This is a genomic window from Haloarcula sp. H-GB5 (assembly GCF_054850705.1).
In genome coordinates this window covers 1-54,920 of sequence record NZ_JBTWBG010000006.1, presented here as the reverse complement: position 1 = coordinate 54,920, position 54,920 = coordinate 1, and the positions used below count along the sequence as shown (strand labels likewise).

Annotated in this window: 60 protein-coding genes and 5 pseudogenes (1 of these 65 running past the window's edge); 39 read left to right on the top strand and 26 right to left on the bottom strand. The window is 58.0% G+C overall.

The annotated features are described in order from the left end of the window. Positions 1 to 102, top strand: partial view of a heavy metal translocating P-type ATPase gene (locus ACYJ11_RS19420; RefSeq protein ID WP_330990219.1) — the final stretch only. The gene continues 2,334 nt to the left of window position 1, outside the view; the window shows 102 of its 2,436 coding nt (coding positions 2,335-2,436); its start codon lies off the left edge, out of view; it ends in the stop codon at positions 100 to 102. Positions 103 to 192: 90 nt separating this feature from the next. On the opposite strand, the gene ACYJ11_RS19415 is transcribed toward ACYJ11_RS19420, so the two are convergent. Continuing rightward, on the bottom strand, positions 193 to 1,167 hold the full coding sequence (locus ACYJ11_RS19415; protein ID WP_461649083.1) for a deoxyhypusine synthase: 975 nt from the start codon (positions 1,165 to 1,167) through the stop codon (positions 193 to 195). Positions 1,168 to 1,258: 91 nt separating this feature from the next. On the opposite strand from ACYJ11_RS19415, the gene ACYJ11_RS19410 reads away from it, so the two are divergent. Beyond that, on the top strand, positions 1,259 to 1,996 hold the full coding sequence (locus tag ACYJ11_RS19410) for a uroporphyrinogen-III synthase (RefSeq protein ID WP_461649082.1): 738 nt from the start codon (positions 1,259 to 1,261) through the stop codon (positions 1,994 to 1,996). Between the two features lie 39 nt (positions 1,997 to 2,035). Here the strand turns inward: ACYJ11_RS19410 and ACYJ11_RS19405 are convergent, their stop codons facing one another. Together ACYJ11_RS19405 and ACYJ11_RS19400 are read right to left on the bottom strand one after the other, a co-directional pair. After that, positions 2,036 to 3,202: an MFS transporter gene (locus ACYJ11_RS19405; RefSeq protein WP_461649081.1), complete on the bottom strand. Its 1,167-nt coding sequence runs from the start codon at positions 3,200 to 3,202 to the stop codon at positions 2,036 to 2,038. A gap of 170 nt (positions 3,203 to 3,372) precedes the next feature. Next, positions 3,373 to 4,311, bottom strand: a complete 939-nt coding sequence (locus ACYJ11_RS19400; RefSeq protein WP_461649080.1) for an NADP-dependent oxidoreductase — start codon at positions 4,309 to 4,311, stop codon at positions 3,373 to 3,375. A gap of 229 nt (positions 4,312 to 4,540) precedes the next feature. Between ACYJ11_RS19400 and ACYJ11_RS19395 the strand changes: the two genes are divergently transcribed. After that, entirely contained in the window at positions 4,541 to 5,005 is a 465-nt protein-coding gene (locus ACYJ11_RS19395) for a nucleoside deaminase (protein ID WP_461649079.1), read from the top strand. Between the two features lie 28 nt (positions 5,006 to 5,033). Here ACYJ11_RS19395 and ACYJ11_RS19390 read toward each other — a convergent pair whose 3' ends face one another. Continuing rightward, the gene (locus ACYJ11_RS19390; protein WP_461649078.1) at positions 5,034 to 5,357 is read right to left on the bottom strand and encodes a DMT family transporter; all 324 of its coding nucleotides are present in this window, start codon (positions 5,355 to 5,357) and stop codon (positions 5,034 to 5,036) included. A 290-nt stretch (positions 5,358 to 5,647) separates the two neighbouring features. Here ACYJ11_RS19390 and ACYJ11_RS19385 point away from each other — a divergent pair, with 290 nt between their 5' ends. Next, on the top strand, positions 5,648 to 6,082 hold the full coding sequence (locus ACYJ11_RS19385; protein WP_461649077.1) for a DUF488 family protein, N3 subclade: 435 nt from the start codon (positions 5,648 to 5,650) through the stop codon (positions 6,080 to 6,082). 61 nt (positions 6,083 to 6,143) lie between these two features. On the opposite strand, the gene ddh is transcribed toward ACYJ11_RS19385, so the two are convergent. Further along, complete coding sequence (gene ddh, locus ACYJ11_RS19380) at positions 6,144 to 6,977, bottom strand: D-2-hydroxyacid dehydrogenase (RefSeq protein ID WP_461649088.1); 834 nt, start codon at positions 6,975 to 6,977, stop codon at positions 6,144 to 6,146. Positions 6,978 to 7,018: 41 nt separating this feature from the next. On the opposite strand from ddh, the pseudogene ACYJ11_RS19375 reads away from it, so the two are divergent. From ACYJ11_RS19375 to ACYJ11_RS19365, 3 genes and pseudogenes are all read left to right on the top strand, one after another. Beyond that, positions 7,019 to 7,207, top strand: a pseudogene (locus ACYJ11_RS19375) (DUF6610 family protein); the annotation flags it as partial. Between the two features lie 71 nt (positions 7,208 to 7,278). Next, a complete protein-coding gene (locus ACYJ11_RS19370) occupies positions 7,279 to 7,626 on the top strand; it encodes a hypothetical protein (protein ID WP_461649076.1) in 348 nt (115 codons plus the stop codon). An 87-nt stretch (positions 7,627 to 7,713) separates the two neighbouring features. After that, positions 7,714 to 8,652, top strand: coding sequence for an ArdC-like ssDNA-binding domain-containing protein (locus ACYJ11_RS19365; protein ID WP_461649075.1), 939 nt, complete (start codon positions 7,714 to 7,716; stop codon positions 8,650 to 8,652). 43 nt (positions 8,653 to 8,695) lie between these two features. On the opposite strand, the gene ACYJ11_RS19360 is transcribed toward ACYJ11_RS19365, so the two are convergent. From ACYJ11_RS19360 to ACYJ11_RS19340, 5 genes are all read right to left on the bottom strand, one after another. Next, positions 8,696 to 9,346 carry a NosD domain-containing protein gene (locus ACYJ11_RS19360; protein WP_461649074.1) on the bottom strand — a complete coding sequence of 217 codons (651 nt, stop codon included), beginning with the start codon at positions 9,344 to 9,346 and terminating at the stop codon, positions 8,696 to 8,698. 350 nt (positions 9,347 to 9,696) lie between these two features. Next, positions 9,697 to 9,888 (bottom strand): hypothetical protein, encoded by a 192-nt coding sequence (locus tag ACYJ11_RS19355; protein ID WP_461649073.1) that lies wholly within the window; start codon positions 9,886 to 9,888, stop codon positions 9,697 to 9,699. 144 nt (positions 9,889 to 10,032) lie between these two features. Further along, a complete protein-coding gene (gene dgt, locus ACYJ11_RS19350; protein WP_461649072.1) occupies positions 10,033 to 11,709 on the bottom strand; it encodes a dGTP triphosphohydrolase in 1,677 nt (558 codons plus the stop codon). Positions 11,710 to 11,724: 15 nt separating this feature from the next. Beyond that, on the bottom strand, positions 11,725 to 11,961 hold the full coding sequence (locus ACYJ11_RS19345; protein ID WP_461649071.1) for a hypothetical protein: 237 nt from the start codon (positions 11,959 to 11,961) through the stop codon (positions 11,725 to 11,727). Positions 11,962 to 12,228: 267 nt separating this feature from the next. Continuing rightward, on the bottom strand, positions 12,229 to 13,155 hold the full coding sequence (locus ACYJ11_RS19340; protein ID WP_461649070.1) for a helix-turn-helix transcriptional regulator: 927 nt from the start codon (positions 13,153 to 13,155) through the stop codon (positions 12,229 to 12,231). Between the two features lie 138 nt (positions 13,156 to 13,293). On the opposite strand from ACYJ11_RS19340, the gene ACYJ11_RS19335 reads away from it, so the two are divergent. Next, positions 13,294 to 13,620 carry a hypothetical protein gene (locus ACYJ11_RS19335; RefSeq protein ID WP_461649069.1) on the top strand — a complete coding sequence of 109 codons (327 nt, stop codon included), beginning with the start codon at positions 13,294 to 13,296 and terminating at the stop codon, positions 13,618 to 13,620. Positions 13,621 to 14,187: 567 nt separating this feature from the next. On the opposite strand, the gene ACYJ11_RS19330 is transcribed toward ACYJ11_RS19335, so the two are convergent. The 4 genes from ACYJ11_RS19330 to ACYJ11_RS19315 form a co-directional block, all read right to left on the bottom strand. Further along, positions 14,188 to 15,687: a Cdc6/Cdc18 family protein gene (locus ACYJ11_RS19330; RefSeq protein ID WP_461649068.1), complete on the bottom strand. Its 1,500-nt coding sequence runs from the start codon at positions 15,685 to 15,687 to the stop codon at positions 14,188 to 14,190. Between the two features lie 1,139 nt (positions 15,688 to 16,826). After that, a complete protein-coding gene (locus ACYJ11_RS19325) occupies positions 16,827 to 17,270 on the bottom strand; it encodes a hypothetical protein (protein WP_461649087.1) in 444 nt (147 codons plus the stop codon). Positions 17,271 to 17,284: 14 nt separating this feature from the next. Beyond that, positions 17,285 to 18,196: a ParA family protein gene (locus ACYJ11_RS19320; RefSeq protein ID WP_461649067.1), complete on the bottom strand. Its 912-nt coding sequence runs from the start codon at positions 18,194 to 18,196 to the stop codon at positions 17,285 to 17,287. Between the two features lie 436 nt (positions 18,197 to 18,632). Next, positions 18,633 to 19,940: a tyrosine-type recombinase/integrase gene (locus tag ACYJ11_RS19315; protein ID WP_461649066.1), complete on the bottom strand. Its 1,308-nt coding sequence runs from the start codon at positions 19,938 to 19,940 to the stop codon at positions 18,633 to 18,635. A 551-nt stretch (positions 19,941 to 20,491) separates the two neighbouring features. Here ACYJ11_RS19315 and fni point away from each other — a divergent pair. Beyond that, on the top strand, positions 20,492 to 21,568 hold the full coding sequence (gene fni, locus ACYJ11_RS19310) for a type 2 isopentenyl-diphosphate Delta-isomerase (RefSeq protein ID WP_461649065.1): 1,077 nt from the start codon (positions 20,492 to 20,494) through the stop codon (positions 21,566 to 21,568). A 47-nt stretch (positions 21,569 to 21,615) separates the two neighbouring features. On the opposite strand, the gene ACYJ11_RS19305 is transcribed toward fni, so the two are convergent. The 4 genes from ACYJ11_RS19305 to ACYJ11_RS19290 all read right to left on the bottom strand — a co-directional run bounded on the left by ACYJ11_RS19305 (position 21,616) and on the right by ACYJ11_RS19290 (position 24,297). Continuing rightward, positions 21,616 to 22,281 (bottom strand): cytochrome c biogenesis CcdA family protein, encoded by a 666-nt coding sequence (locus ACYJ11_RS19305; protein WP_461649064.1) that lies wholly within the window; start codon positions 22,279 to 22,281, stop codon positions 21,616 to 21,618. Further along, positions 22,278 to 22,826 (bottom strand): TlpA family protein disulfide reductase, encoded by a 549-nt coding sequence (locus tag ACYJ11_RS19300; protein WP_461649063.1) that lies wholly within the window; start codon positions 22,824 to 22,826, stop codon positions 22,278 to 22,280. The genes ACYJ11_RS19305 and ACYJ11_RS19300 overlap by 4 nt, the downstream gene beginning before the upstream one ends. Then, the gene (locus ACYJ11_RS19295) at positions 22,823 to 23,509 is read right to left on the bottom strand and encodes an SCO family protein (RefSeq protein ID WP_461649062.1); all 687 of its coding nucleotides are present in this window, start codon (positions 23,507 to 23,509) and stop codon (positions 22,823 to 22,825) included. The genes ACYJ11_RS19300 and ACYJ11_RS19295 overlap by 4 nt, the downstream gene beginning before the upstream one ends. Positions 23,510 to 23,856: 347 nt before the next feature. Further along, positions 23,857 to 24,297 carry a hypothetical protein gene (locus ACYJ11_RS19290; protein ID WP_461649061.1) on the bottom strand — a complete coding sequence of 147 codons (441 nt, stop codon included), beginning with the start codon at positions 24,295 to 24,297 and terminating at the stop codon, positions 23,857 to 23,859. A 167-nt stretch (positions 24,298 to 24,464) separates the two neighbouring features. On the opposite strand from ACYJ11_RS19290, the gene ACYJ11_RS19285 reads away from it, so the two are divergent. The 3 genes from ACYJ11_RS19285 to ACYJ11_RS19275 all read left to right on the top strand — a co-directional run bounded on the left by ACYJ11_RS19285 (position 24,465) and on the right by ACYJ11_RS19275 (position 26,879). Next, a complete protein-coding gene (locus tag ACYJ11_RS19285) occupies positions 24,465 to 24,824 on the top strand; it encodes an ArsR/SmtB family transcription factor (protein ID WP_256397722.1) in 360 nt (119 codons plus the stop codon). Further along, complete coding sequence (locus tag ACYJ11_RS19280) at positions 24,821 to 25,108, top strand: DUF7521 family protein (RefSeq protein ID WP_123619687.1); 288 nt, start codon at positions 24,821 to 24,823, stop codon at positions 25,106 to 25,108. Before ACYJ11_RS19285 ends, ACYJ11_RS19280 begins: the two co-directional genes overlap by 4 nt. Positions 25,109 to 25,202: 94 nt before the next feature. Further along, a complete protein-coding gene (locus ACYJ11_RS19275) occupies positions 25,203 to 26,879 on the top strand; it encodes a transposase (RefSeq protein WP_461649060.1) in 1,677 nt (558 codons plus the stop codon). A gap of 191 nt (positions 26,880 to 27,070) precedes the next feature. Here ACYJ11_RS19275 and ACYJ11_RS19270 read toward each other — a convergent pair. The 4 genes and pseudogenes from ACYJ11_RS19270 to ACYJ11_RS19255 form a co-directional block, all read right to left on the bottom strand. Next, positions 27,071 to 27,403 (bottom strand): annotated as a pseudogene (locus tag ACYJ11_RS19270) (phage integrase SAM-like domain-containing protein); the annotation flags it as partial. Positions 27,404 to 27,425: 22 nt separating this feature from the next. Beyond that, positions 27,426 to 27,953 (bottom strand): hypothetical protein, encoded by a 528-nt coding sequence (locus ACYJ11_RS19265; protein ID WP_058998015.1) that lies wholly within the window; start codon positions 27,951 to 27,953, stop codon positions 27,426 to 27,428. Further along, the gene (locus tag ACYJ11_RS19260) at positions 27,950 to 28,486 is read right to left on the bottom strand and encodes a DUF7437 domain-containing protein (RefSeq protein ID WP_058998013.1); all 537 of its coding nucleotides are present in this window, start codon (positions 28,484 to 28,486) and stop codon (positions 27,950 to 27,952) included. Before ACYJ11_RS19260 ends, ACYJ11_RS19265 begins: the two co-directional genes overlap by 4 nt. Before the next feature lie 232 nt (positions 28,487 to 28,718). Continuing rightward, on the bottom strand, positions 28,719 to 30,023 hold the full coding sequence (locus ACYJ11_RS19255) for a tyrosine-type recombinase/integrase (protein WP_058998011.1): 1,305 nt from the start codon (positions 30,021 to 30,023) through the stop codon (positions 28,719 to 28,721). 316 nt (positions 30,024 to 30,339) lie between these two features. Between ACYJ11_RS19255 and ACYJ11_RS19250 the strand changes: the two genes are divergently transcribed. The 6 genes and pseudogenes from ACYJ11_RS19250 (at position 30,340) to ACYJ11_RS19225 (ending at position 35,464) form a co-directional block, all read left to right on the top strand. Continuing rightward, on the top strand, positions 30,340 to 32,079 hold the full coding sequence (locus ACYJ11_RS19250; protein ID WP_079990842.1) for a transposase: 1,740 nt from the start codon (positions 30,340 to 30,342) through the stop codon (positions 32,077 to 32,079). Between the two features lie 201 nt (positions 32,080 to 32,280). Beyond that, on the top strand, positions 32,281 to 32,403 hold the full coding sequence (locus ACYJ11_RS19245; RefSeq protein ID WP_461649059.1) for a hypothetical protein: 123 nt from the start codon (positions 32,281 to 32,283) through the stop codon (positions 32,401 to 32,403). A gap of 9 nt (positions 32,404 to 32,412) precedes the next feature. After that, positions 32,413 to 32,732, top strand: a pseudogene (locus tag ACYJ11_RS19240) (hypothetical protein). A gap of 287 nt (positions 32,733 to 33,019) precedes the next feature. After that, positions 33,020 to 33,250, top strand: coding sequence for a UPF0175 family protein (locus ACYJ11_RS19235; RefSeq protein ID WP_079233990.1), 231 nt, complete (start codon positions 33,020 to 33,022; stop codon positions 33,248 to 33,250). After that, positions 33,247 to 33,777: a hypothetical protein gene (locus ACYJ11_RS19230; RefSeq protein WP_461649058.1), complete on the top strand. Its 531-nt coding sequence runs from the start codon at positions 33,247 to 33,249 to the stop codon at positions 33,775 to 33,777. The genes ACYJ11_RS19235 and ACYJ11_RS19230 overlap by 4 nt, the downstream gene beginning before the upstream one ends. Positions 33,778 to 34,597: 820 nt before the next feature. Next, a complete protein-coding gene (locus ACYJ11_RS19225; RefSeq protein WP_461649057.1) occupies positions 34,598 to 35,464 on the top strand; it encodes a DNA-binding protein in 867 nt (288 codons plus the stop codon). 362 nt (positions 35,465 to 35,826) lie between these two features. Here the strand turns inward: ACYJ11_RS19225 and ACYJ11_RS19220 are convergent, their stop codons facing one another. Beyond that, entirely contained in the window at positions 35,827 to 37,824 is a 1,998-nt protein-coding gene (locus tag ACYJ11_RS19220) for an AAA family ATPase (RefSeq protein ID WP_461649056.1), read from the bottom strand. 517 nt (positions 37,825 to 38,341) lie between these two features. Here ACYJ11_RS19220 and ACYJ11_RS19215 point away from each other — a divergent pair. Beyond that, positions 38,342 to 39,349: a transcription initiation factor IIB gene (locus ACYJ11_RS19215; RefSeq protein WP_461649055.1), complete on the top strand. Its 1,008-nt coding sequence runs from the start codon at positions 38,342 to 38,344 to the stop codon at positions 39,347 to 39,349. On the opposite strand, the gene ACYJ11_RS19210 is transcribed toward ACYJ11_RS19215, so the two are convergent. Then, the gene (locus tag ACYJ11_RS19210; RefSeq protein WP_461649054.1) at positions 39,318 to 40,145 is read right to left on the bottom strand and encodes a nucleotidyl transferase AbiEii/AbiGii toxin family protein; all 828 of its coding nucleotides are present in this window, start codon (positions 40,143 to 40,145) and stop codon (positions 39,318 to 39,320) included. The genes ACYJ11_RS19215 and ACYJ11_RS19210 overlap by 32 nt on opposite strands. Next, positions 40,138 to 40,740: a hypothetical protein gene (locus tag ACYJ11_RS19205; protein WP_461649053.1), complete on the bottom strand. Its 603-nt coding sequence runs from the start codon at positions 40,738 to 40,740 to the stop codon at positions 40,138 to 40,140. Before ACYJ11_RS19205 ends, ACYJ11_RS19210 begins: the two co-directional genes overlap by 8 nt. Before the next feature lie 171 nt (positions 40,741 to 40,911). Here ACYJ11_RS19205 and ACYJ11_RS19200 point away from each other — a divergent pair, with 171 nt between their 5' ends. The 17 genes and pseudogenes from ACYJ11_RS19200 (at position 40,912) to ACYJ11_RS19120 (ending at position 48,619) form a co-directional block, all read left to right on the top strand. Further along, a complete protein-coding gene (locus ACYJ11_RS19200) occupies positions 40,912 to 41,790 on the top strand; it encodes a biosurfactant protein 1 (RefSeq protein ID WP_461649052.1) in 879 nt (292 codons plus the stop codon). Between the two features lie 143 nt (positions 41,791 to 41,933). Beyond that, a pseudogene (locus ACYJ11_RS19195) lies at positions 41,934 to 42,119 on the top strand (hypothetical protein); the annotation flags it as partial. A gap of 109 nt (positions 42,120 to 42,228) precedes the next feature. Next, positions 42,229 to 42,609, top strand: coding sequence for a hypothetical protein (locus ACYJ11_RS19190; RefSeq protein ID WP_461649051.1), 381 nt, complete (start codon positions 42,229 to 42,231; stop codon positions 42,607 to 42,609). Positions 42,610 to 42,695: 86 nt separating this feature from the next. Then, positions 42,696 to 43,133: a hypothetical protein gene (locus tag ACYJ11_RS19185; RefSeq protein ID WP_461649050.1), complete on the top strand. Its 438-nt coding sequence runs from the start codon at positions 42,696 to 42,698 to the stop codon at positions 43,131 to 43,133. 107 nt (positions 43,134 to 43,240) lie between these two features. Further along, a complete protein-coding gene (locus ACYJ11_RS19180) occupies positions 43,241 to 43,732 on the top strand; it encodes a hypothetical protein (protein WP_461649049.1) in 492 nt (163 codons plus the stop codon). A gap of 3 nt (positions 43,733 to 43,735) precedes the next feature. Further along, the gene (locus ACYJ11_RS19175; RefSeq protein ID WP_461649048.1) at positions 43,736 to 44,101 is read left to right on the top strand and encodes a DUF7568 family protein; all 366 of its coding nucleotides are present in this window, start codon (positions 43,736 to 43,738) and stop codon (positions 44,099 to 44,101) included. Positions 44,102 to 44,178: 77 nt separating this feature from the next. Further along, positions 44,179 to 44,574, top strand: coding sequence for a DUF7567 family protein (locus ACYJ11_RS19170; protein WP_461649047.1), 396 nt, complete (start codon positions 44,179 to 44,181; stop codon positions 44,572 to 44,574). Between the two features lie 79 nt (positions 44,575 to 44,653). Continuing rightward, positions 44,654 to 45,055: a DUF6166 domain-containing protein gene (locus ACYJ11_RS19165; RefSeq protein WP_461649046.1), complete on the top strand. Its 402-nt coding sequence runs from the start codon at positions 44,654 to 44,656 to the stop codon at positions 45,053 to 45,055. A gap of 23 nt (positions 45,056 to 45,078) precedes the next feature. Beyond that, complete coding sequence (locus ACYJ11_RS19160) at positions 45,079 to 45,357, top strand: DUF7389 domain-containing protein (RefSeq protein ID WP_461649045.1); 279 nt, start codon at positions 45,079 to 45,081, stop codon at positions 45,355 to 45,357. 48 nt (positions 45,358 to 45,405) lie between these two features. Continuing rightward, positions 45,406 to 45,627: a hypothetical protein gene (locus tag ACYJ11_RS19155; RefSeq protein WP_461649044.1), complete on the top strand. Its 222-nt coding sequence runs from the start codon at positions 45,406 to 45,408 to the stop codon at positions 45,625 to 45,627. Between the two features lie 54 nt (positions 45,628 to 45,681). Continuing rightward, positions 45,682 to 45,981: a hypothetical protein gene (locus tag ACYJ11_RS19150; RefSeq protein ID WP_461649043.1), complete on the top strand. Its 300-nt coding sequence runs from the start codon at positions 45,682 to 45,684 to the stop codon at positions 45,979 to 45,981. 2 nt (positions 45,982 to 45,983) lie between these two features. After that, positions 45,984 to 46,349, top strand: a complete 366-nt coding sequence (locus ACYJ11_RS19145) for a DUF7568 family protein (protein WP_461649042.1) — start codon at positions 45,984 to 45,986, stop codon at positions 46,347 to 46,349. A 99-nt stretch (positions 46,350 to 46,448) separates the two neighbouring features. Then, positions 46,449 to 46,712: an AbrB/MazE/SpoVT family DNA-binding domain-containing protein gene (locus ACYJ11_RS19140; protein WP_461649041.1), complete on the top strand. Its 264-nt coding sequence runs from the start codon at positions 46,449 to 46,451 to the stop codon at positions 46,710 to 46,712. A 145-nt stretch (positions 46,713 to 46,857) separates the two neighbouring features. Next, positions 46,858 to 47,121, top strand: coding sequence for a PIN domain-containing protein (locus ACYJ11_RS19135; RefSeq protein WP_461649086.1), 264 nt, complete (start codon positions 46,858 to 46,860; stop codon positions 47,119 to 47,121). Positions 47,122 to 47,241: 120 nt separating this feature from the next. After that, positions 47,242 to 47,931: pseudogene (locus ACYJ11_RS19130) on the top strand (DUF6166 domain-containing protein). Next, a complete protein-coding gene (locus tag ACYJ11_RS19125; protein ID WP_461649040.1) occupies positions 47,931 to 48,086 on the top strand; it encodes a hypothetical protein in 156 nt (51 codons plus the stop codon). The pseudogene ACYJ11_RS19130 and the gene ACYJ11_RS19125 overlap by 1 nt, the downstream one beginning before the upstream one ends. Beyond that, positions 48,083 to 48,619, top strand: coding sequence for a hypothetical protein (locus ACYJ11_RS19120; protein WP_461649039.1), 537 nt, complete (start codon positions 48,083 to 48,085; stop codon positions 48,617 to 48,619). Before ACYJ11_RS19125 ends, ACYJ11_RS19120 begins: the two co-directional genes overlap by 4 nt. 202 nt (positions 48,620 to 48,821) lie before the next feature. On the opposite strand, the gene ACYJ11_RS19115 is transcribed toward ACYJ11_RS19120, so the two are convergent. Beyond that, positions 48,822 to 50,060, bottom strand: coding sequence for an MFS transporter (locus tag ACYJ11_RS19115; protein ID WP_461649038.1), 1,239 nt, complete (start codon positions 50,058 to 50,060; stop codon positions 48,822 to 48,824). A 259-nt stretch (positions 50,061 to 50,319) separates the two neighbouring features. Here ACYJ11_RS19115 and ACYJ11_RS19110 point away from each other — a divergent pair, with 259 nt between their 5' ends. The 3 genes from ACYJ11_RS19110 (at position 50,320) to gdhB (ending at position 54,765) form a co-directional block, all read left to right on the top strand. After that, entirely contained in the window at positions 50,320 to 53,202 is a 2,883-nt protein-coding gene (locus tag ACYJ11_RS19110; RefSeq protein WP_461649037.1) for a bacterio-opsin activator domain-containing protein, read from the top strand. Positions 53,203 to 53,314: 112 nt separating this feature from the next. Then, positions 53,315 to 53,458, top strand: a complete 144-nt coding sequence (locus ACYJ11_RS19105) for a rubrerythrin-like domain-containing protein (RefSeq protein ID WP_461649036.1) — start codon at positions 53,315 to 53,317, stop codon at positions 53,456 to 53,458. Continuing rightward, entirely contained in the window at positions 53,455 to 54,765 is a 1,311-nt protein-coding gene (gene gdhB, locus ACYJ11_RS19100; RefSeq protein ID WP_461649035.1) for a glutamate dehydrogenase GdhB, read from the top strand. The genes ACYJ11_RS19105 and gdhB overlap by 4 nt, the downstream gene beginning before the upstream one ends. Positions 54,766 to 54,920: the final 155 nt, after the last annotated feature.

The following is a 54,920-nucleotide window of genomic DNA, read 5'->3' as shown; positions in this document are numbered from 1 at the left end:
AACTCGAAGCGCCGCCTGCTCTCGGCGAACGGAGATCAGGTGGCTGCAACCGACTCTAGCGAAGGCAACGATCAACTTGGATCTCCCGCACACTCGGACTGAACGGTCGACCGCCAAGCATCAACTGTAACCACCCTACTACGCTTTCTAGCTACAGTCTGCTACAGCGCCAGTTTAATCAGCAGATCGCACTCACTCGCTGAAAGCACCCGCTACAAGCAGTGGGAAGACGAGCGTTGCTTCTGCTTCAACCTGCGTGTAATTCGTCCGCTCATCGTCTTTGATCTTTCCCCACGATACTGCCTCGTTCGGGGGCGCTCCAGAGAGTGACCCATCCCCTTCCATACCAGTCGAGATGTAGACGACGTAATCCGCCCCGCCACGGAACAGATTTGTCATAATCGCGTGGTGTTTCGGGACGCCCCCTCCAACTGCGATCAGACCTGTCGTGTCAGCAAGCATCCCGTCCTCGATAAGCGAGTCATAATCGTCGAGGATTTCGATGCCGACCTCCGAGTCGTATCCCTGTCTGTAATAGTAGAGAAAGTTCCCAACTTCGGCGTCCGTCAGCGCCGGACAGTACACGGGAACGTCGTTGTCCGCCGCTTGCTTCAGGACCGAATCGGGATCGTCGAGTGTCTCCCCTAACTCGCGGGCAAACGCCGTCGGCGTCCGGACCTTTTCGTCGGCGAAGAACTCCTCGAAGAAGTCGTACAGGTACTCCTCCAACCAGACGTATCGGTCGGAAGGAACAAAGAGATTCCCAAGACGGTTGATTCCCTGTTCCCGGAGCGCGGCCTCGTCCGCATCCCACTCTCCCATTTTGAACGGCTTCGCCGTTTTGATAACATCCTCCGCCAGCGATCCCGCGGTCGTGATAAGCACGTCGACGTACCCTTCACGAACGAGGTAGGCGACGACTTCACGCAATCCCGACGAAATGATATTCGACGTGCATGTGAGATAGATTGTGGCATCGGCGTCTTGCATTTGCTCGGCGATGTCGATGGCCTCTGCGAGTTGCGTCGCCTGAAAGCCCGTCGTTGCATACGCCTCCAGCATCTCCTGAAAATCGAATTCGCCACGGAAGTCGTAGCCCTGCACGTCTGGCGTGGTCAACTCTTCATCACTTCCGGGAACAACGTGGTTGTGAGACTCCTCGTCCATACCGGCAATTAGCAGGATGCCGGTTTGAATCGTTCGAGACTGGTCGCCGATTCTCGGTACACACAAGTCCAGCATCGGCTTACTGTTCAATATGTCCCAGCCGACGGTGGCTGTTCTCCGACCCGACGACAGCCGCATCGTTGAGGCGGTCGAGTATCTCCAGTCACTCGATGTATCCCCGATTCCAGACCCGATGCTGGCAATCACACCGACCGGTCAGGTTCCCCAACATGCAGATTACTGTATCTTCACAAGCGAGACCGGTGTCGATCTAGCTGCGACAGCGGGATGGAAACAACGAGGAACCACTGTTTGTGCTGTCGGAGATCAGACTGCAACCGCATTATGCAATCGGGGCTATTCAGTCGATATCGTTCCATCGACGTTCACATCCACAGGGCTCGTCGACGAGTTATCTACTGATGTCGAGAACCAAACCGTTGAACTTGCTCGGAGTGCACACGGCAGCGAAGTACTTGTTGAAGGACTGGAATCAGCTGGTGCAATTGTCAGCGAAACAGCCTTATATCGCTTGGAACGACCGGAGACTGCGGGACAGTCGGTCTCACTTGCGGTAGACGGTAAGCTGGACGGTATACTGTTCACCTCGCCAAAGACGGTGGAACACTTCGTTCAAATTGCGACTGAACGTGACGCTGTCGCTGCACTCCAACGCGAGCTAGAGGAGACGATTGTTGGAGCGATAGGAGCACCAACAAAACGTGCTGTCGACAAGCATGGGATCGCTGTCGATGTTATGCCGGATACAGTGGGTTTCACACAGCTTGCCGAGGTCACCGTACGTCGAATTCGGGATACCCACCAATGAACACATTCCGTCTCCAATCTGTTAGCTGACTTTGAGTGTTCACTGACGTCTCACCGTAAACCACGTTACTCCGATCAAGAAGGCAGCGGTACCAGACACTAACAGGGTTTGACGATAGCCGAACAGTGCTGCAGCCCCGACACTAAGCGGCGGACCGACCGTCGTGCCGAGTCTGAGAACACTTGTCCGAATACTCATAATGCTCCCGCGGAATTCGTCCGGTGCTCGTTCGTTGAGTGCCGTATCCGTAATCGGCTCTGCAAGTCCTTGACCAAGTCCGAATAGAAGGAGTGCACCAGCAACCACGTGGATGGAGTCCGCGGCGGCGACGATGACGAGTCCGGCCCCGTAACTCATGAATCCCAGTGCGATCGATTGAAAACTGGTAAGCGACCGAAGCACGCGATCACCCTGCATGGCTGTCGCTCCCATCGTAACCGCGGGTAATCCCACGAGAAGGCCGATACCCGCTGAAGAGAGCTGATATTCGTTGGCGAGCAGGAACGGAACGGCAGTGAGTTGCGCGCCATAGAGGATGACGAAGATACCGAAGATTGCGAGATAGAGCACGACGAAGGGGGTCATCGATGTGGGCCCGGTGAGGAATGCACGGATGCTCGAATTCCCACCGTTCTCCTCACGTTGTGGCTCCTCAAGCAGAGTTATACCGGGAACAGCGACGAGTAACGCGAGGAAGAAACACGCGAAGGGAGCCGACCAAGCGACTGTCGCGAGCGCACCGCCGAGTAACGGATAGCCAGCAGCACCCACCGCGAGAATCGCCGCGTTGGTCCCAATCAGCACTCGTCGTTGTTCACCGGAATAGAGGTCGCCGAGGAGTGTGACCGTGAGCATCGCAATCGCACTACTCGCCGCCCCTTGGATGGCTCGCAGGACCAAGATCAGGGTGAAATCGGAAATGAAGATGATGCCGCCGCCACTGAGTCCGAAGATGACGAGCGCCGGGATCAAAATCGGTTTCCGACCGATGCGGTCGGTTAGCAGTCCAATCGGGAGAGTGAGAAAGATTCCGGGGAGCGTGAACGCCGACAGCAAGAGGCTGGCCTGTGCCTCCGAAATGTTCCACGCCTCCTGTACCGCTGGGAGTACTGGGCTGATGAGTGAGACACCCATGACAGCGACGAGCGTACTCGCGAAAATCACGGCTGCTGCTGGTGAGTTCCGGAGTTTCCGTATCCATTCCATCCGTTCTATTACTCTCTCGGTAAGTGCATCCCGTAAGTCATCCGCTACAGGGCGATGGTCACGTTGATCGGTGTTGGAGGATTAGTTCTAATATTATTGTCACAAAAATTGAAGTGGTAGATCCTCTCGATATTGGCTGTAGATCCCAATTCAATGTATGACACGTCGAATCACGCTACGCTGAGAACCAGTTTCCCTCGTACGTGTTCTGTCTCACCTACTTCGTGTGCCTGAGCTGCATTTTCGAGTGGGAATTCGGCACTGATCGTGGGGCGTACTTCCCCGGCGTCAATCAGTTCGCTAATGGTGGTTAACAGTGACGGGGAATTCGACCGCCCACTTACCACCTGTACATCGATGTCGTGGTTGTTGGTGAGCGCTCCCGATGGTTGTCCAACGACTGAAACGAGCACCCCATTTTCCTTGAGCACGTCGACTGAGCGTGCTGGGACTTCACCCCCGACTGTATCTACCACGATATCGACCTCGTCAATCACTGACTCGAAGCGCTCCTCGCGGTAGTTCACGAACTCGTCGACGCCTAACTCCCGGAGATAGTCTTCGCTGTATCCCGATGCCGTGGCGATTACGTCGGCCCCCTTCCATTTCGCCAGCTGAACGGCCATGTGTCCGACACCACCGGCTGCGCCGTGGATGAGAACTCGCTGGTCGGCCGTGCAATCAGCATACTCGAACAACGCTTGCCAGGCGGTCTGCGTGACGACCGGCACGCCAGCTGCCCCCTCGTGATCGAGAGATTTTGGCTTCGGGGCAAGTTGTTCGGCAGGTGTAGTCGAATACTCCGCATAGGAGCCTAACTCCGGGAACCCATTGACACCGAACACTGCATCGCCCGACTCAAATTCGGTAACTGACGCGCCAACCTCCTCAACGACGCCTGAAACATCCATCCCGAGAATAATGGGGAACGGATTCTCGGGCAGCATCGACACCATCTGCATTCCCTGACGAATCCGCCAGTCGACTGGGTTGACACCCGCTGCGTGAACCCGAACGAGAACGTCATCATCAACCGGATCCGGGCGGGGCGCATCCTCGTATCTGAGGACATCCGGTGAGCCGAACTCGTGCATGCGAACAGCCTTCATTCTATCCGTCACTTAGAATCATTCCTCGGTAGGTAAGTCCGCGTTGCAGACTCTTAACCACTCTACATCTGGAATACTGGAGGTCAGAGGGGAGGCTGGCAGCGGGGTGAAAAATCACCGTCATCACCTCCCGAAGGATAGACCAACCGACAGGGACCGTCACAGGCCAAACGAAGCCTGAGTCGCCGTTCCAACCAAGTACTTCACCCAGAGAGACTACCATACAGCTATGGCAGCTCCCAATTTCGACGATTTTGATCACGACGCACATATGCGCGAGACCTTCGAGCTAGCGCGCGAGGCTACCGTTCGTGGCGACAAACCGTTTGGCTCCGTGCTCGTCCGCGACGATACTGTCATCATGAACGATTCGAACCGCGAGATTACGGAGGATGATATCCGACGCCATCCCGAACTCCATCTCGCGTACCGTGCGTGCCGAGAGTACGACGCTGCTGAGCGTGCTGCGATGGTCATGTATACGAGCACCGAGCCGTGTCCGATGTGTGCTGGCGGGATGGCGACAGCTGGGTTCGGTCGCGTCGTCTACAGTGTCGGGAGTGATGAAATCGCGGCGTTCACCGGGAGCGAGCCAACAGTTCGGTGCGCGGAAATTCTGGATGGCGTCAGCGATGTGGTCGGACCACTGTTGAACGAAGAAGGTCGCCAGGTCCACCAGGAGTACGGCTGGTAACCGCCGGACTCCGTTCGGTGAGTCGTCGTTAATGGCCTCCAGAGACGAAGTGGAGGCCAACGATCCCGAAGACGATCACGGAGATGAAGAGGAGACGGGCACTCGTCGCCGGTTCGTCGAATAAGACGATGCCGAGCGAGGCAGTGCCAACTGCGCCGATCCCCGTCCAGACAGCATACGCGGTTCCGATCGGCAGGTTTTGTATCGCTTTCGCGAGTAACACCATGCTGATGATGAGCGCGATGACTGTACCCGCTGTCGGGATTGGTTCTGAGAGGCCGTCAGAATACTCTAAGCCAATTGCCCAAGCGATCTCGAACAGGCCAGCTACAAAGAGCAAGATCCACGACATTCCCCTAGCTCTTGCTCACAAATCGGACTATAGCTTTCGATATCGACAAACAGCCGTTGATTCGATACCTGTTGGACGTGCAGTTTCTATTTGGACCGTACTCCGGCAGTAATGCGTCAATCCGCTAACCGAATCGATGTCGGTCGTCCTACCCGCTGGACAGTCTCGACAGCATAGCCCAGCCATATTCTCGCTCTGCGAACGATCACAAAACCCCCCAGCGGGCAGGGGCCATAGACATCCACCGGGAGGTTGACTACGCTGGGCGCCGAACGGCAAAGACAGAGATCGTGACCACCTCTGACCTCCTCGAGGACACGTACGTCGCAGCGCTACAGCATGATCTCGTAGACATCTCCCCGGAGGCTACGCTCGTGGGTGTGGTACGACGGCCTACTGGCTGGTTCAGAACGACGATCGACGAGAACTACCCGGCACTCGGTCCACCGCCAGACCTCCTGGACGAGTTCAAACAGCGCCACGAGGATTTCAAAATGCAGGGGATGTGTGACGAAGGCGCCCATAATGCTGCCTGCGACGAGGTCGGATTCGAGGACCGGTACCGAACACATCTCACCGAAGCAGCGGATGCTCAGGAGGCAGCTGCTGAGCTCACGGATCGGCTTCGTGACGACGAACACCTTGTCTTCGTCTGTTTCGAGAACACCGACAAGAAACGCTGTCACCGGACGCTGCTCAAGGAGCATATCACTGAACAGCTATAGTGGAAGTCTATCGTGTGCCTCTGTTCGATCTATGCGATCCGCGTAATCCCAAGCCACTCGGCTACACGGATCGATTGACGAGTTCCTCGCCGGCGTCGATGTGGGCGATGTTCTCCCGGACGAGATCCGCGACGTTCCGATAGTAGTCCTCAGTGAATCCTGCGCAGTGGGGAGTGATGAGAACCTCCTCGAACTCCCAAAGGGGGGACTCCTCGGGCAGCGGTTCCGCCTCGAAGACGTCGAGTGCAGCCCCACCGAGCGCCCTAGCTTCGAGGGCGTCGACGAGAGCCGCCTGGTCGACGACAGGGCCACGCGCGACGTTGATCAGAATCGCATCGTCACGCATCGCGGCGAATTCCTCGGTGGACATGAGATGGCGAGTCTCGTCGACGAGCGGTACCGCGAGCACGACAAACTTCGAATCCCGGATCGCCGTATGGAGGTCGGCCGGTGTGTAGACTGTTCGAACCCCATCGAGCAAGTCACCCGAGCGACGGACGCCGACGACGTCGAGTCCGAGCGCGGTCGCCCGGTCCACGATTCCCCGTCCGAGCGTCCCTAACCCGACGATGCAACATCGCTCGTCTGCCAGCGTATATGCGTCGTCCCATGCGGGAGGCGACCACTCCCGCTGAGTCTGCGATTTCACGGCTGGCAGCAGTCGACGTGCGAACGAAAGCATGTATCCCGCGACGGTCTCGCCGACCGCCGGACCGTGGATGCCGCTGCTGTTCGTGAGGAGCACGCCGTGCTCGCGCAATTCGTCGAAAGGAAATCGGTCGACACCAGCCTGAATCGAGTGTATCCAGTCGACTCCCTCGAGGTAGCTCTCGTGATAGGCCATCGTGACAACAGCGTCGTACGGTTCGAGCGAGTCGGCACCAGCATCGAGGATCGCTACGTCGACGATGTCAGTCAGGGCCTACGCCAGTCAATATTGAGAGCGCGGCGTGTACCGAGTGCGGGACGAACGTCTGGCGAACTCGCCGCGGCCCGTACGTCGCCGAATACGATACCGGTACAATCTGTGGATACTGCAGCTACGAGTGCTACTTCAGCCACCGCCATCGAAACAACCTGGAGGAAATCGCCGGCGAACAGAGCGTCTACCTCCCGCCGGCGTGACTTCGCGACCTGTTTTTCGTGCCCCCAGAGAGGGCGAGGGCTCCTTCGAACGCTCTCAGAGGTGACTTCCAGTGAGTCAACAACAGAGTCCCGACAACGTCTCGATCGACGAGATCCCGGTCGATATCGACAACACGCAATCAGCGGAGGTCGATTCCGCCGACGTCCCCGACGAAATCGAATCCATCACCCGTGGGCTCGCCGGTGAGCAGCCGCCGACGAATCCCATAGTGGTTCTCAAAGCGGCTCGGTGGTGGTACATTCACGGCAAGGGCGGCACGGATCCCGCCTTCCAGTGGGCCATCGAGTGGGCGCGTCACCTTGCGACCGACACGCCTAGCGACGTCGAGCGGTTCGACGAGTTCCTCGAGTACCTCGTCACGGTTGGCTTTGCGGACGAACGCCACGAGCTCCGCTGACCGACAGAGCGGTTTTTTGAACGCCCCTGAGGGGTGCGGCGCGGTCTGAACAGACGCAGTCGCCGTGAATTCGATTCGGTGAACACGATGTCCACGACCAGAGACTCGTCGGTCTCCTTCGATCAGACCGACACGCGATCCGACGAGATGAACAGCACTATCGAACAGTGGATCGACGAACTCGTCGCTGGCGTCGACGACGCGCAGGCCAGCGAAGAGTTCCAGGAGTGGCTCGACGTCCAGAGTCGCTTCCACGACTACTCCTACCGGAATACGCTCCTCATCAAGCGCCAGTATCCAGAAGCGAGCCGGGTGGCGGGCTACCGGACGTGGCAGGAGGAGTTCGACCGCCACGTCACGGAGGGCGAGTCGGCCATCTGGATCTGGGCGCCGATCATCACCAAGCAGTGCCCGGAGTGCGAGAACTCGCCGAGCTACCACGAGGACAGTGACTGTGAGTACGACGAGTCGCCATCCGAGGAGTGGTCCGAGGGTCTGGTCGGGTTCAAGCCCGCGCCGGTGTTCGATGTCTCCCAGACCGAGGGCGAGCCACTTCCCGACCTCGACACGGAAGCAACCGGGGACGCTGGTGACCTCGTCGAGCAATTGACTGCCGCCGCTGACGACCTCGGCGTAACGGTGCGAATCGTTCCAGCCGCGGAGTGGACCCACGGCGAGGCGAAGGGCATCTGCGAACAGCTGAGCCTCGTCGACGTCCAGCCGCTCGTCGAGGTGCGTGATCGGGAGAACGATGCCGACCTTGCGCGGACGTTGATCCACGAGTACGCCCACGCCCTGCTCCACTTCGACGTCGACGACGACACCGAGCGGTCGAAACGCGAAGTCGAAGCCGAGGCGGTCGCGTACGTCGTCGGGCGGTACTGTGGACTGGATACCAGCGGGTCGGCGTTCTACCTCGCTGCGTGGGAGTCGGACGATCCCGAGGTCGTTCGCGAGCGCCTCGGACGGATCAGTTCCACAGCAGAAGAGCTCATCGACGTGCTCGAAGGCGAATCCTCGCCCTAACACAATTAACCAACATAGTGATGGATTCCTTCCGCTCTGTTGGTTAAGTTTTTCTGCGCCCGTGGACTGAATTAGCCCGTGTACGTCCACGGGTTGCCGTCGTCGTACTGTCCCGTCTTGTTGTGTTCTGGCCTCCGATTTCCAGCCCACGCTGACAGACGGGGATTATGAGCGACGTCGGGTCGACGACACCCGCCGTCTGTAACCCAGGAACGAGTTGCTGGGCACGGCGGAGAAGCGCGAGCGCCAGTGAACTCGAAAGTGTTCGAGGGGCGGGGTGGGTGACGGCCCCGCTGTCTATCGGTGCCGTCGGACGGAACGCCCGAGACAGGGTACCGTCGCCGTCCCAGTCAGCCCTGGGCGTGTCCGACCAGTCGTTCCGCTCCCAGACGTGCCGGACGTTCCAAGCCTGGGTACTGACGTGGCGCGCGTTCCCCACGAAGGCGTTTTCCGTCACGTTGTTCGTCGGGAGGAGCGAACTGCTCCGTGCACCGATTTCGGCATACGTGAGTACGTTACGCAGGTAGACGGAGTACTTCGAGATGACCTGCAACCCGTGTGTGTTCCGGACAGCGGTGTTCCGTGCGAGATAATTCGAGCGTCCTCGATGATAATACCGTTCTGACTGTTCCCCGCGTAGTTCCCGACGATAACTGCCCCATAGGAGCGCGTTTCCGCGTAGATGGCGTTCCACGTGTCAGTCACCTGGTTATCGAACGTGGTGAGTCGCGGCGCGTATAAGTCGAAGACGCTGACCATCACCCCCTCTATCGCCGTATTTCAGACGACGGTGCCCGGTGCACCGTAGGCGTAGACACCGATCTTCCCACCCAGGAACGTCGCGTCCTGTACGACGATCGGTTCCCCGAGTGCGGAGACGCCCAAGAACCCGTGGTCCCACCACTTCGTCCCGACCAGCGAGAGATCCGTGACGACGGTCCCGCCGCTCTGACGGGCGACGTCGCCGTTTGAAGTCGTGTTGATAGAGACGTCCGATTCGAGGAACTCTGGGCCGCGTGTGAATCCGAACTTGAATGCGCCGTGTTAGAGGCTGTCCATGAAGAGGACTTCCCGTAGCCCGATGCTGCACAAAAGACGATCTACGACGGCGATGAACCCGTCGTCAAGGCAGACTCCTATTATGAGGCCGATGATCGCGCCAAACCTGTCGCTGTCTTTGTCGACGGCCCCGATTACGACAAAAAGCACGTCAAACGAGATGATGACCGCAAGCACCAGCAATTATTGGGGGGTGAATTACCGCTATGTGAGTATTAGCGATCCCGAAGAAGTGCCGGACGTCTGGGAGCGGATTTAGCCCCTGTAGGTCACTATTACAAGAATCCGAAGAGAAAGCTACGACTTTAGTCGTGGGAGAAGTCAGCGAAGGATCTCATTCTGCAGCGACCCTGGCGTATCCCCAGTCAGGCGTTTGTGGAACTCAACCGCCTGGTTTTCGGTCATATTCGAAATAAGGTCCGCGACGATGCGCGCCCGCTGCTCGGTCTCATTTCTGAACCCCTGCTCCGCTGCATCGTCTTGTAGCCGTCCACTGTACGGCTGGGGGATTGCCGATTTGTTCGGATCCGAGCCAGCTTCGTCGTAGAGCGCTCGAAACAATTCACGGATGACTTGTCGCTGCCCACGCTGTTGGCCCATCAATGCCGTGTCTTGAATTACATAGTATTCCGTCAAGTCCTGCAGGGCGTCGATATGCCCCTCAAGCCTCTTCGAAGCCTCGAGGTGGTATTCATTATTCGTATTTTTGGCCAGTGTGAGGAATAGCTCTTTGTCCTCCCGCAACTCTTCGATACTCCTGTCTGGATAGTAGATATTGTTGAGATATCTCGTAATGAGATACGACGTGAACTGTTCTAACCCGTCTTTTTGCTCCTCGGTTGCCTGATAGGGGTGGAAGATAGGGTCGGCAACAGAATACGCCTGATAAGACAGAAATCTCATCACGTCGGTTGGCGTCACATCCGAGCCATCGTATTCCATCGCCGACTCTATATTATCCAGTTCTCGTCTCTCCACATGCTCAAATTGCTCCTCAGAGGCCTCCCGTAGCAGACGATCAAGTGGCAACCTTCCGTCCATATAGAAGTCAGTCAGATCATGGATTGCGTAGGTTAAGTCATCCGCATAGTCCATAATCTCAGCGACGATGGTTTGGCGATCCGTATCGATATCCTGTCGTACCGCATCAAATGCCTGCGCCTCTGTTTTGTAGTATCCAAATTTCCCACGCGACCGGCCATCAACAGCCTCCAAGTCGCCGCTCCATTCGTCGATGCCATCATCTATCCATTCACCACGCCCATATGGATATTTGAGGACCCCATTCAACGATCCGAGCGTGAGCCCCAGTCCGGTCTCAACACCACTGTATGACGCCAGTCGAGTCAGAATGCGGAACGACTGTGCATTCCCTTCGAATCGTATCCCGCACGTGTCCTCAAAATCGATCGCAGCAACTTCATCAAAATCGCTAGGACTCTGTGGCTGGTCTGCAGTATCAGGGTCCTGTTGTGCCTCTTCTGGATCACGCGGTTCATAGCGATCATTCGTTTTCTCTTGAAGCAACTTGTCAAGCTCTTCTTCCGCTAAATGACCAAACGGTGGGTGGCCTAGGTCGTGAGCGAGACAGGCCGCCTCCACAGTGTCGGGATCTAGCTGCCGACGGAGAGCAGAGTCAATGCTTTGCTGTCCTTCCCCATTTTCCAATTCAATACTCTTCGCCAGCGCCGCATCATCGGTTTTCGCTCCTCCATTCGCTTCCACTCGAAGAATGAACTCTGCAAGTCTACGCCCCACCTGAGCAACTTTCAGTGAATGCGAGAGTCGATCATGGTAGAGATACGTCTCCCCTGCTCGTGCGACCTGTGTAACATCCTTCAGACGCCGGAACTCTGGCGTGTATTTAATCCGATCTACGTCGCGTTCGAATGGCGTACGGCCGATTTCTGAATGCTTATCGCCTGACTCTCGGAGAACCTCTTCCGAAGATTTGTACCCCAATAGCCGATCCGCTAACGGAACACTATGAACTGCCATCAGAAGAAAGGAAGTCTATGCAGGGGCCGCCGTTGTCCGCACTTCACCCTCTGCAGCAATCTCTACTCTCCCTTCAAGCATAAGTTCCTTGAGCGCATCTTTGGCATCCCGTTCGGTGACATCCGAACTGTCAGATACCGACGCAACGACATCCCACGGCTTCTGGGCCCCGTCGCCGTTAATGATCTCGATCATTTTCTCGCGAAGTTCCGGCTCGGCGTCTGGACCTGGCTCTATGTGTGTGACGCCCATGATATGCGTAATTCCTATCTCGATTCACTTAATTCCTCGCACCGGTCGTCAGGAAGTCCAACAACGAGATCGTAACTAAACATCACAGTCGCTCTCCTCATGTTTGGACTCCTCAAGGCCTATATCGAGGAATCGCATCTAAGAGCTGTGGGGCACTGTCTCCCCTTTGGCCAGCACTCGCTAATAACCGGCGCCGACGACTGGAGGCGGATACGGGAGCGTATCAGCATTCGTTCGCTCACCTTAGAACTTGAACGGTTGTTGGTCTCATTGTGGTAGTGGCACCTCGTAGTCAGCCGCCAACTCCTGGAACTCGTCCCACGCCGGGAGCCGGTCATCGTCGACCTCGCCGTGCGTCTCGAGGTAGCGAAGCAAGGCGTCGATTTCGTCTTCGAGGCCATACTTCGCCGCCTGCTCTCGGAGGTCCGCCTCGTTGACGTCGACGTGGCTGAGCAGGAGGAGACAGTACGAGCGGTGGCGGCTGCCGTTGTCGATTAGCAGCGTGTGATAGCAGAGCTCCGCCGGCGAGACTTCGTCAAGAGTCTCGGAGTAGAGGTAGTAGCGGTGGTCAGTGAGCAGGAACTGGAGGTCGAACGCGGCGAAACGAGCGAGCCCGGTTTCGTGGAACCCTTCTGCGTCGATCTCCGTCTCGGCTTGGGCGAGGAATTCGTCGTAGTCCTCCCAGAGAATCGTTCCCTTCGAGGCGACAACTTCGAGGCGTTGTCGATGGAGATGATGTGCGAGTTCACGGGCAAACTCGTGCATGCGGTTGAAGTCGGCGTTGAAGTCATAGTGACCGTCGTCCGTCCCGACGAGGCCGCGGTCGCGGATTCGCTTGAGGACACGGTTGACCGTGTTACGGTAGTTGTTGCTCCGGTCGGCGATCTCGGCGACGGTTCGCGGCTGGTCGAGATAGTAGAGCACCTCAAGGGCCTTACCGGTCAACAGCTCGGGGAACTCGATGTGGGAGTGCTGGCGGACGAGGTCTTGATAGAGTTCGACGGCGCGAGCATCCGACGGGACGACCCGTTTTCGGCGGCCGTCGCGTTCCGTGTAGACGAGCCCCTTGTCGACGAGGTCGGCGACGGCACGAGAGAGGTAGCTCTCGCTGTGGTCGAGCTTCATCGCGAGGTCAGAGATCGTGTCGCCACGGTCGACTGTGGAGAGGACCTCAAGCTCAATACGCCGGAGCACGGTGTAACATATTACGAAATCGGTTTATAAATTAGTTGCTCATGATGTTACAGAGGACGAGGTCAGCGAGTCCACGAACCTGCTTAACCAACAGAACTATCGATCGGCGAGTTTTGTTGGTTAACACGAAGAGAGTCGATGTCCTACGAACCACCCTCCCCACCAGCAAACCTCCCGACGGAGATCGTCGACGCCCTCAACGAAGCCACATCGGAGCATCTTCGGGACGTTGCCAGCTACGCCGAGGCGTTGGCCGAATACAAGGAGCGTGAAGCTCGTCTCGAGGAGGAAAAGGCGGACGACACCGACGTCGAAGAGCGCCCCGATGACCTCCCGGACGACGTGCCAGCGAAGGCGACGATCACGATCAAGGAAATCAACGACAACCGCTACTACTACTGGCAGTGGCGGGAAGGAGATTCGGTGACGTCGAAGTACAAAGGGCCAGTGAATCCTGACGAGTAGACGAGATTTAACTGTAGTCTGATGTTCTTTTCAGTACCATTAGAGACGTAGCAGGCGACACCCCCCAGAGTGTGAATGGGCCCGGTCAACCCGGATGAGTGAAACTCGAAGGGTGAGGACATCCACCCCACGTTTCCGTCGTAACAGGATGTGTGTGGAGGGGGTGACGCTGATTTTGAAGGGACCACACCCCCGTATTTCCGTCGTTTCTCCACCGTCTCCGCATCATCGATGGTACCGACGACAAAGAAATCGTAGGACACACCCCCCGTTTTCGAGTTGTAAATGGGAGAGGGAAAGGGGAAAGCACAGTACATCGACCGGCACGTCAAATCTCTTGGCTCACCCACCCCCCGTTTTCGAGTAGTAACGAGACATCCCGACGAATGACATCCCCCCATTTTCGAGTTGTAACGCATCGCGCGGGATACGAACACCCCCCGTTTTCGAGTAGTAACGAGACATCCCGACGAATGACATCCCCCCATTTTCGAGTTGTAACGCATCGCGCGGGATACGAACACCCCCCGTTTTCGAGAAGTAAGTGCGGGGAGAATGCGGGCGAGATTAGTTCTTACTTCGGAACTGCTTCAGCCGTTCGCGGACAACCGCGCTGATAGTCGCCTCTTCGTGAGCTAAATCTTCGAACCGGGAATCCTCACGAATCGTCTCCATAATCGTTTCCGGATCCTCGGAGAGGGAGAAATACATATGCACTCCTCTGCCCCGTCCCTTACCTCGACGCTCGAAGTCCAACACACCGTACGTACTCTGCTCGGTGACGTGATTTACGAAGGTCTCACGACTGTACTGATCCGCATCCATCGTATCAGCAATGAATTGGTACGTCTTGAACGCAGGTCCAGCAGGGATCCACTCAGGATGTTCTCTTGCGTAGTTAGCAGTCGCCGCCACAGCGTAGATGGAGAGTTTCTTTTGAGTCGAAATGCCGCTGATATGGCGGAGCTTCCGGTTTTCGGTGTATTTCTCCTGGGCATCACGGACATCGGCTTCGGTAACTGTGTTGGCTCCACGCCGCTCGGCTAATTCACCAGCCCATCTGAGGAGATCAATCGCTTTTCGTGCATCCCCGTGGGTTTGGGATCCGAACGCAGCAACAAGCGGAACAACGTCATCCGCAAGCGATTCTGGTTTGAAGGCGTCCCGTCGGTTGCGGAGAATACTACGGAGTTGATTCGCATCGTAATCGTCGAAGAAGATGTCGTCAGGGTTGTAGGAACTCTGTGCGCGGCTGTTGAGATCCTTCATGAAGTCGGCGTAGTTCGTGATCGTCGTGAGCGAGATGGGGCCATCAAAGTCGGCGAGTTTGCGAGCCCGTGAAAGCTGGTAGATGAGAGAATTGTACTCTGCTTCCTGATACGGCCCCTCGAGCATATCGATCTCATCGAGGATGAAGATGACCCCATCGTAATACTCTCGCATGAGTTCGTACAGTCGCTCGAGCTTCTGGTCCGTTGAGACGCCGGTTTGGGGAACGCCGGGATCGACACCGAGGTCGTCGGCAGCAGCTTTCACTAACCGGTAGACGGCCCGATCTGCAGTCTTCGGTCCCTCGCAGTTGATAGAGAGGACCCCGAAGGTCTTGCCTTGAGATTCACATAGTTCGACGATCTGTTTACACACTGCATGAATGATGAGCGATTTCCCCGTTCCAGATGGCCCGCTCAGGAGCATATCGGGGATCCCCTCATTCTGGAGAACCGGTTTTAGATTGTCGACGACACGGCCCAGCTGGTCGTCACGACCGACGATACGATCCTCGTCGATGATGGTATCTGACCGGACGAGGTCTTTGTTCGCGAAAACGCCACCGGATGACTCGGTTTGGAGCCTATCACGAATTGAGATGCCGCCACCGTCGCCGTTAGTTGCATCTTGAGACGAATCGGCGGAATCTGATCCGTTCTCGAAGGTCGTTTGTGACGTGCCAGGAGATGCCACCTCCTCATCCGTCGACTCAGAAGTTTCAGGATCACCAGCAGAAGATTCACGATCCTCCTCACCTTCCGGATTATTCGATCCTGCTCTACGTCCCTCTCGTCCCATTATGAACCCCCTCGAACTCTGGGTATAAAAATATGGACCCTTGTGGAGTTGTAACCGGGCGAAAACAGGCTATCTAACGACTACAGCCCCGTATCCTCTGAATGGATCAGATACCGTCTTCGGAATCTATCACCCTCCGTTGTCGAGTTGTAACGGTTCGACGAAGGACGCTATTGTCGAACCTCCTCGATGACCCAGATCCCCCGTTTTCGAGTTGTAAGACGTTGAGGGGCGGTAACACACCTGGTTCGATTCTCCCACACTCGTGTTGTAACGAGAAGTGAGTCGATGTGGGTCTCGGAGCAAAATCCAATTAATCCGGATTTTGTGAATGATGCTCTGGGTGAAACGGTCTTTCTCACACACCCCGTTTTCGAGTAGTAAGCACCAGAATGGGCGCAAAAGAACGACGCTCGTAGGATCCGTTCACGAATGAGGGGAATACCGGGTTTCGGACATGATTGCTGGTGAAGCTGCTTTGGTGATCTCGAATGTTTCACCCCCTCCCCCCTTTTTCGAGCTGTAAGTCGCGGGGAACAGGCCATCCGAGACATAGCGTAGCGAGAGGTGAGGTGACTGAAGTTGGCACAGAGGCGTTGAGACGGGAGAGTACACGGAATCAGAACCACGGACGAGATGAGGAAGTCATCTACTTCCCGAGATGTCAATCGTCTAGCTGAGCTAGACGAGATGTTTTCTTTATCTCTAGTACGGTTACGGTAAGGTAACGTACAATATAAACCTTCGCATATCTAGCCACAAGTTAGAATATTAGACACTCAACCTCTCTATCGCATATATCCGCCACAATTGGCTGTTTTGCAACATCTCTTGCTGTTCACCCCTCCCCGCCGCCACGAGTTTACAACTCGAAAAAGGGGGGAGGGGGTTCGTCAGGTCCAGTCCGTGATACGACTACACGTGTTCCGTTGAGTTCCCCACGGATGTCGTTCCGGTCCCAGTCAAGAGGTGCCAGTATGCTCTCGACAGCTCGGTCCTGCTGCGTCTCGTAGTACGATACGCCTTAGATGTCGATCACTTCATGGACGAGAACGACGCGGTCCCACGAGGGTTTTTCGTCCGAGATGAACGGCAGGGTACTGATAGCGACCACATTTGAGATTCTCTGAATCAGTGATTCACTGATCGGCGTCTTCCTTGGCGAGTTCGCGAATCTTCTCCTTCGTTTCCTCCTGGTGCTCGCCGAACGCCACCTCGAAAACACCGCGGTAGAAGTGCTTGTTTTTCTCCAGCGTGATGTCCTCGCGTTTGAGCTGCTTTTTCAGGCGAGTGAATGTGATCTCGATGTCCTCGCTTTGCTCCGGTTCAACGTATATCGTGGCTGAATCCCAATCTTCGCGGATGTTCAGCGGTTCGTCATCTGTCTCTCCTGTCTCACTGGTCGACGAATCAGTATCGGTCGTGGATGCGGTTCTCTTCTGATCTGATCGATTCTCGGTCGCTGCCGCAGTTTCACGACCCTGTTCTTCTGATTCCTCCGACGTCTCTGTGTTTTCCTCGTCTGCGACGGCGTCGCCCTCCTCTTCCACCTCGTCTGAGGGATCCTCGAACCGCTCGTCCATTCCCCGGGGCATTCTTACACCTCCACCTGCGTTTTGTCGAACGCTCGTTCCATCGTCTCCGCAACCTCCAAGAAGAGGTCGCGCTCAACTTGTTGGTCGTTCGCGTCTTCCCATCCGAAAATATCTCGTCCGTTGTCCCACGCACGCTGAATCGCTACTCGCATCGGGAGTTTGAAAATCGGTGCCATCGATGCGAAGGACTCGTCAAAGGAGCTGAGGAACTTTTGCGACTGACCGTCGTCCCGATACATGTTTGCCAGGAGTCCAACGATTGCGATCTCGATCTGCTGGTTGTCCTCGATGGACTCCAGCTGGTCCCACAGATCGTCAAGTGCATCCCGTGATGTTGCTTGGGTCTGTGCAGCTAGGAAGACGTTCTGAGCCGCGATGAAGGCCGCGTCCGTCAGGACTGAGAGGTCGGGAGGACAATCGACTACGATAAAATCGTAGTTGTATCCGTCGTCAACCATCTCTTCGAGGGCGAGTTTCAGCGAGAGACGAGCATTCGCATCGTCCATCCAATCTCGAGCAAGGCCCATGTCCTTGTGACTGGGAATCAAGTCGAAGTTCAGATGGTCGTACTCATCGGCTTCGATCACGATTTTTGAAAGACTAGTATCGTGCGTGCGCGGATTGTCGACGAGTACGTCGAGTAGGTTCTCGTCATCGGTGACTAGTGTGTTGGGGAGTTCGTTCTTCGGGCTTGATGGATCGTTGTCGTCGCCCGGACCCAGTCCAAGCCCTTTCGTCATGTCGGCCTGTGGGTCCATATCGATTGCAAGAACATCGTGGTCGCGAGTGGCCAGCGCCGCGGCACTGTTGATCGTCGCCGTTGTCTTTCCTGTCCCGCCTTTCTGGTTGCCGAAGGCGATCGTGGGGATGCCAGTCGATGGTGTGACGCCCCATCCACGAGGTGTCTCGGTCATAGTTCGATCATTGAATCAATGACTCATAAATCCATGTCAGACACTCAGTTGTATCTCTCTCAATTCGATTCTGTCGCATATCGGAGCTTGAGGGGGTAAGAGCTATGATTGCCTCTTTCCCGAGCTTTGTCTTTGAATCATTGACTCACAGACTCAATGATTCACAACGTCGGGATTTCACTGATTCAGTGATTTCGTGATGCGGGTCTGGTGTTCCTGAATCCTCAACTCAATGCTTCAGGCACTCACTGATTCAGTGACTCAATGAATCTTTGAGTCGGTGAATTCACTCTCTCCATCACGGCAAATGACGCTATAGATCATGGACTCTTTGATTCTTAACTTCCAGAAGTCAATACTTCAGTGACTCTGTGACTCATTGATTCAATCATCAACCGAGGACAGACATTTGAATAGCTCGACAGATGGGTTGATGTTACGTTCTCTCTCCGAAGGCTGCGTTAAGTTGGTCTCGCATGAATTCTCGTCGGACTCGGCGAGCACGCGAGTCAGACAGATAATTTTGCATCACTACCCGAGGATCGCTACTACCTTGCTCTGCAGCGATTTCGTCAACACCTTCGAGAACGCCTTCGAGGACTGCTGTATAGGTGTCGTACCAGAATCGACGACAGAGCTGTGGACTCGGTCGTTCACCCTCGATCCGCTCGGGGAGATCTGCTTCCAATGCAAGATTTTGGAACCAATTCCGGATTGTATCTCGAGTCACGTACGGCGTTTCTCCCTGAGAGGAGGGGAACAGGTATCCAGTCCACGTATCGTCTTCCGCTAGCTCGTCGATTCGGGAGTCGAGAACGTCCATTCCGTACAGGAGAGACACCTCACCGGGCCCGTTCTTGCGACTCTCGAACGTGATGAAGGGGATGTCGTCTTCGGGAACGTCACGGTGGAACTGCGATACATGGAGTGCGGCGACCTCACTTGCACGAAGTCCCCAGCCAGCTAATGCCACCACGAGCAGCTGTTCTCGCGTTGTCTCCGACGCCTGCATCAGTTTCCGAATCTGATTCGCTGAAAGCGAAGGTGTGGGTGAATCTTCGACTTCCCACTTGAATTCGTCATAGAGGCCGCTCGCAGGGTTCATCGAGGCAACCCGTCGACCGACTAGATGCTGATACCAGGCGTCGACGACGCGCCGCACACGCTGGAGAGTCTGGGCGCTGTATTCGCGTTTAGTTCCCTCATTCAACCAGTCGAATGCTGCATAGCACGCGTCAACGGCTTCGTAGTCTGGATTCTCTTGATCTCGTTGAATTGGTGTAAGGAGGTCATCTGTCCCATTTGCCTCTCGATAAGCACGGACGTAGAGATTCAGTCGCGTTCGGAGCGCGTCGACGGACGACGTCGCAAGGCTGTATCGTGATTTCCGCCGGTTGAGGAACTGTTCAAGGGCGTCGATTGTTGCATCATCCGTTGTTGCCCATGTGTAGCCCTCTTTATCATCACCGAGTTCGAGGTCCTCGTTCCAGAACTCCCCGAATGAACGATCGTGATGGCGACGAAGAGCCGCGAGGAATGACCGCGCATCGTGATCCCGAAACCACTGGTGGGTCGGTTTCTCGCCTCTCGGATCGATTCCCTCTGCTTCGAGGCAGGGGGCAATCTCGTCCCAGTACAGGTCCGTGAAGTCCTCGAGCGAGCACGAGGTCCATCGGACACCATCGAATGATGGCACCCGCTCAGCGTCGGTCTTGCCCTCCTGCTCGGCATCCGACCGACTCATTGTAGCGATCTCTGGGGGATTTGACCGTCTAAAATTGGATTGGTGCAGAATTCGGTTAGAAACCTAGTCTCGGCCCAGTATGGCGATTCTAAGAGTGGCATATTCGAGTCGTTCAGCGTTTCACTTGGATTCCTTATCAGTTTGTGGGTTGGGCAGACTCTCTCAGTCTGCTAAACCCACGCTAAATTGGGCACTGAAATGAGCTGCGGGAATAAACTATATGCCGCTATACAAACTCTCTCAGGCAGTAGTTGAGACTGGTGTTCTCAATGCATATGCGTTGCCACGTCATTGCAACTACAGAATATCTATTCCAATGGACTGGAAGTTGTTCCGTATAGAACGATCAGCGATTTTTACTATAGACACCCCGAACCGGCTTCTCATCAAATGCTTCCTGATCAGTCACCCTGTGCATCGACTTGATGTACCGACCGGTACGCTGATTTAGAGTCCATCACGGGGGCGATTACTACTTCCGGAGAGTACCCAATACGCTGAACAGTCAAAATACCCGTGTACTTTTGCTACTCCTTTTGCAAGTTCAGCTAATGACAGGGCAGGGACCCTCGGAGACTGAAGATCGAAAAGACGACCATCTTCGGATCGTACAGGAGCGAGATGTCGAAACAACAGGCACAGGTTTCGAAGACATTCAGCTCGTCCATGACGCGCTCCCGGAACTCGATTACGACGCTATCGACCCGTCCATCGAATTTCTGGGACATAAGCTATCCGCTCCAATCTTCATCGAGAGTATGACCGGGGGGCACGAAAACACCATAGAAATAAATCGGGCATTGGCTCGTGCTGCCAGCGAGACTGGCATCGCGATGGGGCTCGGAAGCCAGAGAGCGGGCCTCGAACTCGACGACGAACGCGTCCTCGAATCGTACACCGTCGTCCGCGATGCCGCGCCTGATGCGTTCATCTACGGCAATCTTGGCGCAGCACAACTCCGGGAGTACGACATCGAAACGGTCGAACGTGCGGTCGAGATGATCGAAGCCGATGCACTCGCGGTCCACTTAAACTTTCTCCAGGAAGCTGCCCAACCAGAAGGGGACGTCGATGGACGAGATTGTTTAGCTGCGATCGAACACGTCTGTGAGTGCCTTTCGGTACCGATCATCGTCAAAGAAACGGGTAACGGAATCTCCGGGGAGACTGCCCGAAAGCTAACTGCGGCAGGGGTTGACGCGATCGATGTCGCTGGAAAAGGCGGTACGACGTGGTCTGGGATCGAAGCCTACCGTGCAGCGGCCGCGAATGCACCACGACAGCAACGGATCGGCACCCTGTTTCGAGAGTGGGGGATCCCGACCGCTGCGAGCACGATCGAGTGTGTTGCCGAACACGAGTGCGTAATCGCGAGTGGTGGTGTCCGGACAGGATTAGACGTGGCAAAAGTGATTGCATTAGGTGCCCTCGCCGGCGGGCTGGCGAAACCGTTCCTGAAACCGGCTACAGAGGGGCCTGAAGCCGTTATCGAACGAGTCGAGGATCTGATCGCTGAACTGCAGACAGCCATGTTCATCACTGGTTCGGGGACGATCGAAGACCTCCAACAGACCGAATACGTGTTGCAGGGAAAAACACGCGAATACGTTGAACAACGTCCTCTCTGAAGGGAGAAGCCATATCCTTCGACGGTCGATCATCATTGGATGATTGTTCAGTATACAATGAGCGAGAGATAGAGTTGGCCGACCCCAGCAACGATCATCACAACGCCGGCGAGCCGCTTGAGCCACCCGGAATGGGCCATTACGCGATTTGCGTTACTGATGATACCGACTCCAGTTGCGACGGTTGTTGCAGCCATTAGTACAGCAACGGTGCCGGCGTAGACTCCTAATACGAGCATCGCTGCTTCGGTCGGGAGGGTGATGGCCCGGGCTACGACTGCGAGGAAGACTGGGGCGACGCATCCGGCACCAGCCAGTGCGTATCCCGCGCCAAAAAGACCGAAGCCGAGAATGCTTGATCGGCGCTTTGGAAGTGATAACGACAGTGACGGAGCGCGGTCGAATGCGACAAGTAATCCGAAGACGATGAGCAATCCACCGACTAGCGTCTCGAAAATGGTGATATCTGACAGTGCCTCGTGGCCGACCCACGCCGTTGCCCCGCCTAGCAACGCAAACGTCGCAAGTACGCCCAACGCGGCTGCCACACCTCGAATCCCTGCGCCTGTGACAGAGGCGCTTTCGGTGTCAGTAGAGTTCACGTAGAAGCCAACGTAGCCGGGTAGCAGAGGGTAGGCACACGGTGAAAAGAACGTTGCTACACCCGCTGTGAGCGCGAACGAGACATTTGTTAGAAGCGTCTCGCTGATCATGCGTTGAGAGCGGTTTTGATGCCCGAGACGATCTCGTCAGCGGTATGAATACCCTTTTCAGACCACTGGATTCGCCCAGTCGCATCGAGCGCCACAGCAGTCGGGTAATATCCGACATTGAGCTTCGCTGCAAGTTCGGCGGTCACGTCAGCAGCGACCAACCAGTCGCCGTCGTTCTCGCGCCACCACTCGACGACCGTTTCCTCGCTTAGTGAACCACCGACGTCTTCGGTCGTTACCGAGAGGAATAGTACCTCATCACCAATCCGGTCCTCGGCCTCACCGAGTGCTGGCATCTGCTCCACACAGGGCGCACACCAAGTCCCGAAGAAGTCGACGAATGTAGCTTGATTATCCGGGGGAATCGTCACCTCACCATCGCGGCTTCCTGGCGCTTCGATCGCGTCGAGTGTCGTCGGCTCGACTGGCTCCGGTGTCTCGCTCCCGTTGCTGAAGGTCTCAGGGATTGTCCCGGTCGCGACGAGTCCAGCGCCACCAATTGCCCCGACACTAGCGAGTCCAGCAAGGAGGTTCCGGCGCTTCATGCCGTGACCACCTGCTCGAAATCACTTTCGACGGTCTCGACGTCGACCGACGCACCGTTCGGGTACGCCCGTTCGACGATGCCACGCTCGTTCACGAGAAGGATCAGCCCGTAGTGCGGGAACTGATACTCCAGATTCTCGAGATCCTCAGCAGGCCGCTTCTCGATGACGAGCCCGAACTGTTCTTCTAGCAGTTCCTGCCCTGCTTCGTAGCTCTCCGGCCGAAGGAAGTGCCAGTTGCCAGCGTCGAGATTGACCCCCTGCTGGCGGGCGTACTCGCGGAGGACATCAGCCGTGTCGCGCTCGGGGTCGAAGGTGTGTGCGAGAAAGGCGGCGGCGTCGCCGTACCCACCCTCGGCAGCAACTTCCTGTGCCCGCCGCAGTCGGAGAATGAGGGCGGGACAAACGCCGTCCGGACAATTCGTGTAGAACGATGTCCAGAGGATGGCTCGCTCCCCTTCAAAATCAGTCGTTGATATATCTTCACCCGTAATCGGGTCGGGGACGGTGAACTCGGGCATCTCGTCGCCGTAGCTCGGATGAGCGGCTTCACTTAGATCCTGTTCAGGCGGGCCAAGGACTGTTCCCTCAGCGCCAGATTCAGTAAGTACGCCGAGGCAACCAGCGACGCTTGCAGTGGTCCCGGCTGCAGCGATCGACTGTAAATACCTTCGTCGGTCCATATCCGTGGCTTACCATCATCCGAACAAGTATCGTCTGGCGTTTTTCACCGCCAGCAAAGAAGGTGGGTCTGTGTTTATTGTCCGCAGGACGACGAAGAAGGCCACAGTTGGATGACAATGCCGACAATCCCAACTGCTATGGCTGAGACAAGAATTCGAATAAGGCCGCCCCCGAATGCCGCTGTGGCTCCTCCAGCAACGGTGGCTCCGGCTGCACCTGTCGCTGCTGGTGAGGCAAAGAGACAGCAGAGACTTACGGCACCGCCGAGCCCGATCAATGGCCATTTGTTCTTCGAGTCCGTGTCTTCAGCTTCGCCTGTTGCAGTGTCTGTCATTCTGTATGTTTGTTAGTGAGTTTGACTTCCCTGTTCTTCCATATTACAGGCGTTACATGAACTCTGTGAACGGCTGTAGAGAAGCCCTGCAAAGAACACGACGCTTAGGACACCTAAGAGGGGTCGTAGCGGGTCAAAATACGTCATCAGTGCGGAACTGCTGAACAAGGCGAGCAGAAACGCATTACAGATTGGACAGCCGAATGCCAGAAAGCCCACCACTGTTCCTACAGTAGCTGTCTTCTCGTCATTGCGCTGGTTGTTAGTTCGTTGGAGGGTGTATACTCCCAAGAAGGCCGCAGTAGTGGTGAGGAATAGATAATCCAGCGGCGTTCGTGGTACCTGCCGAATGTAGAGAGGATTCGGAATCAAGCCCGTGACAATTCCAAAGAGCACGAACGCACCGGCACTGATAGTTACTGCTTTCAGGTAACGTCTTGATGACGATCGCATTCCTATTCCCGTTTAGATCTCTGGTAAATAAAGCAGGCCGGCTCTTTGCTCGTTCGTAGAAAAGCGGATTCGATTTCGTGGGAGTTCCGTTTTGTTGTGCATAGCAACGATACGTTTGGTGTGGCCAAATCGTCGCTTCTTTGCGGATGAACTCGTAATATGGGCATATGACGACAGGGGAAAACAGCCAGTCTGCGGCCCTCTTGGAGCTTTTCGCGGACGACTATTCTCGAGAAATCTTGTTAGCTGCTGATGAATCCCCCAGAACGGCGAAAGAACTCAGCCAGCGATGTGATGCATCGTTGGCGACGATCTACCGTCGTATCTCCACCCTACAGGAACACGGTCTCATCAGAGTTCATTCGACGATCGGTTCCGGTGGCGAACACAAACAATTATTTGAAACGACAATTGAAACGCTTCAGCTCGTCATTTCCGACGGTGAGCTCGAACTGTCCATCGAGACTCGGGACGAGCTCGCCGACAACTTCACCACGCTCTGGAACAATTTTCGCGAGAATATATGATTAGCATCCCGACCATCGCCATAAAGCTGATTGCGCTCTCGCTGAGTCTCTCTGTTGCGTATCTTGCGTTCTATGCGTATCGCCGGAGTGAAAGCAGTCCGATGTTCTACGTTTCGATCGGATTCGTCTTTATTGGAATCGGCGCAGTTTGTGAAGGACTTATTCTCAATACGTTCAACACCTCGCTGTTTTCAGCTGCGCTCGTTCAAGCGGTACTCGTCTCTATTGGGATGTTGCTGATTTTACGATCTGTTATGCTTGATCCTGAACAACAGAACATCTAGCAGAACGCTCACAGTATGAGGCTATTATATGAGAACAGGAGGTGAATTTACCAACCAGACGAGTACTTGAGCGTGCCGTGATCAGCCTCTTGTTGTGCCCCTAACCCGTGAGTCTCGCCGCACTGTCTTCCGCCAGATCGCCCAACAATCCTACGTCGATTGGCCCACGTACGAGTCTAGCCCGCTGGCCGATCGCTCGTTCCTCCCAGCGTTGGAGTCGGATATCCACACCGTCGCAAAAGTATGGTTCAACCAGGATGAACACGAGACAGTCGAACCGTTTGTCCACGCAGTGCCGCTCGCATACGTTCAGTTCGATACCCACGACCGGTACACAGGTTCAACAAGCTACGAGATGGAGACGTTGTTTCGCCTGTTCCTGCTGAAAGAGTGCCATGGCTGGGACCACGAGACTGCCCTCGCCGAATACCTCACCAACCACCCCGCTCTCTGTAATCAGCTCGGCCTGGAGTCGGTGCCGAGCCAATCCACGCTGTGGCGCAGTTGGCACCATCGGTTCACTGCTGAACTCCAAGCTACCGTCGAGACAGCAGCGCGAACGATTCTGATTAAAGCGCAGAATGCGGGCGTTACAATCCCGCGTGAACCAAACCGACAGAACCGCAGACATAATGACGAGAGTCCAGAATCGGACCCATCTGACCAAACCGTATTAGAGCAGGCTGAGATAGTCACTGAGCAGGTGAGTCGCGTTGCGTTACCAGCGTTCTCACTGGACCGTGGCGAGGGGTGTGAGATCCACGAGAACGCCTACTGGGACTTACAGACGTATCTGGGCCTCCGTGAGAATCTGGCCGTCAACGAAGGCGCTCGGAGCTTCATCCACGAGTCCAATCGAGAGCGGACACCGCTCGGCCACGCCCATCGCGAGCATGTACGGAACCTCTCTATCGAACAGATTCGGGAGATGTACCGCCAAGCCGTGGGTCGCCTCTTGGATCGAGTCGCAGAGACGGAGGAGTTCTTCCGAGCTGGTATCGTCGCCATCGATATTACCGAGGATGATCCCTTCACAGGCGATAGGACGGACCACGAAGACGAGATCATCGGGACGAAGGAGCAAACCGACGAGTATGCCTATCAGTGGGCGACGGTCCAGCTGGTTGGGAACGCTGTTCCAATAGTCCTCGATGCGCGCCCAGTCCGGAAAGGAGATACGCGTAAGGAAATCGTCGAAGACCTCCTGGACTCGGCAGAGGCCCTCGTTCACGCCGACAATGTGCTGATGGACCGAGAGTTCGATAGCCAGCACATCCTGGAGATGCTCAGCCAGCGCGGACTCTCATATATCGTCCCGAAACGGATGCAAACCAGCGAGAAAGCACAGGCGAAACGACTTCTACAGCGCGATAAGGATCGGTATGAGACCGATCGGAAGTTACATCTCGGCGACAACGAGTGGCACTCGACGACGTTGATCTACCGGCGGAAAGAGAACTCCAAACACACCGATCATCAGCAATACTCGGTGTTTATGACGAATCGGAAGAGTGGCCTTCTCACGGAGTACGGGTACCGATGGGAGATTGAGAGCGGCTACAAGTCGATCAAACGATTTATGGGCGCGACGACCTCGAAGCATTTCGGCCTACGGTTCTTCTATTTCGCGTTCGCGTGTCTGCTGTACTCGATCTGGCGCGCTATCGATCTACTCGTCCAAGTGGAGTTGACTGGCGAGTATGAGCACTCACCGGTGATTACAGCGGACAACACGCTGACGCTGCTGAAGAAGGAAACTGGAATCGGGTAGTGTGGAACTCTGTTGGGGTTAGCGTGCCGTCTGAGTGGCTACGCTGCTGGAAGTCTCGAAAATTTGTCTATATGGATGGGTGTGTGACAAGAATAGCCGCTTGGAGAGGCATCTGGTGTAGTTTCCGCTGACCGAATCGGTCAAATTCACACATCACAGCCCTGCTAATCCCACTGTAGTCTCAACTTCAGACACCACGCAGAGATATAGCGGTAATAGGTTTGTACAGTATTCTGCTTGAGGCCACGATCTCCGCTGAGATGCTGGGTATACTCCCGGAAGACGCGTTCATCGAGATCATCGAAGGTCGGATCTCGGTCGACGTTGTCAGGAATAATCCCGGTCCAGTCATCGCCGCCGCGGTCGTCGGCGGCCCACTCCGCAAATCGTTCCAACTCGCGTGCAGCGTTTCGTCGATAGTTCCCGGCGTCGCCACCGCGGCCTTTCCCCTTGTCCTGGAGGTAGCGCCCGAAGCTCTCGTCGAGAGCGCTTTCGAGACGAGAAGAAGACCGATCGTCGCTCACCGGCCCTCACCTCGGCGATACGTTAGCGAAATTCGTCGGCTGTGATCGTCTCGAGATACTCGACACTGACGTACCGGAATTCGATACGGTCGCTGAAGCCGTGTTGCGGGAGGAGCGTTTCGGCCGCCCGTCCCGCTGGTTTGTCGGTTGTAAGGAGAACAACGTGGTCTGCCTTCCCCGTATCGAGTACTTGAGCAGCAAGCCCTACGAGTGCCGTGTCCGCTTTCTCGGTGATATCCTCGTCGCGGTCGGTCTCGTTGGCGATGAACCGGCGTGCTTCGTCCATTACCGTCGAGACGAGCGGATTGGCGTAGTCGAGTTTGTCGGCGACGATGATCCACCCTTCCTCGAATCCATCGGGATAGGGAATGTTCCCCGAAGGATACTCGTCCGTTGCCGGATCGCCTCCGAGTTCTTCGTAGACGCGCTGGGGGATACGCAACGAGATACCAGCCTGTCGGAGTGCCCGGCGAAGCTGTTGAAATTTGTCCTTGTCCGGCCCACCACACCGGACGAAGACGCCGGTGTCGGCAATATAGACCGTCGTCATGCAACCGCGTCGACGTACTCAGTGGCAACCGGTTCCAGCGCCTGGAGAATGATCTCGGCTTCAAGCGGTGACAGGTCAAGTTCCCGGGCCGCAATCCGATGGTTGACCGTGCCGTCGACGTATTCGTAGGCGTATGCGAGGGCGACAGCAAGACCGTCGAGGCCATGGCGCTCGATATAGACGTCGATGTCTTCGTCCTGGTCGCGACGCGCCACGGCGGCGATAAGTGCCGGCGTGATCGTTTGGGTCTCACCATCCGTCGAGAGTGTGAGTGCAATCGACTCGGCGTCGTATTCGTACGGGCGTTGATCACGGGTCTTCTCCACTAAGCCAGCTGTTTCGAGATGCTGCACATAGTCGTAGGCAGTCCCCTGTGGAATGTCGAGCTCGTCGACCAGTTTGGACACGGTGACCGGACCGTGTTGCAAGATATGGGCATACAGCCGAGCGAGTGCCGGCGTGTCGAGAAGGTCGGCCACCGTCTGAAGCTGCTGAATTGGTGGCCGGCCTGACCGGGGAGGTGATTGCGCCATTTCGATTACGAATTGTGGATAATTCGTGATAAGGCTTCCGGCGAAGGTTCGGAACTCGCACCTGATCCAACACTCCCCGAGAGCTAGCCGCTTGCAGCGACTCTATCCCGGGAGAAGCGGCTTCGTGAGGCAGTTGTAGCATTCGTGCTTACCCGACGGCGACGGGGGTACGACAAAGTGATCTTGATTATGCTCGTAATCACTCCCAAGACTATGGATGCTCTACTACTCTCTACGATGACTCGTTACCGAACGCATCTGAAAGTTTCTCTCGCATGAACTCTCGTCGGAGTTCTCGTTTCCGCTCGTCGGTCAGGTAATCCTCAAAGACTACTTTCGCACTTGCACTGCCCTGTTCGTCGGCGATATCTTGGACGTGTTCCAGCAGGTCCTCCGTTGTGCTCGAATAGGCGTCGTACCAGAAGCGTCGCCCCATATGCGGTTTCCGGGCGACGCCGTCGATCTCCTCGGGGACCCCAGCTGTGTCGGCGAGGTCGTGGAACCAGCCCGCGATTGTCGTGCCGTCGACGTGGCCGGTTTTCGAGCGCTCCGAGGGGAACAGATAGCCATCGACTCGGGAGACGTGCCGCCGGGCTACGTCTTCGCCGAAGACGATGGCGACGGTCCCGGGCCCGTTCTTTCGCTCGTCGAACTGAATGTATGGGTCGTCGGCATCGAGATGGAGCTGGTCCTGGTGCAGCGCCGCGACCTCGCCAGCGCGTAGCCCCCAGCCCGCGAGTGCGACGATGAGCATCCGGTCGAGGCTGGTGATGGCGGCGTCGAACATGGCCCGGACGTGCTCGGGCTCGAGGGCGACCGGGTCAGTGTCCGAAGAGCGAGTCCACGAGAACCAATCTTCAGCCCCGTTGGTGGGGTTGACAGTGGCTACATGCCGATCTTCGAGCCAGCCGTACCACGTCCGTATTGCATCGTGCACGCGTGCGATGGTGGACTCAGCGTACTCATTCGACATGTAGGCGAAGGTCTCCCGGCAGCGGTCGACGGCTTCGGTTTCTGTGATGTCGCTGTCGGCGTCGACGGGCGAGAGGAGATCGTCGGTGTCGTGGCGCTCCCGGTAGGAGCGAGCGTAGCGGGCGAGCCGGTAGCGCATGGTCTCGCGGGTGCTGTCCGTCCAGTCGTCCGCGGCCGATTGCTTGGCATCGAAATACTCCTGGAAGGACTCGCGTGTCTCGTCATGTTCGATGTCCCAGTCGTACCCACTGGATTCGGTGTCGTAGTCCAGCATCTCTGACCAGAACGTGGCGAAGGTGGTGTCGTGGTACTCTTTCAGCGCGTACGTGAGCCCGCGGAAGCCGTTGTTCGAGAGCCACTCGTAGGAGGGGCGGTCGGTCTCGGGGTCTTGGCCGTCGCGTCGCAGCGCCGGAACGACCACGGCCTCGTACGCGTCGGCGAGCTGGGCTTCGGTGAGCAGCGTCCAGGGCACGTCGTCGGCCGAGTGCCACGGCTTCGTTCGCTCAATTCCGGGGGAACTGTCGTGCTGTCCCGGTTCTGAATCTGAATCAGCCGATTTCGGCATGCAGAGCTAAACACATTGAATCCTGATAGTTCTGTTGGGACAGGAGACGCGTGCCAGACTTATGGCTCTACGGTGGTTTAGCAAATATTGCTTTAAACTGCATATCGCTGTATGGAATGTCCATATCCAGTAGTCACGTTTTCGGGATCTCAAATTCTACCAACCACTAGATTGCTGATAAATTCGTTGGGCAACAATACCGTGGGACTAGACAGCTATGAGTTCGGTCAGATTCTGAAACAGTCGTTTTTGCGACTAATGTGACGACTTGAAACCACTCGCCGCCGCGCTCAGAACTACGATGACTTCAAAACGGATGTCGACGGTTGATGACGACGCCCCCGCGCTCGCGGGGGCGATCGTCTATCACGCTGGGGAAGTCTGTGAATCAGCGGATCATCTCTGGCGTGTCCTTGGAGAGGTATCGATTCCAGTTGATGGACTTACCGACGACCGCCAGCAACACAAGGCCGCAAACGGCACTGAACCGATGGCTCGGGTGTATCTCTATCAGGAGATCTACGACCTCGCCCAGAGCGAGGTCGCAGATCGCCTCGAAAACCGACCGTCACTCCTGAAGACGCTTGATTTGGACAAGGCACCGAGCCAGCAATCACTCTCGTACGCGTGGAAGCAGTTCAGTGAACAGACCAAACGGACGCTCAACGCGGCAGCTACAGGTATCGCCCAAGAAGCCGTTGACCGCGGCGTCATCTTGAAAGCACGAGTTCCACTCATCCCAGATGAAGATGATATCGAAGAAGACGGTGATGAACCAACCGTCACACGCGAACACGTTCGAAAGCAGGGGACCAAGATCGTCGAGCTCGCCCGAAGGCACGCCTTCGGCGAGTTCGACTCTGATAGGGCTCAAAATAGAGTTTACGAGGACGAACAGATCCTCGATCTGTTCGCCTCGGCATGCCTCACTCAAGGAAGCGCCCATTCAGAGGGTGAAGCTGGCTGGTTTCTTGACGAGAACGATGCCTGTGACGACTCTACGTTCCTCCGAGTGATCAAGCAGTTCGCAATGCCGGCTGATCGAGACGTGCCCGTCTCGCTCCAAGACCAACAGATCGAGGATATCGTCGCGTTCACCGAGGTGTTCCGCGAGTATCTCATGGACGCGTTCGATACTGCCACCGAGAACATCCTCCAGACGATACGTTACGAAGATCCATTCGACGACCGCCACGTCGTGGCGGCCGTCGATTTCACCCACGTCCCCTATCACGTCTGGCCGTGGATTGACAAGGACGAACAGATTCCAAAGTCGACGTACCCGCCGATGGTGAGCGGGTACGTCGACGACGGTGAGTTGAAACACGGCTACACGTTCGCGACGATCACAATCGTCGGGAACGACGTTCCGATTATCCTGGGGATTGAGGGCGTCAAAGAACACTCAGACTGGGAACCAGCCGAGGCGCCGGCTGACTCGAAAGCAGACGTCGTTGGGCGTCTGCTTTCGAGAGCCCAGCAGTACGTCGATCTGGACGAAATCCTGCTGGATCGTGGCTTCTACGCGAAAGAGGTCCGTGCAGAGATCAACAGTCGTGGCCTACTGTACACGATGCCAGTACCGAAATATGAGTCAGACTACAAGGCGATCAAACACATCAAGAGCAAAGACGGGGTAGACGCCGCTGTCAATCACGACGTCCCCGTCGGGATGGACGGGGACGTCGATCATACTGCAGAATATCTGTACGTTCCAGCCACCAGTGACGACGCTGAAGGCAAGTATGCCGTATTCGTGACCAATCGCGATCACGTCGCTCCCGACGAGATCGCTCACGTGACGAACGGCTACAGCCGTCGCTGGGATATCGAAAACCAGTACAAGTCGGTGAAGGCGTACCTTCCGAAGACCTCCTCAACAGACTACCGAATACGGTTGTTCAACTTCACGTTCGCAGCGTTACTGTACAATCTGTGGCGTCTCACTGACTTTCTGGTGAAAGTCGGCATAGAACGAGAGATCAGGTCGCCACCGGTCGTGACCGCCAGGACGTTCGTCCGGGCGGTCGGCCACTCTCTCCGAGAAGTCGGATGAGAAGGTGATACTGCACCTGTCGCTCGCCTGCGGCAAGCCGCAGGACTCGCGGTCTGAGCACGATATCGGCTGTTCTCTTCCAATCGGCCCGTCTCTCCTCGTCAGCCGGCGACTGATGCATAGCATCTCCGTGAGAACATCTCAAACTACGTCTGATTCGACCGATATTCGTTTGTAGATGCTCTATATCCCGAAAACGTGATGTATGAGACCACGGCAATCAACAGTCTCGCATCGCTCGAAGATGTCCGTGCGGAGATTCGCTGTCAGCGCCGTCTCGAGACGACGGTGTCTAACTCAGTTGACGACCACGACAATGACTAGGTGCATCACATGACCGATACCGATGCCCTCTACGACGTTCGTGAACGGACAGGGAATCCAGCGCACGCGTCCGTCGACGACGTCTGCGACTCGTCCTTGAACGAGCCCGGAACCCGCGTGAAGACCACCAAGACGCACATTTTGACGAAGGCATGGCTGCTGTCCTCGATCGATATGGGGCGGCTGCTATCCGAACTGTCATCCATCGTGTGCTCGTTGAGCACTACCCGTTTCGCACAGCCACGATCGGTCTCGATATGCGCAACATCGATGGCGTTCGAATCGGCACGACGGCTGGCTGGTTCCTTGAGGAATTGAACGCGGAGTAAGACAACTGGGACCTCACGCCAGAAAGCCCTCGGCCGCTCGGCATCCCGCGACCCACGCTGCGCTCCTCGTGCCTGTGGTGCTTGCGGGGTCGGGGGACGACCGAGGGCGGCCTCGCCCTTTCTGAGTCCACCAGGAGGTCGGCTGTGTCACTGAGCGTCGTGCCCGGTTGAACGGTGTTTCTCTCCGGCCCGCCCCGCTCGCCGCTGCCGCCCTCCGCGTCGCTCGCGACCGATCTCCCTTGGAGACACATTAATGAGCCCACCGCCCCTTCGTTCAGGTAGACCCCATGGCTACTGACCGCCGCCGAAACGCCGTCGAGGACAAACAGGAGCTCGCGACCACGATCGGGCTTTACGTCCTCGGCGAGATCTCGCTCGGCAAGGCCGCCGAGCGCACCGGCGTGACTCGGTGGGAGATGGAGGAAATCCTTCAGGAAGCCGGTGTTGAGCTGCAGCTCGGCCCGCAGTCCATGGACGAACTCGAAGATGAGGTCGATGTGGCGCTCGACCTTGAATGAGCGAGTCGTTCTCGCGGCCTGTTGTCCTCGACGCGACAGTCCTCAGCAACTACGCGAGTACTGACTCCGTCACTTGGCTCACGACGACGCTCGATGCCCTCCAGACAGTTCCCGCGGTCCGAACCGAACTGGAGCAGGGTCGTGAAGTCGGCTACAAGTATCTAGAGCACGCCCTCGATGTTCTTGAGTCGGGACAGATCGAGATTGCTGAGACCGCACCGGAGCAGCTCCAGCAGGACTATCCGACGGTGCAGACCCGGCTCGATCCCGGCGAAGCCGAAGCCCTGGTGGCTGCGCACACGGCTGACGGGACGCTCGTGACGGATGACGGGCCGGCCCGGACGCTCGCGGCCGACTACGACGTTGCGCTCACCGGGTCGATCGGCTTGCTGGTTCGGGGCGTCGTTCTCAAGGAACTGACCGTCGAGACGGCGGATGAGTGGCTCACAACGTGGATCGACGAACGGAATTACTACGCGCCGGTCGACAGCGTGACTGCGGCTCTTCCTGAGGACTTCGAGGAATAGCACCACCGTCGTAGTGAGAGCCACAGCAGTGGAGGGCAGTACGGAGATGCTGCTTGATCGTGCTGGACCCGTCATACGTTTCGGGTAGTCGCAGTGACGTCCCGAAGTTCCCGTCGTAGATCTTCTAGAAGGACAACCAGCTTCTAGCGACAGGTGCGGTCACCTCGAAAGCCCCCGACCGCTCGCCGGCCGCGACTCGCTGCGCGCCTCGTCCCTGTGGTGCTTGCGTCGCCGGGGCGCGACGAGCGGTCGGCCCCTTTCAGTCCCGCCCCGGTTCTGTTGCTGGGTAAGCGCGCTCCCTCGATTGGCTGGTGTGTACGTAGCGGCCCGCCCCGCTCGCCGCTGCCGCCCTCCGCGTCGCTCGCGACCGACCATTCCGGGCGTGTGGGCGCTCTCCGCACCGCCCGCGCCCATTCCGGGCTAAAGTGCATCTGGTCTCGACGCCAGCATTAAGCGCGTTTTCGGTTGCGCCCCTCGCGGGCTTTCGCGTTCCAGCGCTTGGTGCCGCCTGCGCTGTCGCGCGCCACACCGCGGCGCGCGTTCGCGGCGACAGTCGCCCTGGACACGGACCCGCAGTCCGGGCCGGACGCGAGAAACGGCTTAAAGCTGGCCGCTCGCTCCGGGCGGGTCGGCGCGCGGTGCTGGATGATCGTCCGCCTCGGGCGCGCTCTCGCTCGCGCCCACAGGGCGCTCGCGAAGGCGCGAGCGAGAGCGCGCAGACGAGTCTGTCGGTCGTTGTCGTCGGAAAACCGCGATGTAGCAGCATCGCGGAGTCGGCGCGTGAGCGCCTTCGTCGGAAATCACCTTGTGAGTGATTCCAATGTCCAGTAAGAACGTCTTCGGTAATGAGGTTTCGGTCGATGAACAGGCTTTCGAGAAACACGATGAAGCTGAGGTCGACGAGGATGGGTTCGAAGTCGTCGACGAGACCCCGGAGTTCCGGGCGACGGTCGACATGGAAGTGCAGGCGAAAGTCGATTCCAACCATCCAGATGCGCGCGTCGAGGAAGGCCCGGATCACATGTTCGGGAAGACCCTCGAACAGGAAGAGCGCATCGAGGCGCGGGAAGCCGAGCTCGAGCGCATCAGTGCCCAGGCCGAATTCAGTCACCAGGAGGGACGTGCGAAACGGACGCGGGAGGTCGTCGTCGAGCAGTGTGGCCGGGATGAGCCCAAACCGGTGGAGCGCACGGATCCCCGAGAGAAACTGGCGCAGGACGAACTCGCGGCAGTGAACAAGCAAGCGATGCGGATCAGCGACGAAGTCGATGGCGGCTGGTCGAGAGCGGTCGTCGCGAAGCAGCTGGCCGGGAAGGTGCATCGGGGTGAGGACGTGACCAAGGCGGTGCTGGAGACGTTGGAGGAGCTGAAAGCGGTGCCGGGGGCAATCGTGCCCATCGCGGATGTGCCGGACGTCCCGGTCGGAGAGGTGACAGTTGAAGGAACTGTGCAGACCCTCTGGGAGCCCTCTTCTACAAACATCCAACAAGTCGGGCTGATAGCGGATGACAGTGGGAAAATCAAGTTCACCTGCTGGGAGCGGTCGAATCAGACCGTGGTGCGGGAAGGCCAGACAGTGCGGTTCCGGGCGGCAGCGAAGAACTGGTACGAAGGTCGGTGCTCAATCGCGCTAACCGGGTGGTCGGAAATCCACTTCCCAGAGCGCGGCCGCTGGTGGGACGAATAGCCAGTCGACGCATCCTTCTTTTTCTTACGCGCCGGACCGACCCAGACCCCGCCGCCCCACCCTCCGCTCCGTGCTCGCTCCTACCGTCGCTGCGCGCGCAGCCACGACCTCACTCGCCGGTCCAACATTTATCCGATAAACCGCAGGAATAGGTGCGCGACCCGGACGAGTTGATCGGGCCCCCAGAGGAGTGCGGGCGCACGAGCGCTCCGGGTCAGACAGATGACGGGTGAGTGAGGAAGATCTATCGACGGCTCCAAGAGTACGATCAGGACAGTGAACCAGTCAAAGCTTGAGCTTCAGAAAGGCCGTCTACCTCGATACCCGACCCCGTAGACGTGATTGCGTTCTCTGATGGGTGATTAGCTGGTTGTCTCGGATGATTCAATCTCCTGCAGAATCTCGTTGAAGTCCTTGAACAACGTCTCGAAGTTCTCGATCGACTCTTCATCCAGCTCATCCTTCAACCGGTCCAGGTGATCCTGGAAATACTTGGCCGGCTTGTTGTGCTCGAAATTCCCCTCATTTATGTGGAACCGTTCGAAGAACGTGTCCAGCCGTTTCGCAATCCGCGGATGCCTGTTGTCTTCCTTGAAATCTGATGTAGAGATGTAGTCCGGGACATCGGGCACCTGCGCCAGCTCGCCAGAATAGGCTCTGTTGACCAGCTCCATGTAGAAGTCGGTGGAGAACAGGTCCTCGATATCTCCGTGGTCCTCGTCGGTGAAGTCAGAGATGTCCCGGATGTTGTCTGTGTCCATTACGCCTCTCGACTCGATGTTATCGACGCGCTGCTGGACGTCGTTGTCAGCATCCAAGAGGACCGCAAGGTCGAGATCGTTGCCGCCGAACAAGGAGACGAAGGTCGGAACGTTACTCCCGCTCCCGACCGGAATAACGGTCCATTTGCGGTCGAGACTGGTCCTATCTCGTTCATCGAGGATCTCAGACATCGTGTAGATGTAGCTGTGGTCGGATTTGCCCTCTACGAGTAGTGTCTGGGGCCGTATCAACAGGGTATCGACGAGGTCGAACTCGAAGACATTCTGCAGCGGAAGTCGGGTATCTTCCCCGATGCGCATGACGTCGTCGGAAATGTTGGTTCCCCTCCCAGGATCGGAAACCACCATCTTTGCTTGGTGCAGGCGTCGGGGATCGATCATGAACGGGGAGTGAGTCGTGTAGACTACTGGGTACTGTGGAGAGAGTTCGTCGTTGAGGAAGTCGAGAAAGTCCTGCTGGGCTCGAGCATGAAGGTGCAGCCCAGGTTCATCCAGCAATACAAGCAGGTCTTTATCTTGGTTTTTCAAGTCGGTGAACTGGCAGAACACGGAGAAGAACCATCGGAAGCCTCTGGATTGCTGGTTGAAGGGGATGGTGGCTCTGTAGTCTAAGTTCTCTACAAGGATTTCCACGACACGTTCGTTCTGCCAGCGGAACGAGGTGCCTTCTGGAAGATAGTTTCTATCGAATTGGAAGCGGATGTTCTGGTTTTGGCTCCAGTAGTCCAAGACGTAGTCGGTGACATCGTTCGCAGCGGCTTCTAGATCTGTCCGTATTCTGGCCCAGTCGTCGTTGTCCCGGAGTTCTGTCGCTTCTAAGTTGCTGATCGAGAGCAGGGACAGGAAGATTTCGTCGCCTTCCTCCAGTTCATTCTGATTCTGTTTCTTGACCAGCTGGTCCATACTGATCTCGTCTTCCAGAAAGTGGTACTCCCCCATGTACAGAAATTGGGGGATTTGAGACTCCAGAATCTGTGACCCGATATCTTGAGCGATATCGATATCACCGTGCTGGACCTCGTTGAGAATCTGGTCGAGTGCGTTGTTACCAGAGGTTGAGTCCTCAAGTTCGGCGACCAATTCGTCGATAGAATCTGCCTTCGCTAGCTTGCCTTTGGTCTGGCTTGGAAGATCATACCCCTCCAGCAACTGTTCAATAAAGGCTGACTCGTTAATATCGATATCCCATGATATCTCGCTTTTGTAATTTTTCGCTACCTCGACTTCCACAGATTCCTCTTTTTCATCTTCGTTTTCTTGCCTGCCCAGTATCTCGGCCCCAAATTCCTGTTCTATCTCCCGGATTTCCTCGTCTTCAAGCCAAAACTTTGCCTGGACAGCTACGTCAGGATTCTCTTCGTGACGCTGTTTATACTGAGTCCACTCGTCGCGGGGATACTCGTCATATGGTTCGTACTCTCCTGAGCCGTACACCGGATTCAGCTTCTCGATAGCCTCTAGGAACGCTGTTTTTCCGGATTGGTTTTTCCCAATGAGACAGGTGACATCTTCCACGTCAACCCATCCGGTGTCATCAATGCATTTGAACTTCTGTACGCGGAATTCCTGTGGAAGCATGTGTCAAGTTGTTCCCTGGCACAAGCATTACATCTCGCCCTTATATACTCTTTTGAGCGGCGCTACAGAGCAACTGAGATCCCGTCCTCTGCCGGGTCAATCAGGCTTCTACCTGATCAGATGATTCACGGTACGATTTCAAGCATGCCGGTGATTGCTGTATCTGTAGCGCTGATGAGAGGGTGTTCGTGAATTCTCAATTTGACCGCGCGGCCGAGGTCCTGTTCGTCAACAAGCCGGGCTACGGCCATTTCTTCCGTAACTTCTACTCCGGAACGATGAGCTTCCGCCAGTGGATCGAGATATCTCGCGAAATATGGAGACGAGGACGGATGAGATGCTGGAGCTACGCTAGCGGTCAGACGTCGTTGTAGAGGGGTACATTACAGTGACTCAAGCACTATAGTATGAGTCACAACCCAGCTGAACCTAAGTCTGTACTTGATAGCGTCTATTATCCCTCTCAATAGGTGAGGGGCTCGCTGTACTGGCGGGTTCCCTGAACACGGTGAGAACGATGGCAACCAGAGACATCTACGAAACTGGCTTCGACGAAAACGTCCGAACGGAGTCGAGCGCGAACCACTGTCCCGAGTGTAGCGGCCGGGTCACCACCAACGCGGTTGAAACCGTCTGCGAAGACTGTGGACTCGTCGTCGACGAGCAGCGAATCGACCACGGGCCGGAGTGGAGAGGATTCGACGAAGACGAGCGCGAACGGACGGGTGCGCCGCTCACGGCGGCACGGCACGACCGGGGCCTGTCGACCGAGATCGGGCGTGGCACCGATGCGAATGGAACTGAACTCTCCGGCCGGAAGCGCCAGCAGGTCGCTCGGATGCGACGGGAGCAGAAACGCGGTCGGTTTCAGTCGAAAACCGAACGCAACCTCGCACACGGCCTGGGTGAGGTCCGCCGGATCGTGAGTGCCCTCGAGCTGTCCGAGACGATGCGCGACCAGGCGTGTCGACTCTTCCGCAGTGCTCAGAACGAGGATCTGCTGCCGGGTCGGTCGATCGAGGCGATGGCGGCGGCGAGCGTCTACGGCGCCTGCCGGTGTAACGGGCGTTCGCGAACGCTCGACGATGTCACTGACCCGGCACGTGTCGAACAATCGCGGGTGACGAACGCGTACAAGACGCTGAATACCGAACTCGGCCTCCCGGCCCAGCCCGTGACGCCCAGTGCGTTCGTCCCACGATTAGCATCGGAACTCGACGTCTCCGATCAGATCCGGCAGCGGGCACGCGAACTCGCAAACCAAGCGGAAGCTACTGGCGTCACCACTGGCGTACAACCCTCGGGATTCGCCGCGGCGTGCCTCTACAAAGCCGGTCAAGAACACGGACTGTTGCTCACCCAGTCCACGATTGCCGACGTCGCGAACTCGTCGCCGGTGACGCTTCGGACCCATCGGAACACACTCGACGGGCTACTCGAACAAACGGACCAGAGCAGTAGTCCGTCAGCAGGTGAGGGGAATCAGTCGCTGTCTACACAAAGAGTCGCTCAATCGACTGACTGACAAGAGTTGCATCGACACCGATGAGCCGCGCTGCACGGTCGTACAAGTCTTCAGTCGTTGCGTCTCGAAAGGTCGTGATATCGTCGTCAGTCAGATGTGTCTGGACGGCCGCCTGTAGCTCGCTATATTCGGTGACGTACCAGAGGAGCGCGTGCAGGTCAGCGAGGTCTTTCAGCCGTTTGTGACTCTTATCTCGCTGTGGGAGGGCCCGGACTTTCATCGCCGCGAGCAACTCCGGAGCTGCAATGAGGACCTCAGCCGGGGCATCCCACGAGACGTGCTCGTCGAGCGGCGCTGCACGACCAGCGGTAAATGCCGGTTCAAGCAGGGGTTCTGCAGGCGGCCGGAAGCCAAAGACGTCGTGGAACGCATCGAGTGCGGTAGTGTCGGGGATAATGTCGATATCGACGCGAAAGATGTTGTGAGGCGGATGGTCTTTCGCCGCCTCATCACTCAATCGCTCTCCGGTATCTCGATGGAACTGCTGATAGAACCCGAACCGACCCCTGGTATAGCCGAGTTCGTCTTCGATTTGCTGGAGCGTCGTCGCGACCGACGTCGTGGACACCTCCTCGGTCGTCCAGTCCGGCTCGATGTGGATTCCGAGATCGATGTCTCGAGACCCGATGTAGGGCCGGTCATGGGCGGCCTGAAATCCCTCGGTCACGTGCAGGTGTACGGCCCACCCCCCGAGGAGGCACACCGGTGGACTCGCGGCTGCGATGATATCCTGTAGTTCCCGTTCGGACAGCGTGGTCACCGCGTCGACGTACTGACTTCGGTCGCCGCTACTCATTGTGATACAATTCGATCAGCCGATGGGCAGCCTCGACAGCGGGGCCGTCCTCGTCGAGGAGGTCGACGATCAGTTGTGGAATCGAGACCGTCCGGACGCCGTCGATGGTCTGGGCGTTGTAGAAGACGTGCTCGTCGGTCACCCGGAACTCCGTGTTCCCGCCACCGATGAGCCCCTGCTCTTCGATGACCTCGAGCCACTGTTCGATATCGTCGGGGTTCACGTACAAGGCCGTCTCGGAGATGAAGAGAAATCCCTGGTGGATGTTCTCGGCCTCGTACGTCGTGAGGGCGTAGTCAAGTCCGGTGTCTTGAATCTGGTCGCGTGGCTGCTGGAGCGACACGCTGAGATCGTTTGGCTGAATCCGTGTGTCGCGCCAGTGCTCGTAGAGGGCTGCCGGGTCCACGACGGTCGTATCGTCGACGAGATCCGCTGCCTGGAGCTGATCGAGGTAGTCGTAGCCCCACGACTGCGACACGTCTGCACGCTTGGCGACTTCGTAGGTGCTCAACTCACCTGTGGCGTGATTGCAGAGTACCCGGTGCAGTCGCTCCTTCTTGAATCCCCGCTCGCGGGTGGGCGGCTCGAGGAGCATAGTATCTAGGTAGCGCCCCATATTTATATACTTAACCGGAATCCGGAAGAGCGTATAACTACCGGGATTACCAGGACCACCGGTAATTGGAGGGGCTTATATACGCAACCGGAATGCGTGATGTGCGAGCATTCAAATACGAAGCCGGGACAACGCATTCCAGGACCACAGATGACGAGACAAGAGACTGATCATGAAGCACTCCGACCGCTCGGCGAAGCGACTCACGTTCCCGACGACCAACTCGCCAGTAGTGGTGGCGAGCCCCGGCGGCAGCGATCTGGTGGCGTCAACGCGGGCTATCCAGACGATTCGACACCATCGGAGTCCAGCTGTGAGTCCTGTGGGGTATCGATCCACGCTGGGCAGTCGAAGTGCCGGTTCTGTCTCACGAATCATCTCGATGCAGCCGGGGATCAGGACCCATCGGACGCCGGTTGGTCGTTCCTCCACGTCGTCCAGATGTTCGTCGAAGCGTCGACGTTCTACGGCGCCGTGGCAAAGGGGTCGGCTGCGGCCTCTCTCCTCGCGGACTCGGATTCCGATCCCGCGGTCGACGACTGCCAGTTGATCTACGACCTCGCCGAGGAACCTGCAACGCAGCTTGCCGACCAGTGGCCGTCACTCCCCTCAGCAACACGGATCACGTCACCGAGTGGCGAAGCGATCCTTGAGACTGCTCGCGAGCGAACAACATGGCGCGAGTCGCGCCACGTCGACCAGCACGCGACGTTTCTCTACGACGAAACCGGGAGCGGGATTCAAGCCGAAGATCGTCTTGCACGCCTACGTGAAGACGCAGACGACGACCTCTGGCTGGTGCCAGCGATTGCCCTCCAGGAATCCGTCGCAGAGACCAGTAGCGAACACTCACGACACGAGCGCCCGAACAGCGAGTCCCTCGAGTGTCGGGAGTGCGGTCGGGAGACCACGCATCGATTCCGCGAATTCGAGATCGTCCCCCATGACGACTGGACTAGCCAGCCCATGTGGGCGTGCCAGCGCTGTGGGACGCCCCGCTACGGCCCGAACCCCGACGCCGGCCAGTAGCGACGGTATCGGATTAACCAACGCCAACTGATATCGAGCGGTTCTGTTGGTTAACTGGAGGCGAGTTCGTGAGCACTCCCCGGACTGTCTTGCTGACCGTTCGCCGGTGTCGTTCTGCGCCGCGAATCGGCGGAGGCGCAGATATGGACCCACGAGACACCCCCGGCTACCGGCTGCATCGCACGCTCAGCAACCTCACCAGTATCGACGGCGAGCAAGTGGAATCCGCCGATCGAGAGCGAATCACCGCAGCGGTGACGCTCCTCGAGCAAGTAAGTCTCCTCACCCGACCGGATGCGACGGAGGATAGTGATGTCCTCGAAGAATCCAGACTGCACGAACCGTCGGCAACGAGGCGTCCTGTGGCCGCCACAGCGGGAGCAGTTGTTCGCCCCCTGAAGGGGTGCGGGGGTACGAAAACGCTCCCGAGGACAATCCATGGCAACATTGCAAGCCGCGACGACGTCGACCGGCGCGCTCGTAACGGACTCACAGGCCGTCCGCCAGCTCTGTGAGAGCCACTGCTTCGGGACACTGAACTGGGAAGTGGACGACGACGGCGAACTCGTCATCTGGGGCTACGACAGCTTCGAAGTATACACGGCCCGCGAGAACGGCCTGCCCGATTACGACGGTGGTATCGTCACCCACGAGTTCCTCCGAGAACTCGCGGAGTATCTCGAACCGGACGAAGAACTCGACATTCAGACAGCCGGATTTACCAAGTGCCGATTCCCGGTACTGGCCAAACGGTACGTCGTTCGCGGCGGCGAGGTTCTGCACACGGACCTCAGCGGTCTCGAGCCAATCGACGAGTAGTTGCTGGCCAGCCCGCCGCGTGTGCCCAGGGGGGTTTATCGGGGGCCGAAGGGCTGCGCCCCCTCGCGGGGGCCGGTCGTGAAACCATGTCCGAGCACCCTACCGACGACCCGTTCGAGGACTGTGAGCTAGATCCCGAGGCGGTTCTCGGAACACGAACCTTCGAGGACGTCCTGTTCACCGATGAGACGGAGACGCCCGTGAACGTCCTGACCGGTGAGACGCCCGAGCATTCGCAAGCCACCGTCGACGAGGCCAAAGCCTTCGCAGCGGGGATCAACACCGAGACACCCCAGATCGCCCTGCCGGCATCGGTCGAGGCACAGATCGAGACCGCGAGCAAACCGTACACGGCAGCCGCGTTCTTCCACTTCAAGGCGACGGGGTCACTCCAACGCCACCGCGCCTACCACGCTGCCTACGAATCGGCTGCGTTCGACGTCCAGTTCGAGGCTGATTACGAAACCGGTGATCTGACGATCACCGTCGAGGAGGTGCGTGAATCAGACCGAAACGACGGCTAGCGAGCGCCTCCTCCAGCGGTGTTTATCGAGCGCCGGCGATGGGTGCCGGCGCACCCAGGAGTGAGGCAGCGTGCCGTCAGAGGCGTCGGCAGCCGAGGTGACACCCGATGCACATGGTCATTTACAGTCTGGTAGAGGCATCGACAGAAGACGACGCACTCGCCACCGGAAAGGCGGTGTTCGATCGACTCGTCGGCGCCGTCCCACACGCCGGCGCAGTCTTCGACTACTACGTCGCGTTCGATGAAGAAGAGACATCCGTCGCTGGCTCGGCCCGCTGGGGAGACCTGCCGGTGGCCGCGCCTGTGGACTCCGAGGAAGGTGAGGAACTGCTTGAACGTGGTTGGGATGCGACGAAAGAAGAGTTCGAACGTAATCTCGACCGGGTGAAGGAGGCCATCGAGGAGCTCTCCGACGAGGAGATCATGCGCGATGAGGACCTCGCCCGGCACGCCTTCCATCAGGTCGGCGCGTACGACGGCCCCTCGGTCTTCCTGTACGACGAACACGGGAGCGGCATTCGGCATCGCGGCCAGCTGGACCGAATCCTCGACGAGAGTGACGATCTCTGGATCGTGCCTGCCGACGTCCACTTCTGACTGATGCCTCGGATCACAAACTGGCGACGAGAGAGTCGTACGCCCGCGCTCGAGTATCGGAACACCGAAATCGATGCCCGGGCCGTCTTGCATCGAGCCCCGGACTCCTACCGATACAAGTGGCGTGGCGTGATTCTCGTCGACGGCTATCCGGTGTGGTCGCGAGGGTCCGAGACGAAAGAGGTGACCAGGTTTCGGGATATGCTCCGGGAGAGGTCAGCGCCCGAGCTGAGCTGTCCGGAGTGTCCGAACGACGACGTTGTCGTCGGTCAGAAGTCAGCTGGAGGCGCGAACGTGCAGCGCTGGTTCGACTGTCCCGACTGTGGCTACGAAGGTCGTTCGGAAATCGTCTACGGCGCTGAACGGTGAGGAAGACAGCGTCACTGCGGTGAAGTCTATTGTTGGGCCGGAATGGGTGGCCCGTCTCAATCGGGCCAGATCCACAGATGAGTCTGGAAGTCATCGACCGCCACAGCGAAGCACTGTTCAAGTTCCTCTGGTGTCCCGTCTGCGGGCAGGAGGTTTTCTCCCACATTCCCTTCGAGGGCGTGTTCTGCAAGCACTGCAACACACAGGTCGAACTCCAAGAATCCAGAGAAACACGTGGCTACGAGGAGGCCGTCCTCGCCTGCTTCGACACCCACTCAACGTGGAACCTCCACGTCGACGAGAAACTGCGTTGCGACCTGCCCGACGGGTCGGCACGAGTGAAGATTCTTGGCGCACCGGGCGCCTACGAGGTCGACTGGTGGAGCCCCGAACCCGGCGACAACTGGGAGCCGGTCGAACGAGGCGAATTCGACGACGTCGACGAACCTGCGGAGATCTCCCACCTCGCGTAGGGGAACGCAGTCACGTGGCTGTTTGTCGCCCCCTGAGGGGTACGGGGGTGCTCGACCGAGCATCGCCCGAAACAACCCGATGAGTAGAACCAACGACACACACTCGACCGAACAGACACGCTCACCGCGCGACCGAGACGTCGTCTACGTCGGCTATCGGCAGCGCGGGCAGGCTATCGTGGAGAAGCGCCCCGGCCAGGAACGGCTCACGCCGGATCGGAGTCTCGAGCTGGTGAACCACAGTCCCTCGGGCTTCGAATGGGGATACGGCGGTAGTGGCCCGGCGCAACTCGCGCTCGCGCTGCTTCTCGACTACACGAATGACGAAGCGTTCGCCCTCGACCACTACCAGGCATTCAAAAACGAGGTCGTGAGCCAGCTGGACTGCGTCGGGTCTGATGGGCGCTGGCGACTCACCGTCAGCGAGATCGACGCAGTCCTTCACGAAACACCCGACGAGCCGGTCGCACCGTCCATCTGAGCACCACTCACGGAGAGCCACACATGTCAGAACACACCCAGCAGCCGTGTACGAACGCAGAATCGACACCAAACAATGAGCAGCAGTCACGAACCGAGTACGTCGAACGAAGCGATGTCGGCGTCTCACTTACCGTGAAGCTCACTCGCGGCACCGGCACCCGTGATCAGGACAAGATCGTCGCGAAGGCGAAAGGCAAGACCCTCGAAGACGCCCGCGAGGACATGGAAATCCTCCGGGAGTACATCCACGATCTCGCCGAGGACGCCCGCCGGATCCAACCCGAGGAAGAAGACGAGTAGCGGGCGCGCTGTTTTTCGTCGCCTCAGCAGTGGCAGAGGCGATCATCAGTGAGCAATCCTAACGTTCAATCGACAGACGCAAGCGAACTGTCGCCAGAACAACGTCTCGAACCACCGAACACGCGACTCATCACCGCTGGTATCGTGACGATTCACGATATGGAGACGCTGCGAGCCTGCGTCGCCTACGAGAACGCGAATCAGCAGCGCGTCCAAATCCTCCGCCGACTCGAACAGCGAGCCACCGAAATACGCGCACAAAACGACTAACGCGACAGCTGGGGACTGTTTGTCGGAGCCTCGGTGGGTGGAGGCTCAATTCAGATGAGCGAGCGACCCGAGATCGAGATTCAGCGACAGACCGCGTTCGGTGACGATGGCCAACTCGAGGTCACAGAAACAAGCGTCGAAACCTCACTCGAGGACTTCGGTGCCGACGTGGATCATCGCGACCGCGGTTCACGGCTCGATCGGCCCGAAGCGAGTGAGTTCGGCGTCGACGACCGACCGGAAGTCAAGCACTCGTCCGAGGGTGAGCAGTCCAGTCTCTTCGCCGATACAGCCGAGGACCAGCCGACGCTCGCTGGCGACGACGCAGCTGCTCGCTGTCTGTTCGAGGAGTGACTATGACACGACTCACCAACTGGACCCGAGAGAGCCGTACTCCGACCCTGGCGTACCGAAACACAGAGACCAACGCCCGAGCAGTCCTGCACCGAGCGCCGGATTCGTACGTCCACAAGTGGCGGGCCGCGATTCTCGTCGAGGGCTACCCCGTGTGGTCGCGCGGATTCGCGACAAAGGAAGCCGCAGTGCTCCGCGACGAACTCGAAAAGCGCCCCCAACCGGAGCTCCGCTGCCCAGAGTGCCCGAACGACGAGGTCGTCGTCGGCCAGAAGAGTGCTGACGGCGCGAAGGTCCAACGGTGGTTCGAATGTCGGGAATGCGGCTACGAAAGCCGCTCAGCAATCGTCTATGGCTCCGAGCGGTGATTCGCACAGGGAGATCAGACAACCGTGGAGGCCTCAGTCGATTCGAGCTGACCGGTGGGTTGAAGTCGCTGCGTAAGGAATTCTTACATAGAATCGCCCATGAGTACTGACGATCCTGAGGTCACGACGGTGACGTCGAAGGGACAAATCACCATCCCGAGTCGCCTGCGAGAACAGTTCGGCCTCGAAAAGGGCACGAAGCTGATGGTCGTCCCGACGGACTACGGCCTCGTACTGAAGAAACTCGAGCTCCCCTCCGTCGAGGAGTTCCAGCAGCGGGTCGAAGAGCGTGCTGAGACGGTCGACCTCTCGATGGACGAGGTCAACGAGCTGGTGCATGATGCGCGGGGCGCCGATGAATGAGAGCGGTTCTCGATACGAACGTTCTCATTTCGAGCGTTATCGCAACTGGCGTCCCCCACGAGATAGTCGTCAAGGGGTTTAGCAGCGAGTATCAGATCGTCGTCTCCGTCGCGACGCTCACGGAGTTTCGAGATACGCTGCTCAAATACCCGGAGAAGTTCCACATGGACGAAGAAGACGTCCAACAGGAGGTCGAAACGATCCGCTATTCGCGGAGTTCGTCGACCCGGACGAAGCGATCACAGCGGTCGAGGCTGATCCTGACGATGACAAATTTCTCGAAGCTGCCGTAGCGGGCAACGTCGACTACATCGTCTCCGGCGACCGCCACCTGCTCGATCTCGACTCGTTCCGTGGGATCGATATTGTCGAGCCCAGAGCATTCTACGAACGCCTCACAACCCAGTAAGCCGCTCGTGGCCCACAGGAATTAATTCGGGCGACGAAAATCCCTCGTGAGAGCGCTCTTCCGGGAGTTTTTTCGACCCCCAGAAGGGGTGCGGGGTATCCGAACGCCCGCTTTCAACCGATGGAGACGAACTCGACTACCGACCCACGAGCGACAGTACCGGATGCAAGTGAGCCATCTCAGGCGAATGCAGACCGCGTCGAGTACGTCGGCATGCGCGTCGACGGAACGCCGCTAGTGCTGAAGCTTACCGATCACGAGCGCCTCACTCCAGATCGGAGCCTCGAACTCGTGCGACACAGCCCGGGAGGATTCGACTGGGGCTACACGGGGAGCGGCCCGGCGTAACTCGCCTGTGCGATCCTGCTCGACTACTACGACGACGAGAGCGTCGTTCACCAGCACTACATCCAGTTTCGAAACGAGGTAGTGAGTAAGCTCGCGTGCGATGGCCCGGCCGACTGCTGGCACCTCACCGGGGACGACATCAAGGCTGCACTCGCCGAGTTCCAGGACCATCACGCACTCGCGCCGGACGGCGGGACGCCGTCGCCGTCGTTGCCGGCGAACTGGAATGCGGTGAGCCGAGCAGATCGAACGGTCTTCCAGCGCCGGGACATCGACCACTACGTCGTCCTCGGAGAGGGACGCGAAGAGTGGCTGCTCGTGCTCTGTGCGCAGGGCGACCGTGCGTATCCCGTTCCGCTCGATCATCGAACGCTACCGGTCGAAGCAGATCCTGCGTCCGCCGTGCAGGAACTCGTCGCTGAGAGCAACGACCTCGTCGAGCCGGACGAGGAGGACACCTGATGGACACTCTTCGTCTCTCCCGAACGACCTACCAGCTAATCGAACGTGCTGTCGAGGCAATGGAGTGCATCGGCCGGGAATTCGAGCGATTCAACGATCTGCACGAGCGAACACAGGAGGAAGGCTCAGACGAGTCGAGCCCCGGCGACTCATGACTAGCGAGGTGACACTCGACGAATTCGAGGAGGAGACGTTGTCCGGTGAATCCAATTCGCTCGCACTGGAAGACCGCCTTCTCAGCCCGATTTCCCCGTCCGTGGGACTTCGGCTGATCCCCGGTCGTGGCGACCCGCTTTATCTCCAGAATCGAGGCACGGAGCGGTATCTCTTCCGCGACGAGCACGACCGATGGTTCATTCTCCAACCCTCGGCGAAGGCGTCAGAAGAGGCGTTCGTCCGCTGGGTGTATCTCCCAGCGGACAGACCGAAGCAGCTGGCGCAGTCGGCTCTTCGTCGACGGACGGTGATCGGAAACAACTACTTTCGGCGGTCGACCGCCCCAGTCCCGGTCAGAACGACGGTGACCGCGATGTTCGTCACCGAACGCTGGCCCGAGACGACCTACAAGTGCGGGTCCTGTGAGGCGTTGTTCGACACACCACGAGAGCACGCTCTCCACTGTTGGGACGCCCATCCCTGGGTACCGAATCCAGAGCAGGTACGCCGGCACCGCCAGGCCGATGGGTAACCTCAAGAATTGGCAGGTGTCGAATGCCTCAGTGACGACTGGAAAGCGTTTCTCAAGCATCCAGACACCGAGAAGGTGGCCTCAACGAGTGATTCGCGGCCGTGATGAGCGTCCCAGGTGAGACTCAGCAGCGACCGGGTCACGTCGTCGTAGCTGTGATTGTGCTCTCGGGTGTCGACGCCGTTCGATAGCGAAGTTTTTGCTACAAACGCGCTGGCTCAGGTGCTCGCCACGCGACTGCGATCCCGCAGAGAGCGAGAAGTCCAGCGAGGAGGAACGCCGTATCGAAGCCGGCCAGATCGACAACAACCCCGCCTGCAATCGGGGCAAGGAACGCGCCTGCCAACCCAACACTCGTCTGGAACGCGACCGCTGTCGCAGCGACCCGCGAATCAACCACCTCCCGGACGTACGTAAAGGACAGGCCGAGCGTCAGCTGGACCGCAAATCCAGTGAGGAGGAGGAGCGCGACGAGCAGAGGGAGCGACCGAAACCGCGTAAAGACGAGCACGAGCGGAGCCGCGACTACGAAGGATCCGAGAACGATGGGTTGGCGACGGCCACCGAAGACACGGTCAGACAGGAGGCCACTACTGATCCGGGAGACCACCCCGATTGCGGGGAACACTGCCACCAAGAGGCCACTCACCGCAAGTGATAGGCCAAGTTCGGCGGTGAGGTACGACGCGCCCCAGCTATTCACGAACAGGTATAATGAATAGCCGAGAAACCCGAGCAGCCCGACCGACCAGACCCTCCGGTTCCGGAGGACCGCACCGAACTCTTGAATCGAGGGAGCGCCCCCCTGGCTCGTTCCGAGTCCGCGACTGGCCGGCCAGAACAGGACGAGGCCGACGACCGTGAGGCCGGTGAATGCGACAAAGATGGCGGGCCACCCGAACCGATGCGCAATCAGTGGCCCGGTCCCCTGACCGAGCGCGAATCCGATCGGGCCACTCGCGGTGAAGATGCCGACAGCAGTCGCTCGATTCTCGCTGGTCGCTGCTCGACTCACGATGTCGATGCCAGCGTTCCAGACGACGACGTAGGCGATCCCACCAAGCGCTCGTGATGCAATCACAGATCGATAATCCCCTCGCCGCCCAGCGATCCATCCCCACGTCCCGGCGACAACGAGTGTCAGCACTGCGAGGGCCATCGCAGTCCTGGAATCCGCCCGGTCGAGCGCCGCTCCAGCTGGGAGGCTTGCGATCACCGCGGTGCCGAACATGACCCCGACCAGGAACCCTGCGATCGTCGGCCCAATATTCAGTGCGTCGCGAATGAGCGGGGTAACACTCGCCGGGACGATCTCATAGGCTGCGAGCCCCGTCGAGATGAGACTCGCTCCAGCGACGAGTCTCCACGCCGACTGGCGCTGCTGTTGCGGTTCCTTGCTCGTGGCGTCTTCGGGCTGGGTGGTGGGAGGTCGGGTAGTCATTCCTCGAGAGTCTGGTTGGATAGCGGAACGTTGAAATCGGGAAGAGTCGGTCGATCGCGAAAAGTCCCGATAATCGCGTTTTCATAATCCGTAGCGCGCTCCCTATCTCACGGGGTTAAACAACAAACGTCTTTGGCGCGCGGCGGTTAGATAGTTAACTAGCAATGGACGTACATTCCGATCCGGGCCAGTACCGGAGCTGGAGGCGAGCTCGCATCGGTACCGAGAGGACCATTCGACGTCCCTCAATGGTCGAATAATGGCCGCTCCCCCACCCATTCTGGATTCGTCGACGGTGTTGCTCGTCGGGACAGACGACTGGCTCACGCAATTCGCCACGACCCTCGAGAAACGGACTGATGCCACCGTACACCACGTTCGAACCAAGACGGAGGCAATCGACACCACCCGGACGCGCCCCACGGACTGCCTCATTACCGAGTACGCACTCGAAGAGACGACCGGACTCGACCTCCTCCGAGAAATCCGCGAGGAAACGACTGCGCTCCCGGTCCTCCTCGGCACCACTGCCGGGAGCGAAGCCATCGCTAGCGAGGCCATCGAAGCCGGTGTCACCGATTACATTGCGCTCTCGGACCCGCCAGCACAGATGACCGACGAACTCATCGACCGAACAGAGCGTGCCCTCCGGGCCGCACAGCGGACGGCCACACAACGGGACCGGGCCAGACAATTTGACGCGATCTTCAACGATTTGCGAACTGCGACGTGGGTGCTCGACCCGGATGGCGCACTTGCCCGCGTGAACGAGACAGCACGGGAGATGATCGATGAAGACATCGACACGATCGTCGGCGACCCCTTCTGGACGCTTCCGTGGTGGTCACAGGCCGATGCACCGAACACGGACGTCCAACAACTCGTGGAGAAAGCACTCGACGGAACGTTCGGCAACGCGGTCGTCCCACAGCCGCCAGACGTCGATGAGCCGCGCGTTATCGACCTCTCCGTGCGCCCGGTCGAGAACGAGCGCGGCGATCTCGTCTCGATCGTCGTCGAAGGCGTCGATATCACCGAGCGCGTCGACCTCGAACGGAATCTCAGAGAATCCGAAGAACTGCACCGGGTCACGCTCAACAACATGACCGATACCATCCTCATCACGGACGAAGCCGGCGAGTACACCTACGTTTGTCCCAACGTCCACTTCATCTTCGGCTACACCGTCGACGAGATCCGGAACCTCGGAACGATCGACGACCTTCTCGGCGACGACCTCTTCGACCGGGAGGAACTCGCGGAAGACGGCGTCCTCAAGAACATTGAGACGACGGCGACCGATAAAGCTGGGCGCGAGCACACGCTCCTCGTCAACGTGCGCGAAGTCTCGATCCAGGACGGGACTCTCCTCTTCAGTTGTCGGGACATCACGAAACGCAAGCAACGCGAAGAGGCACTCGCCACGCTCCACGAGACGGCCCGCGATTTCCTCTACGCCGAAACTCACCAAGAAATCGCCCAGCACGTCGTCGACGACACACCTGGTGTGCTCACTCTCGATGCGAGTGCGGTCTACCTCTTCGACGGTGAGGCCAACAATCTTCGACCCGCAGCCCACTCGGCGACGATGACCGAGCTGAACGGGCCACTCCCGACCGTGCACGCCGACGGGGAAACGCTCCCGAGCTACAGTTTCGTTGAAGACGAAGCGTTGTTCTTCGACGACGTTCACGACGCAGATCGGCTCGAAAATCGAGCAACTGACCTCCGAACTGCGGCCTACATCCCGCTCGGCAACCACGGTGTGTTCGTTGCGGGCTCGAACCAGGTCGGTGCATTCGATGAGGTGACGCGAGAGTTGGCCGATCTGCTCGCGGCTACTGCCGAAGCAGCCCTCGACCGCGTCACACGGGAATCACGACTTCGGGAACAGGACCGAACACTCCAGACGCAAAACGAGCAATTGACCGCCCTGAACCGCATCAACGAGACGATACGGGAAATCGATCAGGCTCTCGTACAGGCGGAGACGCGCGAGGAAATCGATCACACGGTCTGTGAACTGCTGACCGCCGACGACCGGTTCCGGTTCGCCTGGATCGGGACAATCGATCCGACGACCGACACCTTGGAGCCTCGTGCCTGGGCCGGGACCGAACAGGGGTACTTGGATAGTCAGTCGTTCGCCGTCCAGGCATCGGGTGCAGAACCAGCCGGCCAAACCGCAGCCACTGGCGACGTGACGATGGTGACGAACGTCGCTGCTGGTCTCCGTGACGAGGCGTGGCGGAAAGACGCCATCTCCCGGGACTACCTGTCCGTATTGAGCATCCCGCTCGTGTATAACGACCTCACTCACGGCGTGTTGACGGTGTACGCACCAACCCAGGATGCGTTCGACGAGACGGCGAAGGCCGTCCTAGGAGAACTCGGCGAAACCATCGCATCCGCTCTCAGTGCGATCGAACGGAAGAATGCGTTGCTCACGACGTCGATGACACGTGTCGAGTTCACCATCGACGACCCGAAGTTTGTCCTCTCACGGCTGGCACAGGACGCGGAGTGCACCCTCTCGTATCAAGGTGGCGTCCAGCAGTCCACGGAAGGCAGCTACGTGTTCGTGACCGTCGAAGACCGGGCGGTAACTGACGTGGCAGACGCCGCCTCGCAGCTGGTCGGTATCGACGACGTGCAGCAGATCAGCGCGGACGGCGAGAGGGGCGTTCTACGGCTCCGACTCACACAACCGTTCCTCGCCTTGGAGCTGGCCGATCACGGTGCCGTCTTCCGCAAAGCGACCGCTGATCCAACCACGACGACGCTCGTCATCGATATCCCGGACAGCATCGACGTCCGAACGATCACGCAGCTCGTCCGTGAGACGTTCGCTGGCGCTGAACTCCGTGCCAAGCAGACGCTCGATCAGACCGCAGAACACAATCTCTACTCGAAGTTCCTCGATTCAGTGACGGAGCGGCAACTGGAGGTGATCCAGACGGCGTACTACAGTGGGTTCTTCGAGTCGCCCCGTGAGAGCACGGGCGAAGACGTAGCGGAGACACTCGGCATCTCCCCACCTGCATTCTATCAACACGCCCGGACCGTCCAACGGAAACTGTTTGCTGCACTGTTCGAAGAGAACAATCTCCCGGTGGCGGCCTCCACGGACACAGTTCAATAACAAACCTACTGGTTGAAGCGCTGTTTGGTAGTCAACAGCCGAGTATTCCCTTATACACTTATTACACCTTATAGAGTGCGCCACTCCACCTGGCGGCACTCGTGATCTCACAATGAAAGATGTCGACCCTGAATCAGACGAAGAAACCCCCTACGAGTGCTTCGAATGTGGCAAAATCATCATCGCGGAGGATAGCCCGGGCCAGTGTCCCGACTGTGGCGGTCCGATGCGAAACCGGCGAATACCGCTCGAATGACCATGGCATCGAAATCTGATAGTACCCGCGACGAGTCAGACGACGAGGCGGCAGATTCGACCGAACCCGAATCAGCCCTCGAAACAGCGCGCCGGCAGCTTCACCACGCTGCTACTCATCTCGACATTGATCAGAACATCGTCGAACGGCTCAAACACCCAAAGAAAGTCCACGAAGTCACCGTTCCTATCGAACGTGACGACGGGACGGTCGAGGTGTTCACGGGCTACCGAGCCCAACACGACAGTGTAAGAGGTCCGTATAAAGGGGGGCTCCGGTATCACCCCGAGGTGACGCGGGACGAGTGTGTCGGCCTCGGCATGTGGATGACCTGGAAATGCGCCGTTATGGATCTCCCGTTCGGGGGTGCCAAAGGTGGCGTTGCGGTCAATCCGAAGGAGTTGAGTTCGGCTGAGAAAGAGCGGCTCACCCGACGGTTTGCCCAAGAGATCCGCGGAGCGATCGGCCCGACAGTAGACATTCCTGCGCCAGATATGGGGACAAATCCACAGACGATGGCGTGGTTGATGGACGCCTATTCGATGCAGGAAGGCGAGACCATTCCCGGTGTCGTCACGGGGAAGCCACCTGTCATCGGGGGCAGTAAAGGCCGTGACGAAGCGCCTGGCCGGAGCGTTGCCATCATCGTTCGGGAGGCAATCAAGCACTACGAGAAGGATATTAACGAAGCGAGTGTCGCCATCCAAGGATACGGAAGCGTTGGCTCGAATGCTGCACGGTTACTCGACGACTGGGGAGCGAACATCGTTGCGGTCAGTGACGTCAACGGTGGTGTCTATGACACGAACGGCCTCGATACCCATTCGATTCCATCACACCACGAAGAACCCGAGGCTGTGATGGGTCACAACGCTCCAGAAACCGTCACCAACGCGGACCTGCTTGAACTTGACGTAGACGTTCTCGTGCCTGCCGCCTTGGGGAACGTCCTTACAGCCGAGAACGCCGAGGATGTGCGGGCGGATATCATCGTCGAGGGAGCGAACGGACCAACGACGAGCGCGGCCGATCGTATTTTTACTGAGCGAGGGATACCTGTTATTCCGGATATATTGGCGAATGCCGGTGGCGTCACAGTGAGTTACTTCGAGTGGCTACAAGATATCAATCGCCGTACGTGGTCGTTGGAACGGGTACACGACGAACTCGAAGAAGAAATGTTGACGGCATGGGATGTGGTCAGAGACGAGTTCACCGATGGTGAGGTGACGTGGCGAGATGCTGCCTATATTGTTGCTCTCTCACGAATCGCTGAAGCCCACGAGGCGCGGGGGCTCTGGCCGTAGGGAGATGGATCATCGACCATTCAGACGGATTCGACAGCCAACTACTCCGCTTGAACGAGGACTGTTTCGACTGTATCAGCTTGTTAGTCCCGGGGCTCTCCTCGTTACTATCTGCTTTATTGGATACGTTGTCATCGGCTTCAGCTTATCCTTCG

Excerpts from the sequence above, each read along its gene's own strand:
- ACYJ11_RS19415 (WP_461649083.1), bottom strand. The coding sequence starts at position 1,167 with ATGGACGAGGAGTCTCACAACCACGTTGTTCCCGGAAGTGATGAAGAG.
- ACYJ11_RS19410 (WP_461649082.1), top strand. The coding sequence starts at position 1,259 with ATGTCCCAGCCGACGGTGGCTGTTCTCCGACCCGACGACAGCCGCATC.
- ACYJ11_RS19405 (WP_461649081.1), bottom strand. The coding sequence starts at position 3,202 with ATGGAATGGATACGGAAACTCCGGAACTCACCAGCAGCAGCCGTGATT.
- ACYJ11_RS19400 (WP_461649080.1), bottom strand. The coding sequence starts at position 4,311 with ATGAAGGCTGTTCGCATGCACGAGTTCGGCTCACCGGATGTCCTCAGA.
- ACYJ11_RS19395 (WP_461649079.1), top strand. The coding sequence starts at position 4,541 with ATGGCAGCTCCCAATTTCGACGATTTTGATCACGACGCACATATGCGC.
- ACYJ11_RS19390 (WP_461649078.1), bottom strand. The coding sequence starts at position 5,357 with ATGTCGTGGATCTTGCTCTTTGTAGCTGGCCTGTTCGAGATCGCTTGG.
- ACYJ11_RS19365 (WP_461649075.1), top strand. The coding sequence starts at position 7,714 with ATGTCCACGACCAGAGACTCGTCGGTCTCCTTCGATCAGACCGACACG.
- dgt (WP_461649072.1), bottom strand. The coding sequence starts at position 11,709 with ATGGCAGTTCATAGTGTTCCGTTAGCGGATCGGCTATTGGGGTACAAA.
- ACYJ11_RS19345 (WP_461649071.1), bottom strand. The coding sequence starts at position 11,961 with ATGGGCGTCACACACATAGAGCCAGGTCCAGACGCCGAGCCGGAACTT.
- ACYJ11_RS19335 (WP_461649069.1), top strand. The coding sequence starts at position 13,294 with ATGTCCTACGAACCACCCTCCCCACCAGCAAACCTCCCGACGGAGATC.
- ACYJ11_RS19330 (WP_461649068.1), bottom strand. The coding sequence starts at position 15,687 with ATGGGACGAGAGGGACGTAGAGCAGGATCGAATAATCCGGAAGGTGAG.
- ACYJ11_RS19325 (WP_461649087.1), bottom strand. The coding sequence starts at position 17,270 with ATGGACGAGCGGTTCGAGGATCCCTCAGACGAGGTGGAAGAGGAGGGC.
- ACYJ11_RS19320 (WP_461649067.1), bottom strand. The coding sequence starts at position 18,196 with ATGACCGAGACACCTCGTGGATGGGGCGTCACACCATCGACTGGCATC.
- ACYJ11_RS19315 (WP_461649066.1), bottom strand. The coding sequence starts at position 19,940 with ATGAGTCGGTCGGATGCCGAGCAGGAGGGCAAGACCGACGCTGAGCGG.
- fni (WP_461649065.1), top strand. The coding sequence starts at position 20,492 with ATGACAGGGCAGGGACCCTCGGAGACTGAAGATCGAAAAGACGACCAT.
- ACYJ11_RS19305 (WP_461649064.1), bottom strand. The coding sequence starts at position 22,281 with ATGATCAGCGAGACGCTTCTAACAAATGTCTCGTTCGCGCTCACAGCG.
- ACYJ11_RS19300 (WP_461649063.1), bottom strand. The coding sequence starts at position 22,826 with ATGAAGCGCCGGAACCTCCTTGCTGGACTCGCTAGTGTCGGGGCAATT.
- ACYJ11_RS19295 (WP_461649062.1), bottom strand. The coding sequence starts at position 23,509 with ATGGACCGACGAAGGTATTTACAGTCGATCGCTGCAGCCGGGACCACT.
- ACYJ11_RS19290 (WP_461649061.1), bottom strand. The coding sequence starts at position 24,297 with ATGCGATCGTCATCAAGACGTTACCTGAAAGCAGTAACTATCAGTGCC.
- ACYJ11_RS19285 (WP_256397722.1), top strand. The coding sequence starts at position 24,465 with ATGACGACAGGGGAAAACAGCCAGTCTGCGGCCCTCTTGGAGCTTTTC.
- ACYJ11_RS19280 (WP_123619687.1), top strand. The coding sequence starts at position 24,821 with ATGATTAGCATCCCGACCATCGCCATAAAGCTGATTGCGCTCTCGCTG.
- ACYJ11_RS19265 (WP_058998015.1), bottom strand. The coding sequence starts at position 27,953 with ATGACGACGGTCTATATTGCCGACACCGGCGTCTTCGTCCGGTGTGGT.
- ACYJ11_RS19260 (WP_058998013.1), bottom strand. The coding sequence starts at position 28,486 with ATGGCGCAATCACCTCCCCGGTCAGGCCGGCCACCAATTCAGCAGCTT.
- ACYJ11_RS19255 (WP_058998011.1), bottom strand. The coding sequence starts at position 30,023 with ATGCCGAAATCGGCTGATTCAGATTCAGAACCGGGACAGCACGACAGT.
- ACYJ11_RS19250 (WP_079990842.1), top strand. The coding sequence starts at position 30,340 with ATGTCGACGGTTGATGACGACGCCCCCGCGCTCGCGGGGGCGATCGTC.
- ACYJ11_RS19245 (WP_461649059.1), top strand. The coding sequence starts at position 32,281 with ATGTATGAGACCACGGCAATCAACAGTCTCGCATCGCTCGAAGATGTC.
- ACYJ11_RS19235 (WP_079233990.1), top strand. The coding sequence starts at position 33,020 with ATGGCTACTGACCGCCGCCGAAACGCCGTCGAGGACAAACAGGAGCTC.
- ACYJ11_RS19230 (WP_461649058.1), top strand. The coding sequence starts at position 33,247 with ATGAGCGAGTCGTTCTCGCGGCCTGTTGTCCTCGACGCGACAGTCCTC.
- ACYJ11_RS19225 (WP_461649057.1), top strand. The coding sequence starts at position 34,598 with ATGTCCAGTAAGAACGTCTTCGGTAATGAGGTTTCGGTCGATGAACAG.
- ACYJ11_RS19220 (WP_461649056.1), bottom strand. The coding sequence starts at position 37,824 with ATGCTTCCACAGGAATTCCGCGTACAGAAGTTCAAATGCATTGATGAC.
- ACYJ11_RS19215 (WP_461649055.1), top strand. The coding sequence starts at position 38,342 with ATGGCAACCAGAGACATCTACGAAACTGGCTTCGACGAAAACGTCCGA.
- ACYJ11_RS19210 (WP_461649054.1), bottom strand. The coding sequence starts at position 40,145 with ATGAGTAGCGGCGACCGAAGTCAGTACGTCGACGCGGTGACCACGCTG.
- ACYJ11_RS19205 (WP_461649053.1), bottom strand. The coding sequence starts at position 40,740 with ATGCTCCTCGAGCCGCCCACCCGCGAGCGGGGATTCAAGAAGGAGCGA.
- ACYJ11_RS19200 (WP_461649052.1), top strand. The coding sequence starts at position 40,912 with ATGACGAGACAAGAGACTGATCATGAAGCACTCCGACCGCTCGGCGAA.
- ACYJ11_RS19190 (WP_461649051.1), top strand. The coding sequence starts at position 42,229 with ATGGCAACATTGCAAGCCGCGACGACGTCGACCGGCGCGCTCGTAACG.
- ACYJ11_RS19185 (WP_461649050.1), top strand. The coding sequence starts at position 42,696 with ATGTCCGAGCACCCTACCGACGACCCGTTCGAGGACTGTGAGCTAGAT.
- ACYJ11_RS19180 (WP_461649049.1), top strand. The coding sequence starts at position 43,241 with ATGCACATGGTCATTTACAGTCTGGTAGAGGCATCGACAGAAGACGAC.
- ACYJ11_RS19175 (WP_461649048.1), top strand. The coding sequence starts at position 43,736 with ATGCCTCGGATCACAAACTGGCGACGAGAGAGTCGTACGCCCGCGCTC.
- ACYJ11_RS19170 (WP_461649047.1), top strand. The coding sequence starts at position 44,179 with ATGAGTCTGGAAGTCATCGACCGCCACAGCGAAGCACTGTTCAAGTTC.
- ACYJ11_RS19165 (WP_461649046.1), top strand. The coding sequence starts at position 44,654 with ATGAGTAGAACCAACGACACACACTCGACCGAACAGACACGCTCACCG.
- ACYJ11_RS19160 (WP_461649045.1), top strand. The coding sequence starts at position 45,079 with ATGTCAGAACACACCCAGCAGCCGTGTACGAACGCAGAATCGACACCA.
- ACYJ11_RS19150 (WP_461649043.1), top strand. The coding sequence starts at position 45,682 with ATGAGCGAGCGACCCGAGATCGAGATTCAGCGACAGACCGCGTTCGGT.
- ACYJ11_RS19145 (WP_461649042.1), top strand. The coding sequence starts at position 45,984 with ATGACACGACTCACCAACTGGACCCGAGAGAGCCGTACTCCGACCCTG.
- ACYJ11_RS19140 (WP_461649041.1), top strand. The coding sequence starts at position 46,449 with ATGAGTACTGACGATCCTGAGGTCACGACGGTGACGTCGAAGGGACAA.
- ACYJ11_RS19125 (WP_461649040.1), top strand. The coding sequence starts at position 47,931 with ATGGACACTCTTCGTCTCTCCCGAACGACCTACCAGCTAATCGAACGT.
- ACYJ11_RS19120 (WP_461649039.1), top strand. The coding sequence starts at position 48,083 with ATGACTAGCGAGGTGACACTCGACGAATTCGAGGAGGAGACGTTGTCC.
- ACYJ11_RS19115 (WP_461649038.1), bottom strand. The coding sequence starts at position 50,060 with ATGACTACCCGACCTCCCACCACCCAGCCCGAAGACGCCACGAGCAAG.
- ACYJ11_RS19110 (WP_461649037.1), top strand. The coding sequence starts at position 50,320 with ATGGCCGCTCCCCCACCCATTCTGGATTCGTCGACGGTGTTGCTCGTC.
- ACYJ11_RS19105 (WP_461649036.1), top strand. The coding sequence starts at position 53,315 with ATGAAAGATGTCGACCCTGAATCAGACGAAGAAACCCCCTACGAGTGC.
- gdhB (WP_461649035.1), top strand. The coding sequence starts at position 53,455 with ATGACCATGGCATCGAAATCTGATAGTACCCGCGACGAGTCAGACGAC.